The sequence below is a fragment of the Acidobacteriota bacterium genome (assembly GCA_022340665.1).
GTDB lineage: Bacteria > Acidobacteriota > Thermoanaerobaculia > Thermoanaerobaculales > Sulfomarinibacteraceae > Sulfomarinibacter.
The window spans coordinates 1-47,317 of the sequence record JAJDNM010000077.1 but is presented as its reverse complement, the minus strand read 5'-3'; the positions used below and the strand labels follow the sequence as shown (position 1 = coordinate 47,317).

Here is a 47,317-nt window from a genome sequence, read left to right as displayed (position 1 = left end):
ACCCGCCCGAATTAGGAGTGAGGAATTAGGAGTGAGGAATTAGGAATGAGGAATGAGGAATGAGGAATTAGGAATGAGGAATTAGGAATGAGGAATTAGGAATGAGGAATTAGGAATGAGGAATGAGGAATGAGGAATTAGGAATGAGGAATTAGGAATTAGGAATTAGGAATTAGGAATTAGGAATGCTGCCCACCCAACCGGCCACGCCTCTGGGAATTCGGACTTCCCGCCTACCCTCTCCGCGCTTGCAATCCGACCGAGGGAACAGAGCACTCCCACCTTTTGTCATTCCGACCGAGCGAACACCGTGAGCGAGCGGAGGAACCCGTTCGACTCGCTTCGCTCGCTCAGGGCAGGTTCTGTGGGCATGGCAGAAGCGCGGTCCTGCATTGTCCATAGATCCCTCGGCTCGCTTCGCTCGCTCGGGATGACACAAAGGGAAGGCTTTCGGCGCGTCGCTCGGGATGACACAGTAGATTTCTAGATTCTCGATGCTCGATTCCCCTCCACCCTGCGTGTACACCGGGAGGGTGGCCGGGAATTTCGAAATCCGAAGTTCGAAATTCGAAATGCGGGGTGGGTGGGTGGGCGGTAACTGTGTAATTCCTTTATTTATAGTACAATGCCATGCATGAGATGGCTCACTCGAGCTCTTTTCGTCTGCGCCTGTCTGGCTTTCCCCGCCCCGTCGTACCTGGGTGCCGCGAGCCCGACGGATGACCAGCTGGCGGTGGTTCGCCAGCGCATAGGTCGGCTCCAGGCAAACCTCGACGACCTTGCGGCCAAGGCGAGGACCGCCGAACAGGAGCGGCAGAAGCTGGACGCCGAGTTGGAGCTTGCGGACGCTCGAGTGCATGAGGTGGAGCTGCTCCTCGAGCGCAGCGGTGGTGAGGTGGAACGGCTCCGGATGGAAGCGGAGACCCTCGCAGCCGATCTCGACCGGAGGAAGCAGGTCCTCGATCGCCACCTCGAGGTGATGATGTTGCTCGGCAGACCCGGTCCTCTCCAGCTCTTCATCGACGCCTACCGGGGAGGTGTCCTGGAAGAGGCCATCGGAACCGTGTCGGTTCTGACCGCGGGCCAGGCCCGTCTCTTCGATGAGTACCGGGAAATCCGGATGCAGCACACGGTCCGGCTGGCGGAGCTGAGCCGGACCCTCGATCAGGCGCATGAGGAGGCGCGGGATCTCGAGGAGCGACGTCAACACCTGGAAGACGTCCGGTCTCGTGTCGCGAACCATCTCGCGAGCCTCGAACGCAGCCGTGCGCGGACCGGCGCCTCGCTCGCGGATCTGCGCGAGCGAGAGGCCTCCCTCGAGCGCCTGGTCGGCGTGCTCGCCTCTCGGCAGCGGTTTACCGGGAACGAGGACATCCGTGCCTACCGCGGCGCCCTTCCGTGGCCGGTGGATGGCCCGATTGTCCAGGGTTTCGGCCGCCAGAAGCTGGCTCAGTATTCCGCCTACACGATGTGCAACGGTGTCCGGTTCAACGCCCCGAGCTCGTCGCCGGTCAACGCGGTTTTCCCGGGAGTTGTCGCATTTGCCCGTCATTTCAAGGGTTACGGGAACATGGTCGTTCTCGACCATGGGAACGGCGTGTATTCGCTGGTCGCCGGCCTTGGTACAATCCACGTGCGCGTCGATCAATCCGTGACGATGGGGATGCGCCTCGGCCTTGCGTCGCCACCCAAGGAAGGTGGCAATATCTACCTCGAATTCCGTGTTGCAGAAAAGCCGGAGGACCCGAGGCGGTGGCTCCAGCTGAAGGGGGGATCCTCCTGAACATGAAACGAGTTCGCATCATCTTCCTGTCAATCTCGCTGGTTGTGGTGATGCTCTTCACCGGCGTCCTGCTGGCCAACCGGTCGAATCAGGACGTGCTCTTCCGGGCGCTCGGCAACCTCGCCGAGGTTGTGCATCTGGTGGAGACCGAGTACGTGAACGAGCTCAACCAGGAGGCGTTGTCCCTGTCGCTCGACGCGGGTCTCGTCGAGTCCCTGAACCAATCGGCAGCGGTTCTCCCGGTCGAGCGGATCGGAGATTATCTGGAGCTGGTCGAATCGCCTCCACCCTTCGGTCTGGGGCTCTCGTCGAGGCTCGGGTCCGCCGCGGTTCGCTTTGTCTTTCCAGGTTCACCGGCGGAGGCGGCCGGTCTCCAGATCTGGGAGGTCATCGAGCTGGTCGACGGGGTCAACAGCCGCGGACGACCGTTGTGGCAGATCCGGCTCGAATTGATGGACCGCGAGAGAAACGGCACCCCGGTGAAGCTGACGGTCTTCGATCGGGAGGTTGACGAGAGACGAGAGGTGGTGCTGGAGCCGGCCGAGTGGAAGCTGCGAGCGGCAACCGCCGAGGAGCGTGACGACGTCACGATCATCCGGGTCGATGCGGTACCGATCGATGCAGTGGCAACCGTGGCGGAGCTGATTCCGGATGACGGCCTCGTGATCCTCGACCTGCGGGAGCTCCACTGGGGGCTCGAAGCGGCGACGATCGAGCTGGCCGATTCCTTCCTGCGCGCCGGAAGACTCGGCGAGTGGAAGGGGAGACGGGCCGGATCGCGGCTGTACGAGGCCGATGAGGCAGCGGCACTGGACGCACCGCCGATGGTCCTCGTCAGCCAGCAGACCGAAGGTGTGGGCGAGATCCTGGCCGGCGCGCTGCAAGGCGGCGGGGCGATCGTGGTTGGAAGCCGCACCCTGGGAAACGCGCCGTACATGAGCCTCGTTCGCGATGGCGACGTGGCCGTGTGGATGCCGGTCGGCCTGTGGCTGCGACCGGACGACGAGACCATCAGCGGCAACGGTATCGAACCGAACGAGGTGGTCGAGGCGGCGGAACCCGACTCGGAGGATGACCCGGTGCTCGATCGTGCGCTCGAGCTCCTTGCCGAGGGCCTCGAGAAGGCCGCGTGATCGATGGTCATTCGGATCGATAGCTCGTTCAGCCGTGGGACGGTACACCTTGCCAGCCGGTAAAAAGAAGAAAAAGAGCAGCAAGAACGAAATCCAGCCCTGGGTAACGACGGCAGTCGTTGTGGCTGCGGTTGTCGCGTTCCTCGCCGCGATCTGGTTCCTGGGTAGTGGCCGCGGCGAGAAGGGGGCGGTGCCGTTCGAAGACCGCCTGCGGGAGCTGGCCGAGGGTCGGGGCGTCGCAGCTGCCGACATTGCGGCCGACGATCCGATCCGCAAGGTCGGAGAGATCTTCGTGCGGACCTGGAATATCTCCTTTCCGAGTCGCCCCGCACGGGACGGCTTCATCGGTGATCTCGAGATCGAGGCTGCCGCGCGAGGTGCGGAGTTTTCCCGCCCGGAGGATTTGGGCTCTGAACACGTGCGACTGCGGGTCGGTATGGAGGTCGAGGCCTTCGACCTCGACCTGGTGGTGAAGGAGGCGTTTCCGACCGCTGTTCCGACGGCCGAACCGACCGCTGTGCCGACGCCGACCAAGAGGCCCGAGCCGGCGCCCGACGCGCGTGGCCGCCTGGCGATTCTGCTCGATGACGGCGGCCAGAGCCTCGATCTGGTCCCGGCCGCGGCTGTCCTGCCGGCCGAGGTCGGTTTCGCGATTCTGCCGTTTCTTCCGCATTCCGCGGAGACGGCAAATGCCCTTTTTGACGCCGGGCACGAGATCTGGCTCCACCTGCCGATGGAGCCGGACAACTATCCCGAGGACAATCCCGGGCCTGGTGCGATTCTGATGTCGATGAACTCCCAGGAGCTGAGGAGCGCGGTGCATGACGCCCTCAACAACATCCCGCACGCGGTCGGTGTCAACAATCACATGGGATCAAAGGTGACCGCTGACCTCAAGACGATGACCTGGATCATGCAGGAGCTCAAGGCGCGTGGCATGGCGTTCATCGACTCGCGAACGACGGCTCGAACGGTGGCCGAGGAGGCCGCCCGCCTGCAGAAGGTGCCGACCAACAGGCGACACGTTTTTCTCGACAACACGCGATCGCCCGCGGCCATCCGCAAGCAGCTCGCCGAGGCGGTTCGCCGGTCGCGGATGGAGGGTGAGATCATCGCCATCGGTCACCTCGACAAGACGACCGTCGAGGTGCTCTTCGAAGACCTCCCGGGGCTGTCGAAGCGTGGCGCAGACCTGGTCAAACCGAGCGACCTCGTGCGTTAGACGCACGAGGTCGAATTCGGGATGAGGAATTCCTCTCCGCCTCCGGTGGCGTGGATGCGAAGGGATTGTAGGGGCGGGATATATCCCGCCCTTGATCTATGAATTCCAATTGAACGATCAAGGGCGCCATATATGGCGCCCCTGCAGATCCTTCGCGTTCACGTCCCTGGGGGGGTTGGGTGCGAAATCCCAAATCCCAAATCCCAAATCCGCGGGCGGGTGGGTGGAAATTCCTAATTCCTAATTCCTAATTCCTAATTCTTCCTGTGCCACACCGCCCCGTGCGGGGTGTCCTCGACGACGATTCCCATCTCGGTGAGGCGGTCACGGAGCTCGTCCGCACGGCCGAAATCGCGCGCCTCGCGGGCCGCCGTCCGCTCGTCGACCAGGCGCTGGATCTCATCGTCGTCGTCGGTTTCATCGGCGGTGTCGGGAAAGATCCCGAGCACCGAGTCGGCGTCGTCGAACGCCCGCTGGAGGAGCGATCGAATCTCTTCCGAGACGCCCCCGCCGTCGAGGGCGGTGTTGACGTGGCGGAGGAGGCCGTGGAGTGCTGCGAGGGCGCGCGCGGTGTTCAGGTCGTCGCCGATGGCGCCCTCGAACTGGTCGTGAAAGTCGATGACGGCTGCGGCGTCGAGGTCGCCCGTGCCGTCGGCGGCGGGGGTGTTGTCGAGCCGGCGCAGGGTGTTGCGGATGCGATCGATCGCCTGCTCGGCGGCGTGGAGCCCGTCCATCGTGAAGTTGAGCTTCTGCCGGTAGGGGACCGAGATGAGGAGATAGCGGATCACTTCCGGTTCATGACCGCGGTCGAGGAGGTCGCGCAAAGTGTAGAAGTTCCCCTTCGACTTGGCCATCTTCTCGCCCTCGACCACGAGGTGCTCGGCGTGCAGCCAGAGATGGGCGAAGGGGCGTCCGGTCGCGCCTTCCGACTGGGCGATTTCGTTCTCGTGGTGAGGAAAGATGTTGTCCACCCCACCGGTGTGGATATCGAACTCCTCGCCGAGCAGCTCGATCGACATCACCGAGCACTCGAGGTGCCACCCCGGCCTGCCCGGGCCGATCTCGCTGTCCCATGAGGGCTCGCCCTCCCGCGACCCCTTCCAGAGCACGAAATCGCGGGCGTCCTCTTTCTCGTACTCCTCGTTGTCGACCCGTGCGCCGGCGAGATTCGCCTCGGGTCGAATCCCGGACAGCTTGCCGTACTCCGGGAAGGTCGAAATGCTGTAGTAGACGGATCCGTCACTGCGATAGGCGTGGCCCTTCGCCTCCAGCCGTTGCACGAGCTTCACCATCTGTGGGATGTAATCGGTCGCCCTCGGGTAATGCTCGGCCCGCTCGATGCGAAGCGTGTCGAGATCAGTGAAGAACGCCTCGATGAACCGGTCCGTGTACTCCCGGATGCCGAGGCCCGCGGCCTGTGCCTCGCGGATGGTCTTGTCGTCGATGTCGGTCAGGTTCATCACCTGGGTCACGTCGTAGCCGAAGTGCTTCAGCGTGCGCCGGAGGACGTCCTCGAAGAGAAAGGTGCGGAGGTTGCCGATGTGTGCGAAGTCGTAGACCGTCGGTCCGCAGGTGTACATCCGCACCCGTCCCGACTCGATCGGCTCGAAGACCTCGAGACGACGACTCAAGGTGTTGTACAGGCGTAATGCAACCTCGGTCATTCAGCCTCCGAATGAAGATTCTACACACCAGCGAAGAATAATAGGAATTAGCAGTTAGGAATTAGGAATGCCACCCATCCGAGACGTTCACTCCAATGGGGGGGCGGAGGGGAATTCCTACTTCCTAATTCAGAATTCCTAATTCGAAAATTTGCTATTCCAACAAATTTTCTCGGATGTAGGTGAACTTCCCTTTGTTCACCAACCCGAATCCCTCTTCAAACTCGTTGATGAGTCGAGAGACGGTCTCCCGGCTGGTTCCGATGGAATGGGCGATGTCCGAATGGGTCGGGCGTCGGACGACGACCCACCCGTTGCCGAGGCGATTGCCGTGGTCGAGAGCCATGTCGAGTAGATAACGCGCCAATCGGCCCGCCACATCCATGTATGCGAGCGATTCCATCTTCGAGTTCGCGCGACGGAGGCGCCGGGAGAGGATAGCCATGAGCTTGCGTGAGATGTGGGGATTCGAGGTCAGCAGGTGATCGAAGTCGTCCTGCTTGATGACCAGCAGTTCGACATCCGTGACCGTGATGACCGAGGCGGATCTCGGAGCGGTCTCGAGCAGACCCATCTCGCCGAAAACCTGTCCGGAGCCGAGGACGGTCAGGATGAACTCCTTGCCGTCGGTCGACGTGGTGACGATCTTGACCCTGCCGTTGACCACCACGAAGATCGAATCCGCGTCGTCGCCCTCGTGAAAGATGGTGGTGTCCGCGGGGATTTTACGGATCTGGGCGAGAGACGCAACTTCGTCGAGCTCGTCATTGGTCAGCTCCGAGAAGAGCTCGAACTGCTTGATCAGCTTCCGCGCGTTCTCGGTCATTGGCCGTTGCCTCCTCGAGCGGCCAGTTCCATCACGACATTGGCCACGCTGGAACCAGAAACCGGATCAACGAATTTCACGCACGGGCGGGTCCCACTGTCAAAGGTGCACCAGCGCGGTTCCCCGACGCCGAGCAGCTGCACGAGATTCTCCACCGCCGTTCGTGCCTCCAGGGCAGTCACCTGCCGGTGGGGATGGAACCGATGCAGCAACTCGTCGCAGTCGACGAGCCCGAGCCTGGTCGCGGTGAGGATTTCGGCTTGAGAAGGCAAAGTCATGATGTCCGATAACAATGGTACCTGCCCACCGGCCATGCTTTCCACTTTCGGCGCAAGCCTGACCAGGATCACGGCGAGCTGAGCACGCGAAAGATCCGGCGAGTTCATGGCCTCGTGCACGTAATCCGGCATCACCGAAAGGCGCCAGCGAAGCTTGGCCCGGCGCAAACCGGCCTCTTTCTCCGGGTTGTCGTCGGGCAGGTAGGAGTAGAACCGCATCGCAGCCTGCCAGTCGCGCTGTTGTTCGGCGATCGCGACCGCGGCGAGGACGCTCTCCGGGTCGTCCGGAAGAGAGCCGTAGATTCTCATGGCGGCGTTGAGGTCACCCCGCTGTTCGGCAATTTTGCCGGAGAGGCGGACGGTCTCCGAATCCCGGGGCAGGGTGGAGAGAGCCGCCTCGGCACGATCCGGTTGGCCGAGTTCGATCAGGGCACGGGCTTTCAATACGACGGCATCGCGGTTGTCCGGTTCGAGCTCCAGCGCCGGTTCGAGCGTATCGAGCGAGGCATCTGCCGCTCCCGATGCGAGGAGCGTGCCGGCTTTCTCGATCCTCGCGCCGACGAATTGACGTTTCAGGTCGTCCCGCCGTTCGATCCATCGATCTTCGGGCCACAGCTCGGAACCGCGGTTGGCCGCGGTCAGCGCGGTCCGTTCATCGCCGGCCCGTTCGGCCGCCACCGACAAGGTCAGCCATGCGGCCGCATAGTCCGGTTGATCGCTGGTGAGCCTCTCGAGACCCGGCGAAGCGTCGGATCTGTTCGCCACCAGCGTCGCCTGCAACGACAGGAGATCGCTCGCCGGATCGTTCCCGACCCTGGCGGCGTTGGCCTCCGCCCGTACCGTGTCGCCGCTGAGCAGGGCGTTCCAACCCTCGTTCACCAGCCGCTGGTCGGCCTGCTCGAGCCTCGGGCGACCGGGGCCCGTGTTCGGGGCCGGGAACTCGTACCGCGCCGCGGAGGGCGGTGTGGCCGGGGCGGAGGCGCATCCCGCCAGGAGGCCGGCACTGGCCACGGCCGCCGCGAGGACGCCCACAACTTTAGCGCGCTTGAAGAGAGGAAAGGTGGCAGCCATCGATTGCTCAGACCTGGTCTTCTTCAGGCTGGGTCTTGCCCGGCATCGGGCCCAACGGAGCGATGCTGGCGATAGAGTGCTTGTACACCAGTTGCTCCTGTCCGTGGTTTTCCAGAATCACCGAGTAGCGGTCGAACCGGCGGATGATGCCGGTGAGCCGTTTGCCGCTGACAAGATACACGTGAACGGTCTTGGAATCCTTGCGGAGCTGATAGAAAAATGGATCCTGAATGTTGATAGTACCGCTCGAAGGTTTGTTCATGATGTTCTTCTTCCCTCGGTGTGCTGTTTCCAGAGTTCAGTGACCGCCGTCGCCCCACCTTGCTCAGCCGGCGGCACCCAGTGGAGGTTCCCTTCGGGAATGCCTCGCAACCATGTCAACTGGCGTTTCGCGAACCTCCGGCTCGATTTCCTGGTGTTTTCGATGGCCGTTTCCAGATCGCACTCACCCTGCAACATCTCCACCACCTGGCGGTAGCCGATAGCCTTGAGGGCATGAGCGTCGACAGGGACACCGGTGGCCAGGATCTGCCGCACCTCCTCTACCAGACCGGACGCAAATAACCTGTCCGCGCGCGCGTCGATTCTAGCATATAGATCCTGCCGCGAACGGTCCGGAGCGACCATCAACGGGAGGTACCTTCGAGGGCACTGGTGCCTTCGCCAGTGACTCGAGAGTGTCTCGCCGGTGAGCTCGAATACCTCCAACGCCCGCAGAACCCGTTGACGGTCGTTCGGAGAAATTCGCTCTGCCGCCTCGGGATCGACCTCCCGGAGCCTCTGGAAAACGGCGCCGGGGTCGCGTTCCCACTGATCGGCCAGGTGATCGATGTCGGCGGGCTCTCTCGGGGGTGCCGGAAAAAGTCCCTCGATCAACGCGCGGATGTAGAAATGCGTGCCGCCGACGATGACTGGTGTGCGGTCGCGATTCGTGATGTCCGCGATCGCGGCGGCCGCCGCATTGGCGAACTCGCCGGCCGAGAAACGGTGCCCGGGCTCGGCCACATCCACCAGGTGGTGACGGACTCGACGCCGATCTTCGGCGGTCGGCTTGTCGGTGCCGATGTCCATGCCGCGGTAAACCGCAAACGCGTCCGCCGAGACGATCTCCCCATCGACCCTCTCGGCCACCTCGAGACCGAGACGGCTCTTGCCTGACGCCGTCGGACCCATGATGACCAGAAGTGGTGTCAACCTGTCATCCATGCGCCAAGCGTAGGGCGGTGACCGGCGAACGCGCAAGCCAATTCGGAATTAGGAATGAGGAATTAGGAATTAGGAATTAGGAATGAGGAATGAGGAATGAGGAATGAGGAATGAGGAATTAGGAATTAGGAATGAAGAATTTCCACCCAACCTCATCAGGCATTTCGCGTTTCGGCACGTTGGGCGACATTCCTAATTCCTAACTCCTAATTCCTATTTCACGGGAATGGTACCCACTCGCCGTTCACCAGCTTCGCCCCACACCACCCGTCACGTGCAGGGTATCGACTCGGGATTCCCGCGCCAGCGAGGCGCTCCAGGACCTCGGCGGTCGGGTGGCCATATGTGTTGCCCGGTGCGGCAGGGATCAGAGCTATCGAAGGTTTGACGGCGTCGAGAAAGGCCTTGGAGGTCGAGCCGCGGCCGCCGTGGTGGGCCACGACCAACACCTCGCTCCGCAGATCGCCGGCGCGGGCAAGGTGACGCTCGGTCGAGCTGCCGATGTCGGCGGTCAGGAGGACGGACCTCCGGTCGACGGCGACGCGGGCGACCAGGGAGCGTTCGTTCTCGTGCCGGGGCGGGTTCTGCGCGGGCGGCCAGAGAACCACGATTCGTAACGAGCCGAACGCGACTGCGGACCCCGCCGCGACAGGTCGTACCTGGACGCCGCGCCGGCGAGCGATTCGCAGGAGGGGAACGGTTTGCGGCTCGGAAAGCATCCACGCGGGAAGGACCAGCTCTCCGACCTCGAACGAGCGGAGCAACTGCCCCAGCCCTCCGAGGTGGTCCTCGTCGGTGTGCGAGGCGAGCACTGCGCCGATATGTCGTCGCGCGCCCTCCGCGAGCAGCTCTGCCGATTCACGAACGTAGCGGCCGGTATCGGCCACGATCACGTCCTTGCCCGAACCAACCACGACTGCGGCTCCATCGGTGACCGGCAGGAGCTCGGCAGCCGGTACCGGCGGGGCCTGACGGAAGTGCCAGACAGCTCCGAGCATCGCCAGGACGGAGATCCATGCCACCACGCCCAGTCGTGCCCAGCGGTTGGCCTGCAGGGCGATCCATCCGGCGATCGTCAAGGCGACGACCGCGGCCGCATGCATCGGCGGCGTCACGATTTCGTGAGCTCGCGCCACCCGTCCGGCGGTATCCAGGAGGACCAGCAGAGCGCCGACAAGATCGAGTGTCACCCCGGCAGCACCGCTCCACACCTGCGCAATCGCGGTCGCCGCCACCGAACCGAGGATGGTGGGCGCGAGCATCGGGAGGGCGACGAGATTCGAGAGTACGGCGCCCGGGATCAGGGTGCGGAAATGCCACGCCACGATCGGTGCGGCTGCAGTCTGAGCGACTATCGGCACGGCAATGGCGCCAGCCAGCCATCGGCGCCCGGGCAGGATCGTGCTGACAGCCGGTACCCAGCGAACCAGGGCGGCGGTGATGAACACCGTGAGCTGGAAACCGACGTTGGCGATGAGCGAGGGCTGGGAGAGGAGAAGGGCGGAGAACGCCAGCAGGACGGCAGCCATCGGGATGATGGCCCGCCCGAGCAGGCGGGCGCCGAGGTATATGACGACCATCAACGCGGCTCGCATCGCGGATGGTGCGGCGCCGGCCAGAACTGCATAAATGGGGACGATAGCGAGCACCGTGAGACGGGTTGCCCGCGGGCTCGCGCCGGCCAGTGCGAGGATCAACCAGACCGCGCCTCCTACCAGGCCGACGTGAAGGCCGCTGACCGCGAGGACGTGTGCGAGACCGGAACGGCGCCACCTGTCTCGAACGGTGGTCGGAACGAGATCGCGACGGCCGAGGGCGAGTGCGGCCGCCATTTCGGCGGCACGAATGCGAGATGGGTCGGTGCCGGCAGCAACCAGGAGTCGTCGAGCGAGAGCGTTGCGCAGAGCCGGCAGCGGGCTTCGGCGGCCGGTGAGCTGGATCAGGTGATGCGACGAGACCACCAGGAGAGGGCTGGCGGAATGACCTCTGACGCGCGCCAGAACCTCGATCTCCGATCCGGGCGGGGGCAGGTTCATCGGGTCGACCGTGCCCCGAACCTCGAGCCGGCATCGATTCGGAAGGGCGATCGTATCTTCGCCGTGGCTCGCCGCCACGGCCCTCGCTCTGGTGCGGCGCCCCCACCTCGCGTCGGACCACCCTTCGGTGATCACGACGGTCGCGCGGATCGTCGTTTCACCCCCATCTATGAGGTGTGCGAGTTGCAGCATATCCCCGGCTTGGGCGAGACCCCTGCCGCCGACAAGAGCGAATCCGGCCAGGAGGAACAGCCAATGCCGCGCCCGGTGCCTCCAGCCGAGGGCAACCGTGCCCATGATCGCGCCGACGACGAGGATTGACGGGGCCAGCCAGGAAGGCGGTTCCACCGAGGTCAGGGCCGAGACGGCAGCGCCCAGTGCGGCTCCCGTGGCCAGTGACCAGAGCGGGCGCAGGGCGCGCGCCTTCTGCGAACCGTCTGTCACTCACGCTCCAAAAGGGCGAGGATCTCGACGTGGTGGGTCGAGGGAAAGAGATCGAAGAGCTCCAGCGCGCTCACCCGATAGCCGCTGCTTACGAGGAAACCGGCGTCGCGTGCCCAGGTCGCCGGATCGCAGCCGAGCATGAGGATCTTTTTCGGCCGCCACGCAGCCAGCCTCTCCCTCAGCGGTTTGGTCAGGCCGCTGCGCGGAGGATCCGTGATCGCGATCGCGTCGTTTGGCAATGACTTCCGCCGTTTCGCGAATTCTTCCGCCGTCGAGCCGCCGACCACCTCGGCGGCGGGGAGATTACGGCCGGCGGCTTCGGCGGCAATGCGGTTGGGCTCGACCAAGGTCATCTCCCGATCGCCGGCATGGAGGGCAGCCGCGGCCAGATAGCCGACGCCCGCGTGGAGATCGAAGACCGGGGACGGATCCCTGCCGATCAGCTCGGCGATCTTTTCGAAGAGCGGTGCGATGAGGTGGCGGTTGCCCTGGAAGAAGGCGCCGATCGGAACCGCGAGCGGGATCGGCAGGTTCATCGCGACCTCGGCCGCTCCCCAGCCGGGGCTCGGCCGGCCGGAGGGCGAGAGTGAGTGGAAGCCGGCTACGGAGCCTGCCAGGTCGTTCTCGTCCGGGATCCAACCAGGCTCGATCCCGGATGGCCCTCCTTTGGAAGGCGTCAGTGCCGCGACTGGTGTTCGGTCGTCGGTGCCTTCGAGCCACTCCAGGTCGATGGCTTCCGGGCAGCATTTCGCAAGCGTCGCTTCGAGCAACGGATGGATCTTCATGAAGCCCGAGCTCAGGACGCGGCAGGACGTGATCGAGGACACCCGGCGGCTGCGAAACTCGTAGAATCCGAGCCTCCGCTGTGCGGGATCCCAGTGCAGGCGTGCGCGCAGGCGGTAGTTGTCGGGCGAGGTCGTGACCCTTGCGGCGGCGATCATTTCGCCGAGTTCAGGGAAACCGCGCGTGGCCTCCGACGCGGAGGAGGCCTTCAACCGTGCACCGAGGGTCGGGTCCACGTGTGGCCAGTCACAGCCTCCGCAGATCCCGGAGTGGGGGCAGGGTTCCTCCAATCGGGCCGGATGGGGATGCCGTTCGACCGCGCATGCCGACGCCTCGATGATTCCGGCTCGCTTTTTCAACGGGACGGCCCGGATCCGTTCACCGGGAAGGGCGCCGGCAACCATCCAGGTCGAGCCCTCGTGATGGGCGAGCGCACGACCGCCGCCGACCAGCTTCTCGGCTTCGAGTGAAACGGAATCGTCGATCGGTCCTCCAGCGCCTCCGTTTTCAGATGTCACCCGTCGAGCTCCAGCCTCGGGAGGCCCAGCTCCTCTCGCATCAGGCGATCTCTGAGCGCCCTGTAGGTCCTTTCGCGCGCCTCCGGCGTGGCGGCGGTAGATTCGGCGTCCGCCCTCGATCGCGTTTCGATGGAGGACCTGGCCTCGTCATCAAGCGCTTCGAGGCTGTTGGCAAGCAGGGTCGACTCGAGGGCGAACAGGTGTTCCTCGAGGATCGCCGGCGGCAGTTCGGCTGCGGCGGCGACGGCGACAGCGAAACGGTCGATGAGCTCTGCAATACGCGGGCGGTCGGCGCGCAGACGGTCAGCGGCGGCAGTGAGATCAGAAGCCAGAGTTTCGACTCCTTGTCGAATGTCCGGGGCCTCGGGTCGAACCGGGCCGTCGGCTGAACCCACGTGCATTTCGGCCGCTCTTTTGGCGTGCGCCTTCACCGCGTGGCGGCAATAGGAGAGGCTGACGACCGGATCGGGTTCGTCCCTGTCTCGGCGGCGGGCGAAGACCTCGGCAAGGGCCGCTCTGACGACGGGCAACGGCATTTCGTCACGCCACCATTCGCGGAGGAGCTGGAAGTCCTTCGGCGAAAGGACGTGCGGCACTCCGCGCAGGGTCGCGAAATAATCCTCGATTTCGCGGTAGTACGCAATCTCCCTGGTGTCGTCATCAGCCTGCATATCTCACCGGGTGTCGTGACGAGGCCGTTGAGACGCTGTAACCAGCTGGGTTTTAGATTCTCCGGGCGCGGAGGCGTACTTGACGGTACGTCGAGCACCCGGAGATGAGAAAGCACAGCTGGGAGCGGCGGATCGGCGGCCGCAGTAGACAGCTGGTGAGATATGCAGGTTATTCACGCCGCGAGTGTAGCGCGCCATACGCATGGAGAGAAAATGGGGGAAGGGGCGAAGGAGAGAAGGGGGGCCGCGCTCCCTCGGTCGGAATGACAAGATGACGGGCTCGTCCGACGAGCCCAGTCAGAATGTCATCCTGAGCGAAGCACGCCGCAGGCGTGCGAAGCCGAAGGATCTATGGGGCGGGCTGGGCTGAAGCGCGCTACCGCCTTGCCCATAGATTCCTCCGCTCGGTCGCTACGCTCCCTCGGTCGGAATGACAAAAGAAAAAGAGCAGCAGCATGCCGCCCCTTTTCATCCATCGCTTTCGCGCCCCCGGGCCGCCGGTCGGAAAATTCGAAATTCGAAATCCGAAATCCGAAATGCGAACGAGACCACTCCTGCTGCCACCCGTGGCCTTTCGTGTTCGTGTAACCGCTGCGACGGTACAATACTGCAGTTACCATGCGTCACCGTTCCCTGTTGCTCGTAGGAATAATTCTCGCAGTTAACGCCGGCCGGCTGATCGCCGGACCCTGGGGGGGCCTTCCCGATGCTGTCGGCCGCCTTCAGAATGACCCCGGAGACCGTTCCGCCCAGGCGGTGTTGGCAGAGGCAGAATCGTCGGTCCTGCGCGAAGCGACGAATGGCCGTCTGGCCGCCGTTGCGGTGTTGATGGAGACCTACTCCAGCCTGGTGATGCAGCTCGAAGACGGCGATGAGAGGGTACGAAACCTCGAGCGCCGGACGGCCGCGGCCCTGGCCGCCTGGGGTGACGGGCAACTGGACTCGGATCCCGAGGCGGCGGCGACCGCGTGGACGTTGGCGGCCGGATATGACGCGGCGAGCCCAGCGATTCTGCAGCTTCGACGGTTGATCTTGCCGCCGGTCGAACCTGACGACGGGCAGAAATGGCGTTCCCCTCTGGACGGCGCCGAGCTCGTCTACCAGCCGCCCGAACGAGTCCGCATCGGATGCTCCGTCAACGACCGCCGATGTCGAGAAAACGAGATTTTCTTTCGCTGGATCGACCTTCCTGGCTTCTGGATCGAGGCGACCGAGGTCACCAACGAACGGTATGGCCAGTGCGTCGATGACGGATTCTGCGGCCTTCCGCAGGGCGGACACGGATTCGGCGATCGCAACAACGAACAGCTCCCGGTGGTTGGCATCGGCTGGCGCCAAGCCCGCGATTACGCGCGCTGGGTCGGACGGCGGTTGCCCTCTGAGGCTGAATGGGAGCGCGCTGCGCGTGGCAAAGAGACCCGGTGGCGATTCCCCTGGGGCAACGCTCGCAGGGCCGATCTGGCAAACGTCTGGGACGACACGGTGGCCATCGACCGGGGAACCCTGCCGGTGGGGACGTATCCGGAAACCGGCTGGGGCCTGCTCGACATGCCGGGGAACGTTTGGGAGTGGTGTGGAGACCGGTACCAGGTCGGTTTCAAGGAGCTGCCGGCGGACGGATCGCCGATGCGATCCGGCATCGGAAGAGTCGTACGCGGAGGCTCCTGGAGGCGGGACATCGATCTGGCGAGGGTATCCGCCCGATCCTGGTTCGATGAGGAGTACCGCGCCGACGACCTGGGTTTCCGTTGTGCCGTGAGCCGATCGTCCGAGGTCAGCGACGCGCGTCTGTTATCGGTCGCAGAGCGTGCTTTTGCGCTGAAGTCGACGCCGGGGCAGGAGCTTGCCGGCGTGCAGCTGAGCGCCGAGGACCGGCGATATCTCGAGCGTCGTGCCGTGACCTGGCTGATGCTCGAACGGCGTGCCGTGGAAGCGGTTCTGCAGGCCGCGCTTCTTCTTCGGCGGGATCCGACGGATTCTGTGGCCCTCGATATTCTGGAGTGGGTCGAAGGAGAACTGGTCGACGCAGCGCTGGCGGGAGACGTCGAATCCGTCGAGGTGCTCAGATCGCGCTATCTGAGAGCCGTGTCCTCGAGCCCGCGTTTCGAGCGGCGCCTTCGGGAGACCGAGGCGCGTGTCGGCGAAGCATTGCGCGAGTGCGGGGAATCGATGGCGCGTGAGGGCGACCGGGTGCGCGCCGCAGCGTGCTTCGAACTCGGCCTCAGGATCGTTCCCGGCGACATCACCATCCGCCGTCGCCTGGAATCCCTCGAGCCTGAGGCGGGCGACACCCGGACTTCACCGAAAGATGGACGAGTGATGGTCTGGATGCCGCCGGGCTCATACCGAATGGGCGCCACTGAAGGCGATCGGCAGGCCGCCCTCGATGAATTGCCGGCCGGTAACAGAGTCGTCAAGGGTTTCTGGATCGATCGTTCGGAGGTCACGAACGCCGATTATCGCCGCTGTGTCGACGCGGGCGACTGCACAGCTCCGACGAGGACCGAGGCCTTCGATGACCCGAACCGAGCGTCATATCCGGTTTTGTGGGTGACCTGGTATCAGGCTCGAGACTACGCGGAATGGGCCGGCAAGCGACTCCCGTCGGAGGCGGAGTGGGAGAGAGCGGCGCGCGCCGGCAGCGAGACACGATTCCCGTGGGGGGACCGCTGGGAGAATCATCGCGGCAATGCCCTCGATGCCAGTGGCTACGACCGGTGGGGTGCGGAAGCCCCGGTCAACAGCTTTCCGGCCAACTCCTGGGGAGTCCACGACCTGATCGGAAACGCCGCCGAGTGGGTGGAGGACGTCTACCACTCGATTCTGGCGGGAGGACCGCTGGACGGGAGTCCGTGGGAGCAGGAAACGGGCCCCTCCGACGAACGCCGGCGGGTGGTTCGAGGCGGGTCTTTTATCGATCCCCCGTCCCGCCAGAGAGTGTCGCGCCGGTCGGGCAGAAAGCCGACCGATAGCCACCGGAGTACCGGCTTCCGCTGCGCGGCAGACTAGCGCCCGCCCAGCCGCCCAATTCGGAATTCGGAATTCGAGTGGGTGGGTGTGCGGCATTCCGAATTCCGAATTTGTCAGAGGCCCACTTTTTCGAGGATTCGATCCAACGCTTCGAGCTCGCCGCGGGTGGTGTAGAAGTGGGGGGAGAAGCGCACGTTGCCCTGTCGTGCCGAGACCACCACCCGGCGTTCGGCAAGCCGGCGGCGGGCGTCGGCGGGGCTGACGCCCGGATGGCGAGCGGCGACGATTCCGGCGATCGGATGGCCGGCTCCCGGGGAGTAGACGTCCCAGCCGTGGGCGAGGAGAATCCGGGTCAGAACGCGCGACAGCATTTCTACCCTCGCCTGGATGTTGTCACGCCCGACGGCGGCGATCAGGTCGAGCCCTGCGGCGAGGCCGGCGACGCCGATATCGTTGCTCGCGCCGGCCTCGAAGCGTCGTCCGTCAGATCGGTATTCGAGGCGCTGCAAAAAGAAGTCGTGCGGCGCCAGGATGACGCTCTTCCAGCCCGAAATCGTGGGCTGGAGGCGATCGCGCAGCTCGGGTGTGGTTGCCATGATGCCGGCGCCCTCCGGTCCGAGCAGCCACTTGTGGCCGTCAGCGACGATCGCGTCGATGCCGAGCGGGCCAAGGTCCATCGGCAACACACCCAACCCCTGGATGGCGTCGACCACCAGAAGGACTCCTGCGTCCCGGCAGAGACGACCGAGCTTGGCCAGCGGAGCGATCCAGCCGGTGTGGAAAGCGACCCATGATACGGTCAACATCCTGGTCCTCTCGCCGATGTGCTTTTCGACGACTTCGACGTTGATGCGGCCGTCAGGCTGCGGAAAGCGGACGACCTTCACGCCGTGGCGCTCGAGTGCGAGCCACGGCGCGACGTTGGCCGCAAACTCTTCGACTCCGACGAGGACCTCATCACCCTTCTTCCAGGCCAGGCCTTCGGCGATCAGCGAAAGCCCCTCGGATGTACTGCGGATGATCGAGATGTCGTCGGGAGCGCAGCCGGCGAGCTGACTGCCGAAATGGCGACAGCTCAAATGGTTGTTCTGCCAGTCCTTGTATCTGTCGTATCCGGTTTCCTCCTGCTCGGCGATGCGCTGGCGCATCGCTTGGGCGACCGGCGTCGGCAGCGGGCAGACTGCCGCGTGGTCGAGGTACAGCGCGTGCTCCCGTATCGGAAATTGGGGAAGCCAGTCTCCAAGTTCGAAGGCCATGTCGAGATCATACCGTGGTTCGATCCCGGTGCGAGATTGCCCGAAATTGGCGGCAGACGGTCCACTTCCCGCGATCTGTGATCGCGGGCACGCGGCTTCGGTACTCGGTCCGACGAGAGCGTGCTCTCATCGTCCCTCGTACCTCAACCGTCGCGCGCCTTCGGCGCGCGAGAGTGGAACGTCTGCCTGTCGCTCGTCACGTGCTTAGGTGCGCTGGACTCGCGTCATGCCGAACGCTCGGATCGGTCAATTGCCCGACCCCCCTTTGTTCGTTCCTTCGCGCCGGTTCCGGACCTGGAGTGCGCGCTTCGCTCGTCGGCTTCGTCGGGATGATCCCAAGATCAATCCCTCCTCGCCCCTGTCGCTCATCGCACCCCCAGGCCCAATCTCGGCGCGACACGGAATCTCCGCTGTCGCTCCGATTCCATGATGCGCACTCCTGTCGGTGGATGCCCGAGGTCGGCTCGGCGCCTGCAGTGCCTGCAGACTGCGTCTGCCCGCTGTCGTTTTCGGGCTTCTGCTGCGGGCCGCGATACACCGAGATCTGGCGCACGCGAGCGAGCACCATCTCATGGCGTCTCGCGGCCCTCGCAATTCGTCGGTTCGGCTTTCGAGTCGTGGTGCCGGACGAAGCCCTTCACTCCAGCGGGAGCCGACGTTACCTCGGTTTCGGGTTTGGCAGAATCGTCTCGACGGTTTGTCGTGACTGGAATCAAACCAGGCGGATCGCTCTACTCCATTTGCGAGAGCAAATGGATGCGCTGAATCTGCAGGAGTCCGGGTGCGACGAGCGCTTCGGGGTCGCGAATCGCCAGCGGAATGAGGTCGCTCTCCGGAATGCCGGTCTCCGCCATGTCGGGGCCGCGTACAAGCCCGTACCCGGTGGCGCGCCCGGACGGTTCCCCGTAGGCGCTCATCCTCCGGGTCAGCTCGATGATGTTTTCCCACTGGGACGGCGGGTAGTTGGGCTGGCTCGAGAGCGGGTAGATGACATAGCCGACGCGGGTGCGGAGGTTCGCCGCGCGGAGAAGGTCGGAATCGGAGGCGGAGGTCAGGAACCGCTGGCTGACGGCGTAGGTGTGCTGCGGGTCGAGGTCGCGGAGAATTGCGAGGTGCTCTTGGTCACTCAAGCGGACCGGGATGTCCGAATCGCGAATGACGTTCGCCAGGAGTTGCTGGATGTGGCTGCCGATCTGCCGACCGCCGTCGCCCGCGGTGGGAAACCAGTCGCCGGACATGGGCTCGAGCCGCACAAGGTAGATGCCGAGGCACGATTCGGGCGCGCCGTCTGCCGATTTCGAACTCGAAACCATGGCCTGCCGCTGGGCCAGGCGCAGCTCGTAAGGCAGGAAAACCCTGAGAAAATCCAGGTCTGCAACCGGCGCGACGGGTTGGCGGACGTTTGTCTCGGTCATCATTCGATGTTCTCAGAACAAATAACTTGCGTCAACGCGATGCGTGTGATGCACCTCATAGATTTCGCGTGTTCGCTTCAATCCAAGAAAATCGACGTTGGCTGTTAACCGTCAGCAGCTCACTTTGACTCGGTGGCTTGATCGAGACGTCTTGGCGATATCCCACTCGCCGATCTTATCGATGATCGAAGCCCACGCAATCGAGTGATCGCCTGCGATAGGCTCACAGCTAACAGCTCATGGCTAAAAGCGAATAGCTACTTATTCCTCAACACATTCAGCGCGCTGCCGGCCTTGAACCACTCCACCTGCTCCTCGTTCAAGCTGTGCTCGAGGAGAAAGCTCTCTTCTGTGCCGTCGGCATGGTGGAGGACCGCGGTAATCGGCTTGCCGGGGCTGATTCCGGAGAGGCCGGTCAACGAGAGGCGGTCATCGACCAGGATCTTCTCGTAGTCCGCCGGATCGGCGAATCGGAGTGGCAGCATGCCCTGTTTCTTGAGGTTGGTTTCGGCGATGCGTGCGAAAGAACGGGCGATGATCGCCGTGCCCGCCATGTGACGTGGTTCCATCGCGGCGTGCTCGCGGGACGAGCCTTCACCGTAGTTCTCGTCCCCGATCGCCACCCAGCGGATACCCCGTTCCTTGTAGTCCCGCGCGAGCTTCGGGAGCTGCTTGGTCTCGCCCGTTTCAATATCGACGCCATAGCCGGGGTCGTCCGTGAACGAATTGATGGCCCCGAGAAAGAGGTTGTCAGAGATGTTGTCGAGGTGGCCGCGGAATCTGAGCCACGGCCCGGCCTGAGAGATGTGGTCGGTGGTGCATTTGCCGCGTGCCTTGAGGAGGACCGGCATCTTCTCGTAGTCCTCGCCATCCCACGCCGGGAAGGGCTCGAGCAGCTCCAGGCGTTCGGATCCTTCGCGGACCTTGACCTCGACCGATGCGCGGTCCTCGGGCGGTGCCAGGTATCCCTCGGCCTTGAAGACGAAACCGTCCTCCGGGACCTCGGGCGCCGGCGCCGGTGCCCGCAGTCGATAGGTGCCTCCGTCCGGGGCCGACAGCTCTTCGGTCAGAGGGTTGGTAGTGAGGTTTCCTGCCAGCGCGTAGGCGACGACGATCTCCGGGCTCGTTAGGAAGGAGTTCGTTTGCGGGTTGCCGTCGTTGCGCTTGGCGAAGTTGCGGTTGAACGAGCTGATGATCGAGTTCACCGTGCCGTCTTCGATGTCTTCGCGATGCCACTGGCCGATACACGGGCCGCATGCGTTCGCGAGAACCTTCGCACCCAGGCGGTCGAGCGTTGCCATCTGGCCGTCGCGCTCGATTGTGGCCTCGATCTGCTCCGAGCCAGGGGTGACCCAAAGAGCTGTTTTTATCTGTGCCCCGGCATCGAGCGCCTGCTGAGCGACATCGGCGGCGCGGGTGAGGTCCTCGTAGGACGAGTTGGTGCAGGATCCGATGAGTCCGGCGGTGAGTGTGTCCGGGTAGCCGTGCTCCCGGACGTCCGCCGCCATCTGCGACACCGGTCGAGCCAGATCGGGTGAAAACGGGCCGACGATGTGCGGCTCGAGGGTGTCGAGGTCGATCTCGATGACCAGATCGAAGAAGCCGTCCGGATCGGCGGCGACTTCGGGATCCGCCGTGAGGAGGTCCTTGTTGGCCTCGGCAAGGGTGGCGATGCGCGCCCGCTGGGTGGCGTCGAGATAGGTCTTGGCCCGGCTGTCATAGGGGAAGATGGAGGTGGTGGCGCCGAGCTCGGCCCCCATGTTGGTGATGGTGCCCTTGCCGGTGGTCGAGATGGACTGGGTGCCCGGACCGAAGTACTCGATGATGCGGTTGGTGCCGCCCTTGACGGTGAGGATACCGAGCAGCTTGAGGATGACGTCCTTCGGCGAAGCCCACCCCTTCAGGCTGCCGGTCAGCTTGACGCCGACGATCTCGGGCTGCAGGACCTCCCAGTTGAAGCCGGCCATCACGTCGACGGCATCGGCGCCGCCGACGCCGACCGCTATCATGCCGAGTCCGCCGGCGTTGGGAGTGTGCGAGTCGGTGCCGATCATCATGCCGCCGGGAAAGGCGTAATTCTCGAGCACCACCTGATGGATGATGCCGGAGCCGGGCTTCCAGAAACCGATCCCGTAACGAGCGGACGCCGACTGCAGGAAGTCGTAGACTTCCCGGTTTCGATCGATCGCCGCCTCGACATCCTCCTCTGCCCCGGAACGGGCCTGGATCAGGTGGTCGCAATGGACGGTCGACGGTACGGCGGTCGTGTCCTTGCCCGATAGCATGAACTGGAGCAGGGCCATCTGCGCGGTCGCGTCCTGCATCGCGACCCGGTCAGGGCGGAGCTGGAGGTAGGCCTTGCCGCGATCGAGTTCCGCGTCCGCATCCGCGAGGTGACCGAAGAGCACCTTTTCCGCGAGGGTCATGGGACGGCCGAGACGTTTCTTGACGACCTCGAGGCGGTCGCGGGTGGTGTCATATACGGATTGGACGAAATCTGGTGTGGTTTCGATCGTGGGCATTGGATTTCTCCTTCTCGATATTGCGGCTGATGGATCGCCGCAGTGCGTCAGGCATTCTACACCCCCCTGCCGCCCTCCCACTTCGGAATTCGGAATTCCCAACCGTACCCCCGATCGACGGGGAGAGTGGGTGGAATATTCGAAATTCGAAATTCGAAATACGTCTGGCAAAAGAGATAATCTCGAAAGGACATGACGTTCGACGACAGCCACCGCGAACGGGATCATCGCTTCCTGTGCGACGCGATGCTGGGCACTCTGGCCCGCTGGCTCCGTTTCTTCGGCTACGACACCGGGTTTTTGGAGCCGGGACCTGAGGACCGTGTGTTGGCGGAGATGGCCCGCTCCGAGGGCAGGTGGCTGCTGACCAGGGATCGTGAGCTGGCGTCCGCCGGTCCGCGGACAATGCTCATTCGCAGTGAGGGGCTGGAGGATCAGCTGGTCGAGGTGTTCGAACGCCTCGGGCTCCGTCCCGAGGCGAACCTCGACCACGCGCGTTGCGGGGAGTGCAATGGCGATCTGGTCGACGTGAGACGCGAGGACGTGGCCGATGTGGCGCCACCGCACGTGTTGGCGACCTCGCCCAGATTCCGCCGCTGCAACGGCTGCGGACGCGTCTATTGGCCAGGTTCACACGGCGAACGCATTCTCGAGCGCATGACTGAGATCATCAATAAGTCAGGACGATAGGCCGATCATTTTGTCGAAAATGGAGAAATGGAGAAAAGGCGCAGAGGGGGGAAGGGGACCCATTCACCCGCGCCATAGATCCCTCGGCTCGCTGCGCTCGCTCGGGATGACATTCCGGCTGGCCTGCCGAGGCCAGGCCGTCGTCATGTCATTTCGGATTTCGAATTTCGGATTTCGCGCCCGCCCCCCCAATGTGCGGGGGGTGGAGGGGAATTGAAAATTGAAAACTGAGAATTCAAAATTCAAATCCCTTTGTAGAATGACCGCATGACGGCCAACAGTGACGAAGCCCTTCAACAGCTCGAAACCCTCCTCGGCTATCGATTCGAGAATAAGGACCTGCTGCGGCGTGCCCTCCGCCACGGTTCGGCATTGACGGCGCAGGAGAGGGGTTCCTATCAGCGGCTCGAGTTTCTCGGCGATGCGGTGATCGGCCACGCGGCGGCCAAGATACTGTTCGAAGAATTCCCGCGAGATGATCAGGGTCAGTTGACCCGCAAGCGGGCTCACCTGGTGCGTTCGGAGCGATTGGCCGAAAGGGCGGCGCTGCTCGGCCTCGACGGTTGGGTCGTTCTCGGCCCGAGCGAGGAGCTGGGGCGGGGAAGGGAGCGATCGGCCCTGCTGGAGGACCTCTTCGAAGCGGTGGTTGGCGCGATCGCGCTCGATGGCGGATGGGAAGCCGCACTCAAATTCGTCGAGCATCAGTTCGCCGATGATCTGGACAACCTGGACGACCGTACTCTCGCATTGGCGGACCCGAAATCGTCGTTGCAGGAAGTCGCCCAGGCGCGCGGCTTGCCGTTGCCGGAGTACCGTAAGGTCGGTGTGTCGGGTCCCGACCACCGTCGCCTTTGGGTCTACGACGTGCTCTGGGATGGTGAACCGGTGGCCCGTGGCGAAGGTGTCAGCAAGCGTGACGCTCAGCACCAGGCGGCACGGCGCGCGCTCGTCCGCCTCGGCCTGGTTCCCGAGGACTGAGACCGGGTCCCAGAGGCAGAAAACGTTTTAACGTTCTAACGTTTCAACGTTTAAACGTTGGCCGCAGTAAGATGCTGAGATGAGCGACCCGCATCCCCTCCTCGAACGTGCGAAGGAGGCCCCGGAGCGGCCGGGGGTCTACCGATTCCAGGATCGGCTGGGGAATGACCTTTACGTCGGTAAGGCGCGAAACCTGCGGCGAAGAGTCCTTTCGTATTTCGGGAGGCACGATCTGCCAGAACGAACGCTCAATATGCTCGAGCGGGCCCGCCGTCTCGAATTCACCGTGACTGCCAGCGAGGCCGAGGCCTTCATCCTCGAAAACACCCTGATCAAACGTCTCAGCCCGCGTTTCAACGTCCATCTGAGGGACGACAAGACCTATCCCTACCTCAAGCTGACGACCGGCGAGGCGTGGCCGAGAATCGAGTTGACTCGAAAGGTCCGCGACGACGGCCACAGCTACTTCGGGCCCTTCATGGGCCAGCGTATGGCGCGCAAGCTGATGGATCTCGCGCGCACCCATTTCCAGGTAAGGACCTGCCAGATCGAAATCGACGGTCGCCTGCCGAGGCCCTGCCTCTACTACCACATGCGAGCCTGTCTGGGACCGTGCGTGGACGGCCTGACGACGCCCGAGGCCTACGCCGAGGTGGTCGAGGAGTTGCGGCTCTTCCTCGCGGGCCGCCGCTGGAGCCTCCTGCCGCGGCTCGAAAAGAGCATGTGGGCGGCGTCGGAGCGGGAGGATTTCGAGCTCGCAGGCCGCTATCGCGACCTGCTCGCGGTCGTCGAACGTCTTGGCGAGAAACAGGATGTCGAACGGCCCGGCCGCGGTGATGCAGACGTCGTGGCGGTCTGGACTGACGGCGAGCACGCCACCGTCTGTCTTTTGCCCTATCGTTCGGGCCGCCTGGTGGACAAGCGCGAGTTCCATTTCGAAGGGGTTGGCGACGTCGCGGCGCGCGAGCTCCTGGTGAGCTTCCTGGCCCAATACTACGAAGCGAACCCGTCGATTCCCCGGCGGGTGGAGCTCGCACAGGAGCTCGACGAAGATGACCGTGAAATGCTGCGGGCGTTTCTGCGCCTCACCGGCGATCACGCGGTGGATATTTCGACACCTCGGCGGGGTGAGCGGGCGCGTCGCGTCCAGCTCGCCCTCGACAATGCCCGCGCGGCATTCGATCTTCGCTTCCGGGCGCCTCGTTCGCAGGCTCAACACCTCGCCCGCCGGATCGGCGAAGCGCTCGGACTGACGGGCCCGGTCAGCTCGATCGAGTGTTTCGACATCTCCCACTCGAGCGGCAAGGAGACGACGGCTTCGTGTGTCGTCTGGCAGAACGGGCGCCTCAACAAACGCCAGTATCGGAGCTTCAACATTCGGGAGATCGAGGGTATCGACGACTTCTCGGCGATCGCCGAAGCGGTCGGACGGCGCTACCGCCGCCTGCGTGACGAAGAACGACAGATGCCGGATCTGGTGTTGATTGACGGCGGCGTCGGGCAGCTGAACGCGGCGATGGCGGCCCTCGACTCACTGGGCGTCGACCTGCCGGTCGTCGCCCTTGCCAAGCGCGAAGAACTGGTCTGGCTGCCGGCGGCGTCGGAACCGTTGCGTCTCGATGCATCAGACCCGGCCCACCTCGTCCTGCGCGAGGTCCGCGACGAGGCCCATCGGTTTGCGGTCAGCCGCCACCGGTCTCGGCGTTCGAAGAGGACCCTTTCCTCGCAGCTTCTGGCGGTTCCAGGGATCGGGCCGGGTCGGACGCGTGCATTGCTCAATCGCTTCGGATCGGTTCGCGGCGTCCAGCAGGCAACCGTCGAAGAGCTGCAGAGAGCGTTGGGCCCGCGGCTCGGGCGCCATCTCTGGCATCACCTTCATGCCGGGGAGTCGACTGCTGACGATCCCTAAATGAGGAATGAGGAATGAGGAATGCCGCCCAACCGCCCGAGGCATTCAGTTAGAACGGGGGGGGGTGGAAATTCCTAATTCCTAACTCCTAATTCCTAATTGACAATCGGGGTGATACCTTCACCACCTATGTTCATCTCCGAGACCTTCACCAGCATCCAAGGGGAAGGGCTGCTGGCCGGTGTGCCGTCGCACTTCATCCGCACGTCAGGGTGCAATTTGCGGTGCCGATGGTGCGACACGCCGTACGCCTCCTGGGAGCCGGAGGGGGAGCGGCGGGCAGTCGGGGAGTTGGTCGAAGGAGCGGTGGCGTCGGGCGTCGGTCACGTCGTGGTCACCGGCGGAGAGCCCCTGATCCAAAGGGAGATCGGAGCCCTCACGAGAGGCCTGCTTGAGGTTGGCCTTCATATCACTGTCGAAACGGCCGGCACGGTCAATCCCGTCTTTTATTGCGACCTTCTGTCCCTTTCGCCGAAGACTGCCAACTCCGACCCGACGGACGCCAACAACGATCGTCACGGCCGCCTGCGGAAGAATCGCGAGCCCATGACGGAGCTCCTCGAGCGTTTCCCCGAACACCAGCTCAAGTTCGTCGTCGAGAACGCCGGCGATATGCCGGAGATCCTCGACCTGCTCGGCGCCCTGGGGAAAATCGACCCGGGACGAGTCCTCCTCATGGCCCAGGGCAGGAACGCTGAGGAGGTGGCTGAACGGGCACCGTCAGTGGCGGCCTTGTGTCTGGAGCACGGCTTTCGTTACACTCCGCGCCTACATCTGGACCTCTTCGGAGGGGGCCGGGGAGTTTGAATGGGTTTCTTCAGGATCGCCAAGACATTCGAGGTGGAATACGGGCACCGGCTGAGCAAGCACCCGGAGAAGTGCCGTTTTCCGCACGGACACAGCCTCCGAATCGAGGTTGTCGCGCGTGGTCGCGAGCTCGATGACCACGATATGGTGTGTGATTACAAGGCGCTCAAGATGGTGGTGATCGACATCGTCAAGCGACTCGACCACGCAATGGCGCTCAACTCGGCGGACCCTCAACTCGAAGGACTGACGGCGATCGGTGATCGCGTGCTGATCTTCGATGATTGCGATCCGACGACCGAGGTGCTGGCGCGGTGGATCTACCAACAGATGGCGGAGCGGATCGCGGCCGATGGTACGGTCGAGTCTCCGAGCGGGACGAGCTACGAGATCCCGACCGGCCTCGAGCTGGAGCGGGTTCGAGTCTGGGAAACATCCACCTCCTGGGGTGAATACGTTGGCCTCGAATAACGCGGCCGCGCTCCTCGTGCTCAGTGATGAGTTTTGAGTTATGAGTTTTGAGTTTTCCCCCGCCTACCCCCGGTTCGGAACGGGGGGAAAATTGGGAACTCAAAACTCAAAACTAAGAACTCAAAACTGATCTTGCGCGTCCCGGTACAATCTCCCTCGACGATGACAGACTTCTCGCATCGAAATCCCCTCGTTTCGCCCGATCGGGTGAAGCCGTGGCTCGACGCCATTCCGCAGCCGGTTGCCATCACCGGCGGGACGGGGTTCGTCGGTTCGCATCTCGTCGACGCTTTGTGTGCTGCCGGTATCGAGCCCCGCATCCTGGTTCGTGATCCCGAGGCGCCGCGCTGGATCGCCAACGCACCCGTTCGGTGGGTTGTCGGGTCGCTCTCCGACCCCCGGGCCCTAGACGAACTCGTCGACAACGCTGGAACGGTCTTCCACCTGGCGGGCGTGCTCCGCGCCGGTCGCGAGCGAGAGTTCGACGAAGGCAACCGGTTGGGGACTGCAAGTCTGGTCTCGGCTATGCAGGAAACCGCCCGAGGCTCCCGTCTGATCAACGTGTCTTCCTTGGCGGCGGTCGGTCCGTCGCGTTCGCCCGAGGGAGTCGGGCCCGAGGCGGTGCCTGCGCCAATTTCCTGGTATGGCCGATCGAAGCTCGCCGCCGAAGATGAGGTGCGAAAGTGGGAAGGGTACGGCGGCTGGTCGATTCTCAGGCCGGCTGCGATCTACGGCCCGCGTGATACCGACGTCTTCGAGTTCTTCCGCATGGCGAGCAGCGGGCTGGTCGGGCTCCCCGCCGGCGAACGGTGGTTGACTGTGGCCTGGGTGGGCGATGTGGTGCGCTCGATCCTGGCCGCGGCCTCCGGGAGCGTCGGAGAGGTCTTCCACGTCGGCGAAGCCGAGCCGCTCGAGCTCGAAGGGCTCATCGATTCTCTCTGCGAGATCGGCGGCGTGAAGGCTCGTGTCCTGCGGGTACCGCCGGCGCTGGTGTCAGGCGCAGGGGTGATCGGCAGCGTTCTGCAGAGGCTCGGCTGGCGTCGGCTGGCGCTGACGTCCGACAAGAGTCGCGAGCTGCTGGCCCGTCACTGGACCGCGCGGACGGGCGACAGCCTGAAGCTTCTCGGTGTGACTGATCTGACTCCATGGCGGGTGGGGGTTGACGTGACCTGGACCTGGTATCGAGATCGGGGTTGGCTGAACTGAGACCGGGGTTCCCCCTGCTATCATGTCGACGCCGCTTCTGTGCGCGAAGTGGGCCTGAGATCGGGTGAGCGTAATTTTCACGGCGGAGTGAAGGTGGACGTCTTTCAGAAGTGCTTCAATTTCAGGGAAGCCGACGAGGTTCGCGACCTTGGAATCTACCCATACTTTCGCATGATCGCCTCCGGACAGGACCCGGTGGTGACGATGAACGGCCAACGTGTGATCATGCTCGGCTCGAACAACTACCTCGGGTTGACCAATCACCCGGAAATCAAAAAGGCGGCGGCCGAGGCGCTGGAGAGTTACGGAACCGGAACGGCGGGTTCGCGATTCCTCAACGGCACCCTGGAGATCCACGTCGAGCTCGAGAGAAGGCTGGCCGAGTTCATGAACCGGGAAGCAGCCCTCACGTTCTCGACCGGGTTTCAGGTCAATCTGGGCGTCATCTCGAGTCTGATCGACCGCAAGGACGTCGTCATCCTCGACAACCTGGACCATGCGTGCATCCTCGATGGAGCCCGGCTCTCCTTTGGGCGGGTGTTGAAGTACCGGCACAACGACATGGACGCGTTGGAGGAGCGGCTGCGAAGCGTTGAAGATGACCGTTCGTCGCTGATCGTCGTCGATGGTGTCTTCTCAATGGAGGGCGACCTCGCGAATCTCCCACGAATCGTCGAGCTGAAGAAGAAATTCGGAGCTCGCCTGATGGTCGACGACGCACACGGAATCGGTGTGATGGGCGAGAATGGCCGCGGCACGACGGAGCACTTCGGGCTCGAGGATGAGGCAGATCTCGTGATGGGCACCTTCTCGAAGTCGCTGGCCACGGTCGGCGGATTCGTTGTCGGTGACAGCCAGATCATCGATTACGTCAAGCATCACGCGCGTTCGCTGATTTTCTCGGCCGCCCCACCGCCGGCCTCCGTGGCCTCGGTGATCAAGGCCCTCGAGGTCATCGAGCGCGAACCCGAGCGGCGGCAGAAGCTGTGGGAGAACACGGACTACATGAAGCGTGAGTTCTCGACCATGGGATTCGACACCGGCGAGTCGGAATCTCCCGTGATTCCACTGGTGGTGGGCGAGGACATGGCCGCGTTCAAGATGACGATCAGACTGCAGGAGGAGGGCGTCTTCGCCAACCCGGTCGTTTCGCCGGCCGTGCCGGAAGGGAGGGCGATGATCCGGACCTCGTACATGGCGACCCACTCTCGAGATCACCTCGATCGCGCACTCGGAGCATTCCGAAAAGTGGGCCGCGAGATGGGAGTGATCGCGTGAAGGTACGACCCGTACGAAACCGGTCGGATCTGGCGCGGTTCGTTGACCTGCCGTGGAAGATCTACCGAAATGACAAGAACTGGGTGCCTCCACTGAAAGCGTCCGTGCGCGAGCTTCTCGACGTCGAGAAGCACCCCTTCTACGAAAAGGGGAGGGCGGCCGAGGCCGAGCTGTTCGTAGCCTGGGACGGCCGCGATGCGGTCGGCCGGATCGCAGCCATCCTGAATCACAACTACAACCGATTTCAGGAAGAGAACGTCGCCTTCTTCGGCTTCTTCGAGAGCATCGACCGGCCCGACGTCGCTCGCGGACTGTTGAACGCGGCTGAAGCGTGGGCGTCCGAAAAGGGTGTCCGGTCGGTGATCGGTCCGATGAACCCATCAACCAACTACGAGTGCGGATTGCTGATTGAAGGGTTCTCGAGACCGCCCGTTCTGATGATGACATACAACCCGCAGTATTATCCGCGACTCATCGAGGGAGCGGGTTACAGCAAGGCCAAGGATCTGAACGCCTACATCTCGCCGGTTCATGGCGCGAGCCTCGGGCGCCTCAAGAAGCTGGCCGACAGGACAAAAGAACGCAATCCGGGTTTGACGACCCGAGGCGCCAACCTTTCGGATTTCCACGGCGAGGTCAAGCTGGTACAGGAGATCTACAACTCGGCATGGGAGAAGAACTGGGGGTTCGTGCCGATGGCGGACGCCGAGATCGAATGGCTGGCAAAGGAGCTACGGCCACTCGTGCATCCCGATTTGCTGCGGTTCGCCCTTTACGACGGAGAACCGGTGGCCTTCCTCCTCACCATTCCCGACTGGAATCCGGTACTCGCCGATCTCGACGGTTCGCCGTGGCGGCACCCGCTGCGAACTCTGAGGCATGTCCTCACGACCAAACCGGAAACCCTCGAAGGCCTGCGCCTCTTCACTCTCGGAACGAAGAGAGGGCACAGGAAGCGGGGCGTCGAAGGGATCCTTCTCGGCGAGGGCCTCGAAAAGAGCCTCGAGGTCGGCTACAAGTGGTGCGAATACTCGTGGATTCTCGAGGACAACGAGCTCACCAAACGAGCGGTCCGCCTGATGGACGGTGAGCTGTACAAGGTCTACCGCGTCTACGAAAAAGCTATCTGAATTCTCAATTTTGAATTTTGAATTACGGACGCCCTGTGGGCGTCGCGACTCACCACCACCAGCGCGTGGCCGTACGCTTCCCACCCGCCCTCGAGCCGACCCCCTCAGCTACGGCCACGGTGCGCTGTTGTCGGTGAGTTCCCAACCACCCTCCCCGAGAACAGGGGGCAGGAGGGGAATTGAGAATTCAAAATTGAAAATTATTGGCAGAGGCGTTTGCCGGGTTCCTTGGCGTCGCCGGTGGCACGCAGAAACCTCTTCGTCAGGTCCCTCATCCTCGTCCGAAGCTTTCGTTCGCTCAGGTCGGTCTCTTCGAGGGGGATCTGCGCCGCAGCCAACGCCTGATGGCCGCCACCGAAGCCGCTCCTCCCCCCGAGGTTGCGTGCGACCCGACCCGCGTGGCGTTCTCGGTCCGTGGTACGGAGGCTGAGGTGGAGCGTATCGTCGATAATCCCCATGGTCATTGCCCATTGAATTCCTTCGGCGCGCAGCAGCAGGTCTGCAGCTTCTGCCACCATCTCTGGTGATTCGAGCTGGCCGAGGTATGAGACTATTCGGTCGCCGTGGATCCTTGCATCGTCCAGGGCATTTCGCAGTTTGGAAAAGTAGGTGCGGGGCAGCGTCGCTTGGACGATTCGGCCGAGGGCACGAGGATTGGCGAGCGGGTAGAGGTCAAGGAAGGCTTCCACGTCCGCTCGAGTGCTCTCGCGGCCGAGGTCCTGGGTATCGGATCTGATGCCATATACCATCGCGGTCGCAACTGGAGTCGGAATCTCGATTTTCGCCTGCTTGAGGTACTCGAAAAGTATCGTCGAGGTTGCTCCGTAGCGGCTTCTCACATCGGTGAATCTCGCGCTTCGGGTTTCGCGTCGGATCGGGTGGTGGTCGATGACCACGTCGAGCCGGACCGATGGATCGAAGTTCACATTTCCGGCGCCCGGCTGGGCATCCACCATGCTCAACCTGTCGAAGCGATCAAGGTCGAGATCGACGAGAGACCGGGTGTTGAGGCCCAGGTACTTGAGAAGGGCCAGGTTCTCCGCTCTCCAGACACCGCCCGAGTGGCCAATCGAACATGCGATCTCATGGCGTTCGTTTGCCAGTTCACGCAGTGCGGCGGCGGCGGCGATCGCGTCCGGGTCCGGTGTGTTCTGCACGATGATCAGCATGCTGCGCGCACCGTCTAGTACGGAGGTCAGTCGTGCCAGGCGCTTTGCGGGCGTCACCTTTGGGCTCATGTCGCCCGTCCGTTGGTCACTGGTTGATGAATCGGAATTGATGTCAACATGAGGTCTCGACGGGAGAGTATACCCTGACGATCCAATTCAGAATTCAGAATTCAGAATTGGGTTGTTGGAGGGGTGGGATCATCTTGTATCCTGCTGATTGAAAGCGGCTGAAAGGATTGGGCATGTTCGAGATCAAGCACCTCCTGACGATCGATGCTCCGATCGCCTTGGTGTATGCGGCATTGACCGAGCAGGAAGGGCTCGCCGCCTGGTGGACCACGGAGACCATAGCCACCCCGACAGTTGGCTCGATCGCGAGCTTCAGATTCGGCGATCGGTATCACGACAGGATGCGAATCGAGGCGCTCGAGCCAAACGAACGCGTCGAGTGGGTCTGCCTCGAGGGGGATCCGGAATGGGTCGCCACGACATTCACCTTCGATCTCGAAGACCGGGAGGGTTCGACCGTGCTGCGTTTCACTCACGGCGGTTGGCGTGAGGTGACTGACTTCTTTGCCAACTGCAACTTCCACTGGGGTTCCTACATGCGGAGCCTCAAGGCGTACTGCGAAACGGGCAAGGGCCAGCCGTTCGGAGAGAGTGAGTCGTCATGATTCGCCGAGGGTGGTTCGTGCTCTTGGCGCTGGTCGTCTTTCTGGTTCTTGCCGCGGTTATCGCCCTCACCCACCTCCGCGTACGATCTGCATCGAGCCGGCTCCCCGAACGGGGAGCGGTGACCGAGGTGATTGCCGGGTGCCCTGCGCAATCCAGGGTCTTGATCGACGACCGGGGGATCCCGCACATCGAGTCGGAGAGTGAGTCCGGTCTCTGGTTCAGTCTCGGGTACGTCCACGCACGCGACCGGTTCTTCCAAATGGACCTGGCTCGGCGAAAGGGAGCGGGACGCCTTTCGGAGGTCTTCGGCGAAGCAGCGTTGGACAATGATCGTAAGATGAGGGTGCTTCGGCTGGCCGCGTCGGCGAGGCGACAATCGGCGATGCTGTCGACCGAGGAAAGACGGGTTTTGGATTCCTATGCGGCCGGTGTGAATGCCGCCATCGGCCAGTTCGGGAGGTGGATCGCTCCTGAGATATGGCTTCTGGGTGTCGACCCCGTACCCTGGAAGGTCGAGGATTCGCTGACGATCGGAATGCTGCTCGAGCTCGAGCTCAGCTGGGCGATGGGGGAAGAGCTCAAGAGGGCAGTAGAGCTCTCCCGGCTCGGCCGCGATCGAGCTACCGATCTCTGGGGCTGGACGCCCGCCCAGGTGCAGGCCTGGGTTCCGCCCGGAGATGGCGTCAGCCAGCCGCGCCGCGAAGACGAAGCGATCACCCCACCGATGGGTGGCTTCGGTTCCAACAGTTGGGCGGTGGCGCCCGAACGGAGTGCCACGGGCAGAGCTCTTCTCGCCAACGATCCGCATCTCGGCGTGCAGATGCCGGGTTCGTTCTTTGCCGTTCACCTGCGAGGGCCGCGCACCCACGTTGCGGGTGTTTCGCTGGCCGGAATTCCGGGGGTCGTGATCGGCCACACCCAGGGGGTCGCGTGGGGCCTCACGCTGGCGATGCTCGACGACCAGGATCTTTTCGTGCTCACGTTGGATGACGATCGCACTCGCGAGCTGGTGGACGGGCGCTGGCAATTGTTGAGGACCGTGGCCGAGGACATTGTCGTGCGCTGGCAGGACGCACCGGTTCTGCTCAAGGTTCGTCTGTCGCAGCATGGTCCGGTGGTTCGAGAGCAGCGGGGAGAGACCCTCGCGTTGTCGTGGGTCGGCCGTCACGGTCCGAGCGTGGCGGCTGCAATCCTCGGAATGAACCGTGCGAGCACCGTGACCGAGGTCGCGGCGGCCTGGGACGACGTGGTCGGCCCCGCGATGAACCTGATCGCCGCGGATGTGAACGGACACATCCTCGAGCAGGTTGTCGGTCGGGTTCCGGACCGAGGGAGAGGAGCGGGGCGTTTGCCGTCGCCGGGTTCCGATTCGCGGTGGGCGTGGCAGGGATTCCAACCGGTGGCAGCCGCTCCCTTGATCGATCCGAGCGAAGCCTTCGTCGCGGCAGCGAACCATGATTGCTTCAGCGAAGGAGATTTTCCCGAGAGACACAGATTTCCAGCCGAATTCGCACCTCCGTGGAGGGCGCGGCGGATTCGGGGAGCGCTCGCGGCACGGTCCGACTGGACTGTCGAGGGATTCGCGGAGCTTCAGGGAGATGTGGTGTCGGCTCGCGCGATCGCCCTGCTCCGCCAACTCAGGCCGGAACTCGAAGGGCGCGAGGGGCCTACGGCCGAAGCGTTGCTGGCGTGGGATGCGCGCATGAATGTGGAATCAACCACGGCGACACTGTATTCGCGCTTCATGATCGAGCTCGCGCAGGCGGTGGGTGGAGATGAGGCGGAACGGGAGGAGCTCGGCTGGAATCCGATCGGATCGGAAGAGGTGCTTCGGCTGCTGGCCGGGGGACTCGAAGAATCATGGTGGGACGATGTTGCAACGGCCGGACGCCAGACGCAATCTGAGATTCTCGATCGTGTGATCAATCGCCTGGACGGCATGGGTCCGCAGAAGAAATGGGGAGAGGTCCACAGGGTGAGATTCGACCACCCGCTCGCCCGTCTCTCGCCTGCCACCGAGCTGTTATCGGATTCGTGGAGCAAAGGTCCGTTTCCGGTACCGGGAGGCAACGTGACGATCAACGCGCACTATTGGAACAGGCGGGAGCCGTATTCAGTGACCTCCATACCGGCGCTGCGGTTTGTCGCCGATGTTGGCGATTGGGACTCGGCCGTTCTGGTTCTGCCGGTCGGGCAGAGTGGGCGCCCGTGGTCCCGCCATTACTCGGACCAGCTCTCGAGCTGGCTCAATCTTGGGCACGATCGCCTTCCGTTCAGCCGCGAGGCGGTCGAGGCAGCGACCCTGGCGACTCTGGAACTGGCGCCCGCGCCGGGTGGGCAGACGGGAACCGGAGCCGGACGATGACCGGCCAAGAATCGTCCGGGCAGGATCCGGAAGCGAGCGAAGTTCGTCTCGCCCTGGTGACCTGTGGACCGCAGCTCGAGGTGGCGCTGTCCGCTGCGGCCTGCAGGACGATCTCGCTGGTTCGCCTCGGGGGCGTTGCGCCGCGCTCGACTCTTGTGCTGGCTGCGATCGATCTGTTGGTTGAAGATGCCGGGCTGACCGGAGAATCGATCTCCGAGATTGTGGTGTCCCGCGGTCCGGGCTCCTTCACCGGTATTCGATCCGGGCTGGCGACGGCGGCCGGGCTGGTCGCCGCGGTCGGCGCGAGATGCCTCGCCTACGAATCCCTCGTGATGCTGGCCGCCCGGTGTGCCGGACCGGCGCAGGTGTGGTGCGCGCAGCCCGGCCGCCGGGGGGAGGTGTACGCCCGACACTTCGAAATTTCCGGCGAACAGCTGCCCAGGGCACTGGGCAACATCGAAATTCTGTCGATTTCAAAGGTGGCAGACCGAGGACCCTGGTCGGCAGCCGAGGCCCTCGATCTGGGCGATGCCGAGCGAGTGACTGCGGTGCGGAGCTCGGCCGAAGCTCTCATGTATCTGGCGGAGACGGGTTTGCCCGGAGATGATGCGGAGCCCCTGTACGTCGAAGGACCGCCCATTTCCACTCGCAAGAGCGAGAGCTGAGATCGTGCAGCGCCTTTCGGTCCGTCCGCCGCAGTTGGGCGATGTGAGGGCACTGGCCGAGGCCGAGTTGGAGTGTTTCTCGGATCCGTGGCCGCCGCAGTTCTTCATGTCCGAAATTCTGGCCGACGGTCGTTTCAACAGACTGCTCATCGACCCATCCGGGCAGATGATCGCGTATCTGTTCTGTGCGTGGCAATACCTCGATCTCCACGTGCTCAAGGTCGCGACCCTTCCGGTTCACCGACGCGCCGGGCTCGCCAAGCGACTCATGTTTCTCGCCGAGGACCATGCTGCCGAGGTTGGAGGAGAAACTCTCACGCTCGAGGTCAGAGCTTCCAACTCAGCGGCCGTCGCTCTCTACGCTTCGCTAAGCTACGAGCAGGTAGGCAGCCGTCCCTCGTACTATCCGGATGGCGAAGACGCGGTGCTGATGACGAAAAGAATTCGGAATTCGGAATTCTGAACGCGGAATTTTGAATTTCTGACGCCTTCCTCGCTGATTTTGCTCAATGAATCGACCCTTCGAATTGCGCCCACTGCGCAAAATGGTCGGATTTCGCCAGAAATGGCATCATTTGTAAAGCCTGTGGGGTTGACTGTGCAGAAGTTGTAGAATATGCGCCATGGGACTCCTGGGTCAGATGCTTATCGAGCGGGGGGCGATTTCGGTCGAGCAGCTTCAGACCGGTCTTGAAGCTTGCCGAGAGGGCGGGGAGCGGCTCGGCACGTGTCTGGTGGACCAGGGGTTCATCGACGAGCGTTCGCTGTTGGAGGCCCTTGCCGAGCAACAGGGAGTCCCGTTCATCTCGGCCGGAACCCTTTTGGACTTCCTCGAGTCACTCGACAGCGGTGTTCTTCCGCGAGCGATGCTGGAGCAACTTCAGGTCGTTCCCTTCCGGAAGGTGAATGGCCGTCTCCAGGTGGCGATGAGCAACCCTGCGGATCCGAAGATCATCAACCGGATCGCGAGCTTTACCCAGCTGCAAGTGGAGCCCTTCGTGGCATCCGATCGAACCATCGAACTCGCCCTCAAACGCGCGAAGGAATTCGTTCCAGTTGCGGTCGACTCGGATGCGGATCTCTTGACCGATGTGGTGGCGGACACCGAAAGCTTTGGATGGGATGACCTGTGGAGGCCGCATGTCAAACCCGCGACGCTGCTCGAATTGTACAGCAGGCCACAGGCCGCCGGTACGGTGCTGACGGCGAGCTTCCCGAGCCTGATCCCGGTCGGTTCGGGCGAGGGCAGGGTCAGGGGAGCCAAGATCGGCAGCACCGAGCTGTTTCGCCAACTCGGAAGTGCCTCGAGTGCCGCTGAGCTCGGGGAAAAGTTGACTCACTACGCATCCCAGCGGCTCGACAGGATATGCCTTTTCGCGGTTCATCACGGCAAGGTGTCGGGCTGGATGGGTCGGGGCCTGCCACTGGATGCGCCCGATCTGAGATCCTTCTCGACCCTTTCCGAGATTCCGTCGGTGTTCTGGGAGCTGGAGGAAATCGACCGATACGTCGGTCCGCTCCAAGGTGGCCCGGTCGATGCCCAGGTCCTCGAAATACTGGGTTTGCCAGCGCCGGTCGAGGTGCTGGTCGTGCCGCTCAAGATGAAGGGCCGTACCAAGGGGTATCTCTTGGGGGATATTCCCGGACAGCCCGTGCCCGAATCCGTGATCGACGAAATGGTGGCCGCTTCCCGGGTCGCAGGGGACGCACTGACCGCCATTCTCCGCGGAAAGAGCTGAAGCCCGGGCCGGGCCTCACAGGGCGCGGAGGCGTACTTGACAGTACGTTACGGCGCGCCTTCGGCGCTTGTGTCTCACCACCACCAGCGCGTGGCCGATGGGCTCGCCCTGTGGCGAGCCTTCGGCCACATCGCGCTGTTGTCGGCGGGGAGAGCACCCTGAGGCGAGCGGACACCGCTGGGTATGGTGAATCGCCGGCCGCACTAGAGGTTTCATGAATAATGCGGGTTAAAATGGTGTGGTGAAAAGGCTTGGAGAGATTCTGCTCGAACGTGGAGCGATTGCGATCGCCGAACTCCATACGGGCCTCGAGGCGTGCCACTACAACGGAGGACGTCTCGGGACGCAACTGCTCAAGTTCGGGTTCGTCGACGAGCACGCCCTGCTCGAGGCGCTCTCGGAACAGCTTGACGTACCGTCGGTTTCTTCAGCCGTCCTTCGCCGCGTGCCGGACAGGCTGAAGCGCTTGATTCCTACTCATGTGGCTCGGCGGATACAGGCAATGGTCTTCGAGAAACGCGGTGAGAACCTCGGTGTCGCGATGACGACACCGAGAAACCCCGCTGCGATCGAGGAGGTCATCAGTTATCTCGGACTCGACATCAAACCTCATGTGGCGACCGAAACGGCAATCCTCGAAGCCCTTACCGAAATCCAGGAATATCCGACCGAAACGGCTGACCCGAACCGGCGCCACGGGCGTCGGGTGCGATCGGCTGGCACGACGGACGCGTGGGATCGGTTGTGGAAACCGCCCCGACTGAGATCCTCCGATCTACTGAATGTGAAGCAGAAGAAGGACAACGGCAACAACCCTCTGGCGTCGACCTTCCCGGGACTCTCACCGATTCCGAAGAGCAACCGCGCGGCCGCGACCCGTCCCCTGGACTCGAAGGCTTACAGACAACTGCTGTGCCAGGCCGACAACAGGGACGAAGTCGGAGAATTGTTGTTGCGCAGGGCCTCAGCCATTCTCGATCGGTGTTTTCTGCTCGTCGTTCATACCGGGAAGATCGTGGGCTGGTTGGCGAAGGGCGCGGGGGTTGTGGTGGACGACGTCCAATCGTTTTCGATCCCGACGGAGACGAAGTCCGTTCTGTCCGAGGCCGGTGACGAAAACGGGTTTTGGGGCCGGATCCCGCCCGGTGAGACCAACGGCCTGTTGACCAGCACTCTGGGAGATCCACCACCCACCGAAATCGCGATCATTCCGGTGCTGGTCAAGAACCGGGTGGTTGCGTATCTCGTGGGGGATGCCAGCAACTCGAGGACGCCTAATCTCCACCGCGAGGCGCTGGTCGATGCGGCGCAGAAGGCCAGCATCGCCTTCGAGGTCTTGATTCTCAAGAAAAAGATCGTCTCATAGCCGACCACCCTTCCGCGTCAGTTTTGAGTTCTCAGTTTTGAGGTTTGAGTTACTCCCGCTGCAAATTCGGAGAGGTGGGTGGGCGGTTGGGAACTCGAAACTCAAAACTCAAAATTCAAAGCTCGGCGGGGTAGGTGGCAGGCGTATACTTCCTCGTCAGGAGGTGTCTGGATGGAAGATTCGCAGTCCTATATCGGAACATTCGTCGAGCTGATCCGCAGGGCTTCGACCGAGCTGCCCGCCGACGTGGTGGAGGCGCTCGAAGAAGGACGAAAGGCGGAAAAGGACGATGGTCTCGCCTCCATTGCCCTCGGTACGATTCTCAACAACGTCGATCTGGCGCGGGAGAGTTCGGCGCCGATCTGCCAGGACACCGGGACTCCGGTGGTGTGGATTCACCACCCGAGCGGTGTCAGCACGCGCAGGCTGAGGGATGATTTTGTCGCAGCGGTTCGCGAGGCAACGGCGAGGAAGTACTTGCGACCGAACGCCGTCGACACCCTTACCGGGAAAAACACCGGTGACGGCGCCGGGCGTGGCATTCCGTTCCTCCACTTCGAGCAATGGGATGAGCCAACGATCGAGGTCCGGATGATCCTCAAAGGGGGCGGCAGCGAGAACGTGGGCACCCAGTACAAGCTGCCGGACGGCAGGCTCGGCGCCGGCCGCGATCTCGAGGGCGTGCGACGGGCGGTGCTCGATGCAGTGGTCGAAGCCCAGGGCAAGGGATGCGCACCGGGCGTGCTCGGAGTCTGCATCGGCGGTGACCGGGTATCAGCATTCGAAGAATCGAAGCGGCAGCTGCTGCGCCCGCTGAAGGACACGAATCCGGTTCCGGAGCTTGCGGAGCTCGAGAACAGGCTCCTCGCGGAGGGCAACGAGCTCGGTGTCGGGCCGATGGGTTTCGGCGGAAAAACGACCCTGCTCGCTGTCAAGATTGGCGTTCTCGACCGTCTGCCGGCGTGCTATTTCGTGACGGTTACCTACATGTGTTGGGCTGATAGAAAGGCGGCCGTACACATCGATACGGAAGGGAGCGTGACATGGCTGAGCTGAAGCTTCCGGTCGCCGAGGAGTCGATCCGTGAACTCAAGGTCGGAGATTTCGTGGAGCTCACGGGACGGATGATCACGGGCCGGGACGCGGCCCACAAGTGGCTGATCGAGGACTACCGTGAGAACGTCGCGCCCTATCTGAAGGATACGGTCATCTACCACTGTGGACCGGTTGTGGCCGAGAACGAGGACGGGACCTACGATTTCGTGGCTGCCGGCCCGACGACCTCGATCCGTGAGGAACCCTACCAGGCGGATGTGATCGGTCGCTACGGCCTGCGCGGGGTCATCGGCAAGGGGGGAATGGGCGCGAAAACACTCGAGGGCCTGGGCGAACACGGAGCGGTCTACCTGCACGCGGTCGGCGGCGCGGCCCAGGTGCTCGCACGAGCGATCCCGAGGGTCGAGAAGGTCTTCATGCTCTCCGAGTTCGGTGTGCCCGAGGCGCTGTGGGTGATCGAGGTCGAGCGGTTTCCGGTCATGGTGACGATGGACTCCCACGGCGCTTCATTGCATGACGTCGTGGAGGAGCATTCGAAGGCTAAACTGCAGGAGTTGCTGGGACTCTCCGGGTAACTTCGATCACAAGCGACCCACCTCGGTTATCGGGTGACTCTCTTTCACGAGGAGAGGTGAAGAGTGGAAAATGTGAGAAGGTGTAGTGGGAACCACCCATCCTATTCATCTCCTTTTCTCCTTTTCCGCTGCGCGCTCTCAGGAGGTCTGGAGGGTCTGCAACATCCGGTTTCGGGGGTCGCGCGACTCGCCGACTGATGAGACCCTGATCGCAGCCTTCTCGCCGACCGGGCAGCGGTTCTCGCACAGCCCGCATCCGGTGCACAGGTCGGGTTGAACGGCGGGACGCTGGAGAGTGACCGGTTTTCCGTCGCGGCGGGTGATTTCGACCGTTTCAAGCCAGATGGCCTTTGGCGAGGTCGGGCACATCTCCTCGCAAACGATGCAGGGAGTCTCCATGGCCCAGGGCAGACACCGGCCACGATTGACGAACGCCGTGCCGATCGTGACCTCTGCAGGACCGCCGATGGCCTGCTTGGCGTTCGGGTCCAAAGTTTCCAGAGCATCGGTCGGGCAGACCTCCCCGCAACGAATGCACGAAGGCTCGCACCAGCCCCGTTTCATGTCGAGGATCGGTGTGAACAGACCGTCGACTCCCGTTTTGCCTATGTCTGCCCGGATGACGCCGGTCGGGCAGGAGGCCGAGCAGGCGCCGCACGTGATGCAGCGCGACAGAAAAGCTTCTTCGATGAGGGCGCCGGGAGGGCGGATGGCGTCATGCGCGCGTCCCTCGCCTCCGCTGCCAGCAGCGCGCAGCACGGGCGCAAACGCTGCGGACCCGGCGACGCTGATAAGAAAGCGCCTCCGACCGACATCGAGCGCCGGCATCGGCGCCTCGTAGTCCTCTCGGGCGAGACCGTAGAGCAGGCTGTCTTCGCCGCACGAGCCGAGACAGTTGAGACAGACGTGGCACTCGCTGACGCGGTGCTTGTCAAGGGGCTCGTCCGCTCCCTGGCAGGCGAACAAACAGAGGGTGCAGCCGGTGCAGGAACCCTTCTGGTCGCGACGAATGCGCAGGGGTGCGAGGCGCGCGAAGATGCCCATCAGGGCCCCGAGCGGACACACGCCGCGGCAGAAAAATCGCGGCATCCAGGCCGACATCAGGAGGATGGCGGCGAGAAGCCCGAACGAAATCCATCCGCCCGGCGAGAGCCCCCCGTGCCAGATCGGACGAATGCCGGCGGCAAACGCCCGGTGGAGTAGGGGAATCGGATCAAGCCAGCCGATGTGGTCGGTCCCGAGGGCCGCCCACGTGAGAAGCACCGCGAGAACGATGTACTTGATTGAAAACCAGCGTCGATAACGGTTGATTTTGGGAAGCTTGCGCCGTTCCGGGCCGGCGATCCACGATACGAGGTGCTGCAGCGTGCCGAGGGGACAGATCCAGCCACAGAAGAAGCGGCCCAGAACAGCGGTGAGCGCGAGCACGACGAGACCGAGCCAGGTCCAGCCGACGAGCGTCCAGTCCGAGAGAATCGTACCAACCGCGGTCAGGGGGTCGAGGGCGAGGAGAATCGACGCGGCCGCTGCCGGTACCCGCGGCTCCGCCAGACCCCAGAAGAGCGCGAGGAAAGCCAACAGGAATGCCGCTTGCGAAAGGATCCGGAAGTGTCGCGCGCGAGGCCTAATCACTGGAAGTTTCCAGGCCTTGATCCTGGATGTTTGACCCTCGACACTCGAAGAGTCGTCGGACCCTTGGTGGGTGGATGGATCGAGCATCGAGTATCCAGCATCCAGCATCCAGCATCATGCTTCCACCAACACCGACTTCCAGTCCGCAGTTCCAAGATGCAGGCGGGCCGCGATTGCGATGTGGGGCAGCTGCTCGGCGTCGAGGCCGAGAAGGCTCGCCCCCCAGGCATCTGCCGCCACCGGGTCGGTTGCGACCGCGATGCTGTCGGTGGGCTTGACGAGAGCCAGTGAACCTCCGGTGGGACCTCCGCCGGTGAGGATGCGCGTACCGTCGATGACAGTGAAGGTTGGTCGGAAGGCCGCCCCGAGTTCGGCGCAGTTCTGGGCAATCCTCTGGTGGAGGTTGGAACGCCTGCCGACAATCGCGCCAAACCAGTTCTTCATACCGAGGGTGGCCCGGGACAACGAATGATGTTTCACCACGGGAATATTGATCACTCGGTCCGCGTGGGCGATGGGTTCGAGCACCTCCCAGGAGCCGAGCCCCGTACCCCCGAGGTTGAAACGCACCGTCCTAGCGTTGCGCTGATGTGCGATCGAGCCTCCGGCCTCACGAACTGCTTGTTCGATTCCCGAACGCGAGAATGTACGACCGGGGTCATGGCACGAGTTGTCCGCGACGACCACTGACGCGGCTCCAGCCGCGATGCACAGTCGTACCACCTCTCCTACGAGGTCGGGATCGGTGTTGGCTGCCTGCTCGGGCTTGCGGTCCCACGCGCAGTTCGGCTTGACCGCTACACGGTCGCCGGGCTTGATGAAGGTTTCGATTCCGCCGAACACGCCGAGTGCGGCCCTGATATTTTCAACCGGGCCTTTGCCGCGGGCGGTCGCGAGACTCCCCGCCTTCTCGGGATTCAGACGCCAGTCTCTCGGTTTGGTCAGTGACTCGGCCGATGGCGGTTGGTGGCGGCCTTCGCGATTGGAAAATCCAAAACCGAGGCCGGCCAGGGCAACGCCCGCTATTGCGGGCGGAAGCCACGCACGGAGCACATCGCGGCGCCCCAAGCGGCGGTATTCGTCGACTATCGGAAGTTGTTCCTTTTCCATAAACGCCTCAGCGATCCAAGTGTACCGTGGCCAGTCATATTGCGGATTTCGAATTTCCCACCCACGCTTTGACTCCGCAAACCCACCGGGTGGCTGGGGGGGAATTCAAAATTCAAAATTCGTCACTCTCAACTCTCAACTCTCAACTCTCAACTCTTAACTCTCAACTCATATGCGCTGCTGTACAATGCCCGGCACCGACGTCGGTAAGAAAGTGGGGCTGAGGAAATGAGCAAAGCTATCGGTTGTGGGCTGGCGATTCTGGGGGTTGTGCTGCTCGTGGCGTTTCTGGTGGGTGGCATCTACAACAACCTCGTGGGTCTCCAGGAGGGAGTTGACGCGGCCTGGGCGCAGGTCGAAAACGTGTATCAGCGGCGCGCGGACCTGATTCCGAACCTGGTGTCGACCGTCAAGGGCGCGGCAGACTTCGAGCAGGAGACACTGCAGAACGTGATCGAGGCACGAGCCAAAATAGCTCAACCGAACATCCAGGGATCTCCGACACCGGAGCAGATGGAGGCCTTCCAGGCCAATCAGGATGCTCTGTCGTCGGCTCTTTCTCGCCTGCTGGTGGTGGTCGAGCGATACCCGGAGCTGCAGGCCGTGCAGGCGTTCCGCGACTTCCAGGTTCAACTCGAAGGCACCGAAAACCGGATCGCTGTCGAACGCAACCGGTACAACGAGGTGGCCCGCGAGTACAACACGGCGCGTCGACGGTTCCCGGCGGTGATCGTTGCCAATATCTTCGGTTTCGAAGAGAAGGGTTATTTCGAGGCGGCACCGGGGTCGGACGAGGCGCCGGTGGTGGAGTTCTAGGGCGGATCATCGGTCGCCGGACAATGCGTATCGAAAAGCTGTTCTCAGAGGCCGATCTCGAGTCGATCCGCGACGCGACTGCGCAGGCCGAATCCCGCACCGGCGGAGAGATCGTTCCGTACATCGTCGAGCGTGTGGTCGACCGCGGCGCAGCCAGATGGCGTGGTGCGACCATGGGCGCGCTAGGCCTGGCTCTCGTCGCCGGACTGGCAAACTATTTCGGTGAGTTCTGGAGCGCTGCCGGCGTCATGTGGATCACGCTACCTGCCTCGTTGGGCGCCGGCCTGGGATATCTGATTACCGGCATCGACGCGGTCGGTCGCCACCTGATCTCGAGTGACGTGATCGACTGGTACGTGCAGCTCAGAGCCAAATCGGCTTTCCTCGAGGAAGAGGTATTTTCAACCGCAGACCGAACCGGAATCCTCATCTTTGTTGCGCTTTACGAGCATGGGGCGGTGATTCTGGCCGACGAGGGAATCCACAGGGCCGTTCCGAAGGGCGAGTGGGAAAAACTGGTGGCTCGTCTGGTGATCGGCATCAAGGAGGGCCGGGCCTGCGAGGCGCTGAAGGAGACGATCGGTCGTTGCGGCGAGGTGCTCGAACGGTTCGAAGTGACCCTGCGCGAGGACGACGAAGATGAGCTCGCCAACGAGCCGCGTGTGAGGGAGCGCTGATGTCGACCGGCAATGTTCGTCGCTCGATCATCTGGACCGCGGGTTTTTTCATGCTGGTGGCGGCGACGGTCGCCGCGCTCGAGGTGCCGTACCTCGGAGGCCGGGTCAACGACCTCGCCGACATGCTTGACGACTCGTTCGAAGCACGCCTCGAAGAACGGTTGCGGGCTCTCGAGGAGGAGACGGGCGCTCAGGTCGTGGTGCTGACCATTCCCAGTCTTGAGGGAGATCCGATCGAGGATTTCTCGATGCGGGTGGTAGAAACCTGGAAATTGGGGCGGGAAGGCGTCGACGACGGCGTGTTGATCCTGGTCGCCCGAGATGATCGTCGCATGCGAATCGAGGTTGGCTATGGTCTCGAGGGTGCGCTCACCGATGCCCAGAGTGGTCGCATCATCGACTACCTCATGGCACCGCGATTTCGACAGGGCGACTTTTCGGGTGGAGTCGACGAAGCGGTATCCGCTGTCTCGGCAGCAGTCCGGGGCGAGGGGCTCGAACTACCCGAGAGCCAGCCCCGAGAAACCGGCTTGCCTGGCGTCGGATCGCTGATCTTCTTCCTGCTCTTCGGCCTGCCTTTCATCAACGCGGCGCTATCTGCGCGGGGTTCGGCCGCGTGGATCCTGTACCTGTTCCTGACGCCGTTTTTCTTCGTACTGCCGTCGGCCATGTTCGGGCCGAAGGTTGGGCTGATCGCCGCCGGGGTGTGGCTGATTGGCTTTCCGCTGCTACGGCTGATCTTGCCGAAGGCACCGACGACACGGACCGGGGGCAGGGGCGGTGGGGTCTTCTGGGGTCCGTTTCCGGGTGCCGGTGGAGGTGGCGGATTCGGGGGTGGTGGCTTTGGCGGGTTTTCAGGCGGTGGCGGCAGCTTCGGCGGTGGTGGCGCGAGCGGAGGCTGGTAGAGCCATCGCCGGCAACAACAGGAAAAAACCTGGGGCGGGGATCATCCCCGCCCCTTGATTTTTGAGGTGTTCGACAGAGATTGGACTAGTTGTCTCCGCCGGAACCCTTTTCCTTGACCTTCTTGCCAGTCTCTTCGACCTTCTCGCCGGTCTTCTTGACCGCTTCACCAGTCTCTTCGACGACTTTTCCGGTTGCCTTCTGGACATCGTCGACCATCTCGCGTCCCGCTTCTTTTGCCTCTTGGTTAGCCCTGTCAACAGCCTCGGCTCCGGCTTCGACGACGTCCCCGGCCTTTTCCGCCGTTTCGTCGATCGCGTCGCCCACTTTGTCGCCGCTCTGTTCGATCTTCTCGCCGGCCTTCTGAACTGCCTCGCCGGTGGTTTCGATCGCGTTCTCGGTTGCCTGACCGCAACCGTTGCAGCCCATGCTCGGCAGTACCACGAGCGCGATTGCAGCAATCATCGCGAATCCCAAAAGCGTCTTTCTCATTTCCGACCTCCTTCAAAATATCGAGCCCCGGAAGAGCACCGGCAGCATCGCCGCTGCTCCCCGGAGTTGGGGCCCAGTTCCAATTTTTCTCCCGCCGCGCAACACCCCATGCGGAAGGATTCGGGGATTATGTCACAGAATTTCACTGGCTCCAGGAAATATCAGAGATTTTTGATCGGTGCCCCGTTGACGCGACCGGATAACGAGAATGCGACCTGTGCTAAACTCGCTCGCTACTACAGGACAACTCACTCGGAGGCCAGGTTCGCTCATCGAAAACGGGCCGTTCGCGGTCCACAAACGCAAAGGAGATGATATGTCAGTAGCGAAAGTAACCGAAATCAGCTGTTCCTCGGCGACGAGCTTCGAAGACGCCATCGCGCAGGGTATCTCGCGCGCGGACAAAACCCTCGACAAGGTCAAGGGAGCGTGGGTGAGCGAGATGAAGGTTGATGTGTCGGACGGTCAGGTGACGGCCTACCGAGTCAACCTGAAGGTCACCTTCGTGCTCAAGGATTGAAATTGTTGACCGAATCCTGTTTCGGTCAATCCTCGAAATCGGGCCGGTCGGTCTCCAAGGTCTTCTCGCCCTGGAGGTCGATGCGGCCCGTTCTTTCGATCTTGAGGTTTTTGGCCCCGAACGTGCCCTGGGTGTAAAGGCTTCCCCGGACCCCGTAGCTGACCTCATCCTTTCCAAAGGTCTCCTTGACACGCAGGAGCGCGGACGCATTGTTGATGTGAAAGACCACCTGCGTAATCGTCGAGTCGAATCGATCCACGTTGAATGCCTCGGCCGTCGTGCCCCTCCCTACCTTCTTTTCGTCGAGGTAGAGCGTGAACGATCCGCCGTCAATGCTGATCGCTTCTGGATTGGGGTTGGTGATTCTGAGTTGAGCCGCGAGCGTGGTTTCGAACACGGTTACTTCGGTGACCTCGAGGTCGACGAGTGTGACACCGAGAGGCTCGAATGACGTACTCGAGGTGCAGCCCATGGCGAATACGAGGAGGATTACGCCAATCCAGGAACCCGCCCACCGGCGAGAGATTCTCCCGTTGAACCTGAAAACTGTTTTGGCCGAGCTCGTGAGATTGACCATGCTGCTTCCTTTCAGACTGCGGCCTGTGACCGCGGGACGATGTCTCGGAACCTTCTACGGGGTTGGATTATAAGGTACATCTCCGGGCATCGAGTCACCCTGAGACGATCTGGTAGGATGGGGGGCACCAGTCTGAACGGAGGAGGAGTCGATGGCAGCAAAGTTCGAAGTGTTCAAGGGCAAGGGTGGAGATTTCCGCTTCCATCTCAAGGCAGCCAACGGCAAGATCGTCGCCCAGGGCCAGGGTTACAAGTCCAAGGACGCCTGCCTGAAGGGCATCGAATCTATCAAGAAGAACGCCAAGGGAGCTGCGGTCGTCGTCACCGACGGCTGAGCACGAGGCTTCGAATTCGTCTGTCACCTCCGACACGGTGACCTGCCTCCAGGTCGGGCCGATGCTGGGTTGTGAACAACGAACGGTTGGCGTTTCATCGTGAGCGAGTTCAGTGGCGCGTTGCATCGAGGCGGCTGGGGCGGTCGTACCGCGAGCGCCGGTACGATGCTGGTTGCACGAAGCGCAGGCTCTGCGCAAGAGCACAACTCCGCCGCCAACCACGTCACCGCCTGACCTTGCCGAGCGTGTCACCTCGATCTGACACCCGGACAGCATGCCTCACAGTCCAACAAAGTCGACAATATCGAGACCCTTCGCCGGATTCCGATCGAGGGATCGATCCCGGATTGAACCATCTTTTCGGCGGGGGAGGCGGTCG

Annotated in this window: 41 protein-coding genes; 25 read left to right on the top strand and 16 right to left on the bottom strand. The window is 63.0% G+C overall.

The genetic code is table 11. The features are described from left to right. The first annotated feature begins 634 nt into the window (after positions 1–634). Genes LJE93_09700 through LJE93_09690 form a run of 3 tightly spaced genes read left to right on the top strand, consistent with a single transcriptional unit; the run spans position 635 to position 4,138 of the window. The gene (locus LJE93_09700; GenBank protein ID MCG6949171.1) at positions 635–1,783 is read left to right on the top strand and encodes a peptidoglycan DD-metalloendopeptidase family protein; all 1,149 of its coding nucleotides are present in this window, start codon (positions 635–637) and stop codon (positions 1,781–1,783) included. 2 nt (positions 1,784–1,785) lie between these two features. Continuing rightward, entirely contained in the window at positions 1,786–2,916 is a 1,131-nt protein-coding gene (locus LJE93_09695; GenBank protein ID MCG6949170.1) for a hypothetical protein, read from the top strand. A 49-nt stretch (positions 2,917–2,965) separates the two neighbouring features. Beyond that, positions 2,966–4,138, top strand: coding sequence for a divergent polysaccharide deacetylase family protein (locus LJE93_09690; GenBank protein MCG6949169.1), 1,173 nt, complete (start codon positions 2,966–2,968; stop codon positions 4,136–4,138). A gap of 254 nt (positions 4,139–4,392) precedes the next feature. Here the strand turns inward: LJE93_09690 and cysS are convergent, their stop codons facing one another. The 8 genes from cysS to LJE93_09650 form a co-directional block, all read right to left on the bottom strand. Then, a complete protein-coding gene (gene cysS, locus LJE93_09685; GenBank protein MCG6949168.1) occupies positions 4,393–5,802 on the bottom strand; it encodes a cysteine--tRNA ligase in 1,410 nt (469 codons plus the stop codon). A 154-nt stretch (positions 5,803–5,956) separates the two neighbouring features. Beyond that, positions 5,957–6,628 carry a Crp/Fnr family transcriptional regulator gene (locus LJE93_09680; protein MCG6949167.1) on the bottom strand — a complete coding sequence of 224 codons (672 nt, stop codon included), beginning with the start codon at positions 6,626–6,628 and terminating at the stop codon, positions 5,957–5,959. Then, positions 6,625–7,977, bottom strand: coding sequence for a tetratricopeptide repeat protein (locus tag LJE93_09675; GenBank protein MCG6949166.1), 1,353 nt, complete (start codon positions 7,975–7,977; stop codon positions 6,625–6,627). The genes LJE93_09680 and LJE93_09675 overlap by 4 nt, the downstream gene beginning before the upstream one ends. 7 nt (positions 7,978–7,984) lie before the next feature. Beyond that, on the bottom strand, positions 7,985–8,239 hold the full coding sequence (hfq, locus tag LJE93_09670) for an RNA chaperone Hfq (GenBank protein ID MCG6949165.1): 255 nt from the start codon (positions 8,237–8,239) through the stop codon (positions 7,985–7,987). Next, a complete protein-coding gene (miaA, locus tag LJE93_09665) occupies positions 8,236–9,183 on the bottom strand; it encodes a tRNA (adenosine(37)-N6)-dimethylallyltransferase MiaA (protein ID MCG6949164.1) in 948 nt (315 codons plus the stop codon). Before miaA ends, hfq begins: the two co-directional genes overlap by 4 nt. Before the next feature lie 218 nt (positions 9,184–9,401). After that, the gene (locus tag LJE93_09660) at positions 9,402–11,663 is read right to left on the bottom strand and encodes a DNA internalization-related competence protein ComEC/Rec2 (GenBank protein MCG6949163.1); all 2,262 of its coding nucleotides are present in this window, start codon (positions 11,661–11,663) and stop codon (positions 9,402–9,404) included. Further along, the gene (locus LJE93_09655) at positions 11,660–12,964 is read right to left on the bottom strand and encodes a hypothetical protein (protein ID MCG6949162.1); all 1,305 of its coding nucleotides are present in this window, start codon (positions 12,962–12,964) and stop codon (positions 11,660–11,662) included. The genes LJE93_09660 and LJE93_09655 overlap by 4 nt, the downstream gene beginning before the upstream one ends. Continuing rightward, on the bottom strand, positions 12,961–13,635 hold the full coding sequence (locus LJE93_09650) for a hypothetical protein (protein ID MCG6949161.1): 675 nt from the start codon (positions 13,633–13,635) through the stop codon (positions 12,961–12,963). Before LJE93_09650 ends, LJE93_09655 begins: the two co-directional genes overlap by 4 nt. A gap of 618 nt (positions 13,636–14,253) precedes the next feature. Between LJE93_09650 and LJE93_09645 the strand changes: the two genes are divergently transcribed. After that, complete coding sequence (locus LJE93_09645; protein MCG6949160.1) at positions 14,254–16,644, top strand: formylglycine-generating enzyme family protein; 2,391 nt, start codon at positions 14,254–14,256, stop codon at positions 16,642–16,644. A 74-nt stretch (positions 16,645–16,718) separates the two neighbouring features. Here the strand turns inward: LJE93_09645 and LJE93_09640 are convergent, their stop codons facing one another. From LJE93_09640 to LJE93_09630, 3 genes are all read right to left on the bottom strand, one after another. Next, positions 16,719–17,861 carry an aminotransferase class V-fold PLP-dependent enzyme gene (locus LJE93_09640; GenBank protein ID MCG6949159.1) on the bottom strand — a complete coding sequence of 381 codons (1,143 nt, stop codon included), beginning with the start codon at positions 17,859–17,861 and terminating at the stop codon, positions 16,719–16,721. Between the two features lie 731 nt (positions 17,862–18,592). Continuing rightward, positions 18,593–19,276, bottom strand: coding sequence for a hypothetical protein (locus tag LJE93_09635; protein MCG6949158.1), 684 nt, complete (start codon positions 19,274–19,276; stop codon positions 18,593–18,595). A gap of 257 nt (positions 19,277–19,533) precedes the next feature. After that, the gene (locus LJE93_09630) at positions 19,534–21,798 is read right to left on the bottom strand and encodes an aconitate hydratase (protein MCG6949157.1); all 2,265 of its coding nucleotides are present in this window, start codon (positions 21,796–21,798) and stop codon (positions 19,534–19,536) included. 192 nt (positions 21,799–21,990) lie between these two features. Between LJE93_09630 and LJE93_09625 the strand changes: the two genes are divergently transcribed. The 8 genes from LJE93_09625 (at position 21,991) to LJE93_09590 (ending at position 30,267) form a co-directional block, all read left to right on the top strand. Further along, a complete protein-coding gene (locus LJE93_09625; protein ID MCG6949156.1) occupies positions 21,991–22,488 on the top strand; it encodes a Mut7-C RNAse domain-containing protein in 498 nt (165 codons plus the stop codon). Between the two features lie 267 nt (positions 22,489–22,755). Further along, the gene (rnc, locus tag LJE93_09620; GenBank protein MCG6949155.1) at positions 22,756–23,466 is read left to right on the top strand and encodes a ribonuclease III; all 711 of its coding nucleotides are present in this window, start codon (positions 22,756–22,758) and stop codon (positions 23,464–23,466) included. Between the two features lie 79 nt (positions 23,467–23,545). Continuing rightward, positions 23,546–25,375 (top strand): excinuclease ABC subunit UvrC, encoded by a 1,830-nt coding sequence (uvrC, locus tag LJE93_09615; protein MCG6949154.1) that lies wholly within the window; start codon positions 23,546–23,548, stop codon positions 25,373–25,375. Between the two features lie 129 nt (positions 25,376–25,504). Continuing rightward, positions 25,505–26,182: a 7-carboxy-7-deazaguanine synthase QueE gene (locus LJE93_09610; protein MCG6949153.1), complete on the top strand. Its 678-nt coding sequence runs from the start codon at positions 25,505–25,507 to the stop codon at positions 26,180–26,182. Next, positions 26,183–26,653 carry a 6-carboxytetrahydropterin synthase gene (locus tag LJE93_09605; protein MCG6949152.1) on the top strand — a complete coding sequence of 157 codons (471 nt, stop codon included), beginning with the start codon at positions 26,183–26,185 and terminating at the stop codon, positions 26,651–26,653. It begins immediately after the preceding gene. A 162-nt stretch (positions 26,654–26,815) separates the two neighbouring features. Next, on the top strand, positions 26,816–27,859 hold the full coding sequence (locus tag LJE93_09600; GenBank protein MCG6949151.1) for an NAD-dependent epimerase/dehydratase family protein: 1,044 nt from the start codon (positions 26,816–26,818) through the stop codon (positions 27,857–27,859). 93 nt (positions 27,860–27,952) lie between these two features. Continuing rightward, positions 27,953–29,137 carry a pyridoxal phosphate-dependent aminotransferase family protein gene (locus LJE93_09595; GenBank protein MCG6949150.1) on the top strand — a complete coding sequence of 395 codons (1,185 nt, stop codon included), beginning with the start codon at positions 27,953–27,955 and terminating at the stop codon, positions 29,135–29,137. Beyond that, positions 29,134–30,267 (top strand): N-acetyltransferase, encoded by a 1,134-nt coding sequence (locus LJE93_09590; protein ID MCG6949149.1) that lies wholly within the window; start codon positions 29,134–29,136, stop codon positions 30,265–30,267. The genes LJE93_09595 and LJE93_09590 overlap by 4 nt, the downstream gene beginning before the upstream one ends. 200 nt (positions 30,268–30,467) lie before the next feature. On the opposite strand, the gene LJE93_09585 is transcribed toward LJE93_09590, so the two are convergent. Beyond that, complete coding sequence (locus LJE93_09585) at positions 30,468–31,505, bottom strand: DHH family phosphoesterase (GenBank protein ID MCG6949148.1); 1,038 nt, start codon at positions 31,503–31,505, stop codon at positions 30,468–30,470. A 173-nt stretch (positions 31,506–31,678) separates the two neighbouring features. Here LJE93_09585 and LJE93_09580 point away from each other — a divergent pair, with 173 nt between their 5' ends. The 8 genes from LJE93_09580 (at position 31,679) to LJE93_09545 (ending at position 39,877) form a co-directional block, all read left to right on the top strand. After that, positions 31,679–32,110 carry an SRPBCC domain-containing protein gene (locus LJE93_09580; GenBank protein ID MCG6949147.1) on the top strand — a complete coding sequence of 144 codons (432 nt, stop codon included), beginning with the start codon at positions 31,679–31,681 and terminating at the stop codon, positions 32,108–32,110. Next, positions 32,107–34,476 carry a penicillin acylase family protein gene (locus LJE93_09575; protein ID MCG6949146.1) on the top strand — a complete coding sequence of 790 codons (2,370 nt, stop codon included), beginning with the start codon at positions 32,107–32,109 and terminating at the stop codon, positions 34,474–34,476. Before LJE93_09580 ends, LJE93_09575 begins: the two co-directional genes overlap by 4 nt. Then, the gene (gene tsaB / locus LJE93_09570; GenBank protein ID MCG6949145.1) at positions 34,473–35,141 is read left to right on the top strand and encodes a tRNA (adenosine(37)-N6)-threonylcarbamoyltransferase complex dimerization subunit type 1 TsaB; all 669 of its coding nucleotides are present in this window, start codon (positions 34,473–34,475) and stop codon (positions 35,139–35,141) included. Before LJE93_09575 ends, tsaB begins: the two co-directional genes overlap by 4 nt. Before the next feature lie 4 nt (positions 35,142–35,145). After that, the gene (locus LJE93_09565; protein ID MCG6949144.1) at positions 35,146–35,604 is read left to right on the top strand and encodes a GNAT family N-acetyltransferase; all 459 of its coding nucleotides are present in this window, start codon (positions 35,146–35,148) and stop codon (positions 35,602–35,604) included. Between the two features lie 160 nt (positions 35,605–35,764). After that, positions 35,765–36,880 carry a hypothetical protein gene (locus LJE93_09560; protein ID MCG6949143.1) on the top strand — a complete coding sequence of 372 codons (1,116 nt, stop codon included), beginning with the start codon at positions 35,765–35,767 and terminating at the stop codon, positions 36,878–36,880. Between the two features lie 241 nt (positions 36,881–37,121). Continuing rightward, a complete protein-coding gene (locus tag LJE93_09555) occupies positions 37,122–38,246 on the top strand; it encodes a hypothetical protein (protein MCG6949142.1) in 1,125 nt (374 codons plus the stop codon). A gap of 171 nt (positions 38,247–38,417) precedes the next feature. After that, on the top strand, positions 38,418–39,302 hold the full coding sequence (locus LJE93_09550) for a fumarate hydratase (protein MCG6949141.1): 885 nt from the start codon (positions 38,418–38,420) through the stop codon (positions 39,300–39,302). Next, the gene (locus LJE93_09545; protein ID MCG6949140.1) at positions 39,290–39,877 is read left to right on the top strand and encodes a fumarate hydratase C-terminal domain-containing protein; all 588 of its coding nucleotides are present in this window, start codon (positions 39,290–39,292) and stop codon (positions 39,875–39,877) included. Before LJE93_09550 ends, LJE93_09545 begins: the two co-directional genes overlap by 13 nt. A gap of 138 nt (positions 39,878–40,015) precedes the next feature. Here LJE93_09545 and LJE93_09540 read toward each other — a convergent pair whose 3' ends face one another. Further along, a complete protein-coding gene (locus LJE93_09540) occupies positions 40,016–41,509 on the bottom strand; it encodes a 4Fe-4S binding protein (protein ID MCG6949139.1) in 1,494 nt (497 codons plus the stop codon). A 114-nt stretch (positions 41,510–41,623) separates the two neighbouring features. Beyond that, a complete protein-coding gene (locus LJE93_09535; GenBank protein MCG6949138.1) occupies positions 41,624–42,619 on the bottom strand; it encodes a DUF362 domain-containing protein in 996 nt (331 codons plus the stop codon). Positions 42,620–42,847: 228 nt separating this feature from the next. Between LJE93_09535 and LJE93_09530 the strand changes: the two genes are divergently transcribed. From LJE93_09530 to LJE93_09520, 3 genes are read left to right on the top strand one after another with little or no spacing between them, the layout of a single operon-like run. Then, positions 42,848–43,435, top strand: coding sequence for a LemA family protein (locus LJE93_09530; GenBank protein ID MCG6949137.1), 588 nt, complete (start codon positions 42,848–42,850; stop codon positions 43,433–43,435). Between the two features lie 23 nt (positions 43,436–43,458). Further along, entirely contained in the window at positions 43,459–44,112 is a 654-nt protein-coding gene (locus LJE93_09525; GenBank protein ID MCG6949136.1) for a hypothetical protein, read from the top strand. After that, entirely contained in the window at positions 44,112–45,017 is a 906-nt protein-coding gene (locus LJE93_09520) for a TPM domain-containing protein (protein ID MCG6949135.1), read from the top strand. Before LJE93_09525 ends, LJE93_09520 begins: the two co-directional genes overlap by 1 nt. Before the next feature lie 85 nt (positions 45,018–45,102). Here the strand turns inward: LJE93_09520 and LJE93_09515 are convergent, their stop codons facing one another. Beyond that, the gene (locus tag LJE93_09515; GenBank protein MCG6949134.1) at positions 45,103–45,507 is read right to left on the bottom strand and encodes a hypothetical protein; all 405 of its coding nucleotides are present in this window, start codon (positions 45,505–45,507) and stop codon (positions 45,103–45,105) included. A 316-nt stretch (positions 45,508–45,823) separates the two neighbouring features. On the opposite strand from LJE93_09515, the gene LJE93_09510 reads away from it, so the two are divergent. Next, entirely contained in the window at positions 45,824–46,027 is a 204-nt protein-coding gene (locus tag LJE93_09510) for a dodecin family protein (protein MCG6949133.1), read from the top strand. Positions 46,028–46,052: 25 nt separating this feature from the next. Here the strand turns inward: LJE93_09510 and LJE93_09505 are convergent, their stop codons facing one another. Then, positions 46,053–46,604: an LEA type 2 family protein gene (locus LJE93_09505; protein MCG6949132.1), complete on the bottom strand. Its 552-nt coding sequence runs from the start codon at positions 46,602–46,604 to the stop codon at positions 46,053–46,055. A 151-nt stretch (positions 46,605–46,755) separates the two neighbouring features. Between LJE93_09505 and LJE93_09500 the strand changes: the two genes are divergently transcribed. After that, a complete protein-coding gene (locus tag LJE93_09500) occupies positions 46,756–46,938 on the top strand; it encodes a DUF1508 domain-containing protein (protein ID MCG6949131.1) in 183 nt (60 codons plus the stop codon). Positions 46,939–47,317 lie beyond the last annotated feature (379 nt).

Coding starts and splice junctions, on each gene's coding strand:
- LJE93_09700 (MCG6949171.1), top strand. CDS start 635: ATGAGATGGCTCACTCGAGCTCTTTTCGTCTGCGCCTGTCTGGCTTTC.
- LJE93_09695 (MCG6949170.1), top strand. CDS start 1,786: ATGAAACGAGTTCGCATCATCTTCCTGTCAATCTCGCTGGTTGTGGTG.
- cysS (MCG6949168.1), bottom strand. CDS start 5,802: ATGACCGAGGTTGCATTACGCCTGTACAACACCTTGAGTCGTCGTCTC.
- LJE93_09680 (MCG6949167.1), bottom strand. CDS start 6,628: ATGACCGAGAACGCGCGGAAGCTGATCAAGCAGTTCGAGCTCTTCTCG.
- LJE93_09675 (MCG6949166.1), bottom strand. CDS start 7,977: ATGGCTGCCACCTTTCCTCTCTTCAAGCGCGCTAAAGTTGTGGGCGTC.
- hfq (MCG6949165.1), bottom strand. CDS start 8,239: ATGAACAAACCTTCGAGCGGTACTATCAACATTCAGGATCCATTTTTC.
- miaA (MCG6949164.1), bottom strand. CDS start 9,183: ATGGATGACAGGTTGACACCACTTCTGGTCATCATGGGTCCGACGGCG.
- LJE93_09650 (MCG6949161.1), bottom strand. CDS start 13,635: ATGCAGGCTGATGACGACACCAGGGAGATTGCGTACTACCGCGAAATC.
- LJE93_09645 (MCG6949160.1), top strand. CDS start 14,254: ATGCGTCACCGTTCCCTGTTGCTCGTAGGAATAATTCTCGCAGTTAAC.
- LJE93_09640 (MCG6949159.1), bottom strand. CDS start 17,861: ATGGCCTTCGAACTTGGAGACTGGCTTCCCCAATTTCCGATACGGGAG.
- LJE93_09635 (MCG6949158.1), bottom strand. CDS start 19,276: ATGACCGAGACAAACGTCCGCCAACCCGTCGCGCCGGTTGCAGACCTG.
- LJE93_09630 (MCG6949157.1), bottom strand. CDS start 21,798: ATGCCCACGATCGAAACCACACCAGATTTCGTCCAATCCGTATATGAC.
- LJE93_09625 (MCG6949156.1), top strand. CDS start 21,991: ATGACGTTCGACGACAGCCACCGCGAACGGGATCATCGCTTCCTGTGC.
- rnc (MCG6949155.1), top strand. CDS start 22,756: ATGACGGCCAACAGTGACGAAGCCCTTCAACAGCTCGAAACCCTCCTC.
- uvrC (MCG6949154.1), top strand. CDS start 23,546: ATGAGCGACCCGCATCCCCTCCTCGAACGTGCGAAGGAGGCCCCGGAG.
- LJE93_09610 (MCG6949153.1), top strand. CDS start 25,505: ATGTTCATCTCCGAGACCTTCACCAGCATCCAAGGGGAAGGGCTGCTG.
- LJE93_09605 (MCG6949152.1), top strand. CDS start 26,183: ATGGGTTTCTTCAGGATCGCCAAGACATTCGAGGTGGAATACGGGCAC.
- LJE93_09600 (MCG6949151.1), top strand. CDS start 26,816: ATGACAGACTTCTCGCATCGAAATCCCCTCGTTTCGCCCGATCGGGTG.
- LJE93_09585 (MCG6949148.1), bottom strand. CDS start 31,505: ATGAGCCCAAAGGTGACGCCCGCAAAGCGCCTGGCACGACTGACCTCC.
- LJE93_09580 (MCG6949147.1), top strand. CDS start 31,679: ATGTTCGAGATCAAGCACCTCCTGACGATCGATGCTCCGATCGCCTTG.
- LJE93_09575 (MCG6949146.1), top strand. CDS start 32,107: ATGATTCGCCGAGGGTGGTTCGTGCTCTTGGCGCTGGTCGTCTTTCTG.
- tsaB (MCG6949145.1), top strand. CDS start 34,473: ATGACCGGCCAAGAATCGTCCGGGCAGGATCCGGAAGCGAGCGAAGTT.
- LJE93_09560 (MCG6949143.1), top strand. CDS start 35,765: ATGGGACTCCTGGGTCAGATGCTTATCGAGCGGGGGGCGATTTCGGTC.
- LJE93_09550 (MCG6949141.1), top strand. CDS start 38,418: ATGGAAGATTCGCAGTCCTATATCGGAACATTCGTCGAGCTGATCCGC.
- LJE93_09545 (MCG6949140.1), top strand. CDS start 39,290: ATGGCTGAGCTGAAGCTTCCGGTCGCCGAGGAGTCGATCCGTGAACTC.
- LJE93_09535 (MCG6949138.1), bottom strand. CDS start 42,619: ATGGAAAAGGAACAACTTCCGATAGTCGACGAATACCGCCGCTTGGGG.
- LJE93_09530 (MCG6949137.1), top strand. CDS start 42,848: ATGAGCAAAGCTATCGGTTGTGGGCTGGCGATTCTGGGGGTTGTGCTG.
- LJE93_09525 (MCG6949136.1), top strand. CDS start 43,459: ATGCGTATCGAAAAGCTGTTCTCAGAGGCCGATCTCGAGTCGATCCGC.
- LJE93_09520 (MCG6949135.1), top strand. CDS start 44,112: ATGTCGACCGGCAATGTTCGTCGCTCGATCATCTGGACCGCGGGTTTT.
- LJE93_09515 (MCG6949134.1), bottom strand. CDS start 45,507: ATGAGAAAGACGCTTTTGGGATTCGCGATGATTGCTGCAATCGCGCTC.
- LJE93_09510 (MCG6949133.1), top strand. CDS start 45,824: ATGTCAGTAGCGAAAGTAACCGAAATCAGCTGTTCCTCGGCGACGAGC.
- LJE93_09505 (MCG6949132.1), bottom strand. CDS start 46,604: ATGGTCAATCTCACGAGCTCGGCCAAAACAGTTTTCAGGTTCAACGGG.
- LJE93_09500 (MCG6949131.1), top strand. CDS start 46,756: ATGGCAGCAAAGTTCGAAGTGTTCAAGGGCAAGGGTGGAGATTTCCGC.